The 51,583-nt window shown below is 40.5% G+C and carries 51 protein-coding genes; 24 read left to right on the top strand and 27 right to left on the bottom strand.

Annotation, left to right across the window (positions count from 1 at the left end):
* Window positions 1-469: 469 nt before the first annotated feature.
* Window positions 470-742 (bottom strand): hypothetical protein, encoded by a 273-nt coding sequence (locus FTT72_RS12785; RefSeq protein ID WP_180042222.1) that lies wholly within the window; start codon window positions 740-742, stop codon window positions 470-472.
* 225 nt (window positions 743-967) lie between these two features.
* Between FTT72_RS12785 and FTT72_RS12780 the strand changes: the two genes are divergently transcribed.
* A complete protein-coding gene (locus FTT72_RS12780) occupies window positions 968-1,609 on the top strand; it encodes a YitT family protein (protein ID WP_180178493.1) in 642 nt (213 codons plus the stop codon).
* A 493-nt stretch (window positions 1,610-2,102) separates the two neighbouring features.
* On the opposite strand, the gene tyrS is transcribed toward FTT72_RS12780, so the two are convergent.
* Window positions 2,103-3,335: a tyrosine--tRNA ligase gene (gene tyrS / locus FTT72_RS12775; RefSeq protein ID WP_171262600.1), complete on the bottom strand. Its 1,233-nt coding sequence runs from the start codon at window positions 3,333-3,335 to the stop codon at window positions 2,103-2,105.
* Window positions 3,336-3,398: 63 nt separating this feature from the next.
* On the opposite strand from tyrS, the gene FTT72_RS12770 reads away from it, so the two are divergent.
* Window positions 3,399-4,526, top strand: a complete 1,128-nt coding sequence (locus FTT72_RS12770; RefSeq protein ID WP_180178492.1) for an anhydro-N-acetylmuramic acid kinase — start codon at window positions 3,399-3,401, stop codon at window positions 4,524-4,526.
* Window positions 4,527-4,625: 99 nt separating this feature from the next.
* Here FTT72_RS12770 and FTT72_RS12765 read toward each other — a convergent pair whose 3' ends face one another.
* The 4 genes from FTT72_RS12765 to FTT72_RS12750 form a co-directional block, all read right to left on the bottom strand.
* On the bottom strand, window positions 4,626-5,912 hold the full coding sequence (locus tag FTT72_RS12765) for a lytic murein transglycosylase (RefSeq protein ID WP_180178491.1): 1,287 nt from the start codon (window positions 5,910-5,912) through the stop codon (window positions 4,626-4,628).
* 733 nt (window positions 5,913-6,645) lie between these two features.
* Window positions 6,646-7,767 (bottom strand): 5-(carboxyamino)imidazole ribonucleotide synthase, encoded by a 1,122-nt coding sequence (locus FTT72_RS12760; protein ID WP_180064151.1) that lies wholly within the window; start codon window positions 7,765-7,767, stop codon window positions 6,646-6,648.
* 16 nt (window positions 7,768-7,783) lie between these two features.
* Entirely contained in the window at window positions 7,784-8,296 is a 513-nt protein-coding gene (gene purE / locus FTT72_RS12755; protein ID WP_078189531.1) for a 5-(carboxyamino)imidazole ribonucleotide mutase, read from the bottom strand.
* A gap of 113 nt (window positions 8,297-8,409) precedes the next feature.
* Window positions 8,410-9,471, bottom strand: coding sequence for an RNA-guided endonuclease TnpB family protein (locus tag FTT72_RS12750; protein ID WP_180178490.1), 1,062 nt, complete (start codon window positions 9,469-9,471; stop codon window positions 8,410-8,412).
* A gap of 235 nt (window positions 9,472-9,706) precedes the next feature.
* Between FTT72_RS12750 and FTT72_RS12745 the strand changes: the two genes are divergently transcribed.
* Together FTT72_RS12745 and FTT72_RS16325 are read left to right on the top strand one after the other, a co-directional pair.
* The gene (locus FTT72_RS12745; protein ID WP_227591842.1) at window positions 9,707-10,003 is read left to right on the top strand and encodes a hypothetical protein; all 297 of its coding nucleotides are present in this window, start codon (window positions 9,707-9,709) and stop codon (window positions 10,001-10,003) included.
* Complete coding sequence (locus tag FTT72_RS16325) at window positions 10,000-10,140, top strand: hypothetical protein (protein ID WP_227591843.1); 141 nt, start codon at window positions 10,000-10,002, stop codon at window positions 10,138-10,140. Before FTT72_RS12745 ends, FTT72_RS16325 begins: the two co-directional genes overlap by 4 nt.
* 25 nt (window positions 10,141-10,165) lie before the next feature.
* On the opposite strand, the gene FTT72_RS12740 is transcribed toward FTT72_RS16325, so the two are convergent.
* Window positions 10,166-10,504: a DMT family protein gene (locus FTT72_RS12740; protein ID WP_180178489.1), complete on the bottom strand. Its 339-nt coding sequence runs from the start codon at window positions 10,502-10,504 to the stop codon at window positions 10,166-10,168.
* 274 nt (window positions 10,505-10,778) lie between these two features.
* Here FTT72_RS12740 and mpl point away from each other — a divergent pair, with 274 nt between their 5' ends.
* Window positions 10,779-12,143: a UDP-N-acetylmuramate:L-alanyl-gamma-D-glutamyl-meso-diaminopimelate ligase gene (gene mpl, locus FTT72_RS12735; protein WP_180178488.1), complete on the top strand. Its 1,365-nt coding sequence runs from the start codon at window positions 10,779-10,781 to the stop codon at window positions 12,141-12,143.
* A gap of 60 nt (window positions 12,144-12,203) precedes the next feature.
* On the opposite strand, the gene FTT72_RS12730 is transcribed toward mpl, so the two are convergent.
* The 4 genes from FTT72_RS12730 to FTT72_RS12715 all read right to left on the bottom strand — a co-directional run bounded on the left by FTT72_RS12730 (window position 12,204) and on the right by FTT72_RS12715 (window position 14,215).
* Window positions 12,204-12,674: a BLUF domain-containing protein gene (locus tag FTT72_RS12730; RefSeq protein WP_180178487.1), complete on the bottom strand. Its 471-nt coding sequence runs from the start codon at window positions 12,672-12,674 to the stop codon at window positions 12,204-12,206.
* Between the two features lie 161 nt (window positions 12,675-12,835).
* Window positions 12,836-13,021 carry a hypothetical protein gene (locus FTT72_RS12725; protein WP_180005551.1) on the bottom strand — a complete coding sequence of 62 codons (186 nt, stop codon included), beginning with the start codon at window positions 13,019-13,021 and terminating at the stop codon, window positions 12,836-12,838.
* Window positions 13,022-13,276: 255 nt separating this feature from the next.
* Entirely contained in the window at window positions 13,277-13,603 is a 327-nt protein-coding gene (locus FTT72_RS12720; protein WP_257225408.1) for a GNAT family N-acetyltransferase, read from the bottom strand.
* A 306-nt stretch (window positions 13,604-13,909) separates the two neighbouring features.
* Window positions 13,910-14,215: a GNAT family N-acetyltransferase gene (locus tag FTT72_RS12715; RefSeq protein WP_347269446.1), complete on the bottom strand. Its 306-nt coding sequence runs from the start codon at window positions 14,213-14,215 to the stop codon at window positions 13,910-13,912.
* 132 nt (window positions 14,216-14,347) lie between these two features.
* On the opposite strand from FTT72_RS12715, the gene FTT72_RS12710 reads away from it, so the two are divergent.
* Window positions 14,348-15,541 carry a sugar transporter gene (locus FTT72_RS12710; protein WP_180060004.1) on the top strand — a complete coding sequence of 398 codons (1,194 nt, stop codon included), beginning with the start codon at window positions 14,348-14,350 and terminating at the stop codon, window positions 15,539-15,541.
* 302 nt (window positions 15,542-15,843) lie between these two features.
* Entirely contained in the window at window positions 15,844-16,809 is a 966-nt protein-coding gene (locus FTT72_RS12705; RefSeq protein WP_180178486.1) for a TerC family protein, read from the top strand.
* Window positions 16,810-16,874: 65 nt separating this feature from the next.
* Here the strand turns inward: FTT72_RS12705 and FTT72_RS12700 are convergent, their stop codons facing one another.
* A complete protein-coding gene (locus tag FTT72_RS12700) occupies window positions 16,875-17,447 on the bottom strand; it encodes a nucleotidyltransferase family protein (RefSeq protein ID WP_257233434.1) in 573 nt (190 codons plus the stop codon).
* 272 nt (window positions 17,448-17,719) lie between these two features.
* Here FTT72_RS12700 and guaD point away from each other — a divergent pair, with 272 nt between their 5' ends.
* The 3 genes from guaD (at window position 17,720) to FTT72_RS12685 (ending at window position 20,226) form a co-directional block, all read left to right on the top strand.
* Window positions 17,720-19,036, top strand: coding sequence for a guanine deaminase (guaD, locus tag FTT72_RS12695; RefSeq protein WP_180178484.1), 1,317 nt, complete (start codon window positions 17,720-17,722; stop codon window positions 19,034-19,036).
* A gap of 224 nt (window positions 19,037-19,260) precedes the next feature.
* Entirely contained in the window at window positions 19,261-19,788 is a 528-nt protein-coding gene (gene hpt, locus FTT72_RS12690) for a hypoxanthine phosphoribosyltransferase (RefSeq protein WP_180178483.1), read from the top strand.
* Between the two features lie 180 nt (window positions 19,789-19,968).
* Entirely contained in the window at window positions 19,969-20,226 is a 258-nt protein-coding gene (locus tag FTT72_RS12685) for a GlsB/YeaQ/YmgE family stress response membrane protein (RefSeq protein WP_180005556.1), read from the top strand.
* 79 nt (window positions 20,227-20,305) lie between these two features.
* Here FTT72_RS12685 and FTT72_RS12680 read toward each other — a convergent pair whose 3' ends face one another.
* Together FTT72_RS12680 and dmeF are read right to left on the bottom strand one after the other, a co-directional pair.
* Entirely contained in the window at window positions 20,306-21,004 is a 699-nt protein-coding gene (locus tag FTT72_RS12680) for a DsbC family protein (protein WP_180178496.1), read from the bottom strand.
* A 113-nt stretch (window positions 21,005-21,117) separates the two neighbouring features.
* The gene (gene dmeF, locus FTT72_RS12675; protein ID WP_180178482.1) at window positions 21,118-22,086 is read right to left on the bottom strand and encodes a CDF family Co(II)/Ni(II) efflux transporter DmeF; all 969 of its coding nucleotides are present in this window, start codon (window positions 22,084-22,086) and stop codon (window positions 21,118-21,120) included.
* Between the two features lie 56 nt (window positions 22,087-22,142).
* Between dmeF and FTT72_RS12670 the strand changes: the two genes are divergently transcribed.
* Together FTT72_RS12670 and FTT72_RS12665 are read left to right on the top strand one after the other, a co-directional pair.
* On the top strand, window positions 22,143-22,409 hold the full coding sequence (locus tag FTT72_RS12670; protein WP_180009138.1) for a metal/formaldehyde-sensitive transcriptional repressor: 267 nt from the start codon (window positions 22,143-22,145) through the stop codon (window positions 22,407-22,409).
* Window positions 22,410-22,524: 115 nt separating this feature from the next.
* Window positions 22,525-23,706 (top strand): MFS transporter, encoded by a 1,182-nt coding sequence (locus tag FTT72_RS12665; protein WP_257233433.1) that lies wholly within the window; start codon window positions 22,525-22,527, stop codon window positions 23,704-23,706.
* 15 nt (window positions 23,707-23,721) lie between these two features.
* Here FTT72_RS12665 and FTT72_RS12660 read toward each other — a convergent pair whose 3' ends face one another.
* From FTT72_RS12660 to rpmH, 6 genes are all read right to left on the bottom strand, one after another.
* Window positions 23,722-24,162 (bottom strand): hypothetical protein, encoded by a 441-nt coding sequence (locus FTT72_RS12660; protein WP_180036054.1) that lies wholly within the window; start codon window positions 24,160-24,162, stop codon window positions 23,722-23,724.
* Window positions 24,163-24,175: 13 nt separating this feature from the next.
* The gene (gene mnmE, locus FTT72_RS12655) at window positions 24,176-25,531 is read right to left on the bottom strand and encodes a tRNA uridine-5-carboxymethylaminomethyl(34) synthesis GTPase MnmE (protein WP_180036053.1); all 1,356 of its coding nucleotides are present in this window, start codon (window positions 25,529-25,531) and stop codon (window positions 24,176-24,178) included.
* Window positions 25,532-25,623: 92 nt separating this feature from the next.
* On the bottom strand, window positions 25,624-27,390 hold the full coding sequence (gene yidC, locus FTT72_RS12650; protein WP_180005505.1) for a membrane protein insertase YidC: 1,767 nt from the start codon (window positions 27,388-27,390) through the stop codon (window positions 25,624-25,626).
* A 5-nt stretch (window positions 27,391-27,395) separates the two neighbouring features.
* Window positions 27,396-27,716, bottom strand: coding sequence for a membrane protein insertion efficiency factor YidD (yidD, locus tag FTT72_RS12645; protein WP_111885710.1), 321 nt, complete (start codon window positions 27,714-27,716; stop codon window positions 27,396-27,398).
* A gap of 9 nt (window positions 27,717-27,725) precedes the next feature.
* Window positions 27,726-28,118, bottom strand: coding sequence for a ribonuclease P protein component (gene rnpA, locus FTT72_RS12640; protein WP_180175894.1), 393 nt, complete (start codon window positions 28,116-28,118; stop codon window positions 27,726-27,728).
* Between the two features lie 31 nt (window positions 28,119-28,149).
* Window positions 28,150-28,284: a 50S ribosomal protein L34 gene (gene rpmH, locus FTT72_RS12635; RefSeq protein ID WP_000831329.1), complete on the bottom strand. Its 135-nt coding sequence runs from the start codon at window positions 28,282-28,284 to the stop codon at window positions 28,150-28,152.
* Between the two features lie 660 nt (window positions 28,285-28,944).
* On the opposite strand from rpmH, the gene dnaA reads away from it, so the two are divergent.
* The 5 genes from dnaA to FTT72_RS12610 all read left to right on the top strand — a co-directional run bounded on the left by dnaA (window position 28,945) and on the right by FTT72_RS12610 (window position 35,753).
* Window positions 28,945-30,330 carry a chromosomal replication initiator protein DnaA gene (gene dnaA, locus FTT72_RS12630; protein WP_180173943.1) on the top strand — a complete coding sequence of 462 codons (1,386 nt, stop codon included), beginning with the start codon at window positions 28,945-28,947 and terminating at the stop codon, window positions 30,328-30,330.
* A 108-nt stretch (window positions 30,331-30,438) separates the two neighbouring features.
* Window positions 30,439-31,587 carry a DNA polymerase III subunit beta gene (gene dnaN, locus FTT72_RS12625; protein ID WP_078189507.1) on the top strand — a complete coding sequence of 383 codons (1,149 nt, stop codon included), beginning with the start codon at window positions 30,439-30,441 and terminating at the stop codon, window positions 31,585-31,587.
* A gap of 23 nt (window positions 31,588-31,610) precedes the next feature.
* Window positions 31,611-32,693: a DNA replication/repair protein RecF gene (gene recF / locus FTT72_RS12620; protein ID WP_180178481.1), complete on the top strand. Its 1,083-nt coding sequence runs from the start codon at window positions 31,611-31,613 to the stop codon at window positions 32,691-32,693.
* Between the two features lie 43 nt (window positions 32,694-32,736).
* Window positions 32,737-35,205: a DNA topoisomerase (ATP-hydrolyzing) subunit B gene (gyrB, locus tag FTT72_RS12615; RefSeq protein WP_180178480.1), complete on the top strand. Its 2,469-nt coding sequence runs from the start codon at window positions 32,737-32,739 to the stop codon at window positions 35,203-35,205.
* A 170-nt stretch (window positions 35,206-35,375) separates the two neighbouring features.
* Window positions 35,376-35,753 (top strand): hypothetical protein, encoded by a 378-nt coding sequence (locus FTT72_RS12610; RefSeq protein ID WP_078189504.1) that lies wholly within the window; start codon window positions 35,376-35,378, stop codon window positions 35,751-35,753.
* Between the two features lie 530 nt (window positions 35,754-36,283).
* Here the strand turns inward: FTT72_RS12610 and FTT72_RS12605 are convergent.
* Window positions 36,284-38,221: an ATP-binding cassette domain-containing protein gene (locus FTT72_RS12605; RefSeq protein WP_180050916.1), complete on the bottom strand. Its 1,938-nt coding sequence runs from the start codon at window positions 38,219-38,221 to the stop codon at window positions 36,284-36,286.
* Between the two features lie 196 nt (window positions 38,222-38,417).
* Between FTT72_RS12605 and FTT72_RS12600 the strand changes: the two genes are divergently transcribed.
* From FTT72_RS12600 to erpA, 4 genes are all read left to right on the top strand, one after another.
* Window positions 38,418-39,422, top strand: a complete 1,005-nt coding sequence (locus FTT72_RS12600) for a putative solute-binding protein (RefSeq protein ID WP_180022815.1) — start codon at window positions 38,418-38,420, stop codon at window positions 39,420-39,422.
* A gap of 256 nt (window positions 39,423-39,678) precedes the next feature.
* Window positions 39,679-40,689 carry a putative solute-binding protein gene (locus FTT72_RS12595; RefSeq protein WP_180005536.1) on the top strand — a complete coding sequence of 337 codons (1,011 nt, stop codon included), beginning with the start codon at window positions 39,679-39,681 and terminating at the stop codon, window positions 40,687-40,689.
* Window positions 40,690-40,890: 201 nt separating this feature from the next.
* Window positions 40,891-41,898, top strand: a complete 1,008-nt coding sequence (locus FTT72_RS12590; protein WP_180147361.1) for a putative solute-binding protein — start codon at window positions 40,891-40,893, stop codon at window positions 41,896-41,898.
* A gap of 134 nt (window positions 41,899-42,032) precedes the next feature.
* Entirely contained in the window at window positions 42,033-42,368 is a 336-nt protein-coding gene (gene erpA, locus FTT72_RS12585; protein ID WP_078189499.1) for an iron-sulfur cluster insertion protein ErpA, read from the top strand.
* A 68-nt stretch (window positions 42,369-42,436) separates the two neighbouring features.
* On the opposite strand, the gene FTT72_RS12580 is transcribed toward erpA, so the two are convergent.
* The 4 genes from FTT72_RS12580 to grpE form a co-directional block, all read right to left on the bottom strand.
* Entirely contained in the window at window positions 42,437-42,814 is a 378-nt protein-coding gene (locus FTT72_RS12580) for a hypothetical protein (RefSeq protein ID WP_168379524.1), read from the bottom strand.
* Window positions 42,815-42,934: 120 nt separating this feature from the next.
* A complete protein-coding gene (locus FTT72_RS12575) occupies window positions 42,935-43,846 on the bottom strand; it encodes a matrixin family metalloprotease (RefSeq protein WP_180178479.1) in 912 nt (303 codons plus the stop codon).
* Window positions 43,847-44,061: 215 nt separating this feature from the next.
* Entirely contained in the window at window positions 44,062-46,002 is a 1,941-nt protein-coding gene (gene dnaK, locus FTT72_RS12570) for a molecular chaperone DnaK (protein WP_078194438.1), read from the bottom strand.
* A gap of 154 nt (window positions 46,003-46,156) precedes the next feature.
* Window positions 46,157-46,696, bottom strand: a complete 540-nt coding sequence (gene grpE, locus FTT72_RS12565) for a nucleotide exchange factor GrpE (RefSeq protein WP_180178494.1) — start codon at window positions 46,694-46,696, stop codon at window positions 46,157-46,159.
* Between the two features lie 936 nt (window positions 46,697-47,632).
* On the opposite strand from grpE, the gene FTT72_RS12560 reads away from it, so the two are divergent.
* Entirely contained in the window at window positions 47,633-47,860 is a 228-nt protein-coding gene (locus tag FTT72_RS12560; RefSeq protein ID WP_252725869.1) for a hypothetical protein, read from the top strand.
* A gap of 181 nt (window positions 47,861-48,041) precedes the next feature.
* Here the strand turns inward: FTT72_RS12560 and FTT72_RS12555 are convergent, their stop codons facing one another.
* The gene (locus tag FTT72_RS12555; RefSeq protein WP_168379529.1) at window positions 48,042-48,611 is read right to left on the bottom strand and encodes a hypothetical protein; all 570 of its coding nucleotides are present in this window, start codon (window positions 48,609-48,611) and stop codon (window positions 48,042-48,044) included.
* A 201-nt stretch (window positions 48,612-48,812) separates the two neighbouring features.
* On the opposite strand from FTT72_RS12555, the gene FTT72_RS12550 reads away from it, so the two are divergent.
* Window positions 48,813-49,883, top strand: a complete 1,071-nt coding sequence (locus FTT72_RS12550) for an alpha/beta hydrolase (RefSeq protein WP_180027164.1) — start codon at window positions 48,813-48,815, stop codon at window positions 49,881-49,883.
* Between the two features lie 63 nt (window positions 49,884-49,946).
* Here FTT72_RS12550 and FTT72_RS12545 read toward each other — a convergent pair whose 3' ends face one another.
* A complete protein-coding gene (locus FTT72_RS12545) occupies window positions 49,947-50,618 on the bottom strand; it encodes an acetoacetate decarboxylase family protein (RefSeq protein WP_180027167.1) in 672 nt (223 codons plus the stop codon).
* A gap of 101 nt (window positions 50,619-50,719) precedes the next feature.
* Between FTT72_RS12545 and FTT72_RS12540 the strand changes: the two genes are divergently transcribed.
* Window positions 50,720-51,289: a peptidylprolyl isomerase gene (locus FTT72_RS12540; protein ID WP_180005529.1), complete on the top strand. Its 570-nt coding sequence runs from the start codon at window positions 50,720-50,722 to the stop codon at window positions 51,287-51,289.
* The last annotated feature ends 294 nt before the right edge of the window (window positions 51,290-51,583 follow it).

Here is a 51,583-nt window from a genome sequence, read left to right as displayed (position 1 = left end):
CAAGTTGTTCTTCATAATCTCTTAATGATCTTTCTAACATCTCGTCAATGCTAGAAGCTGGACTTCGATAAACTCAACAACTCAACGCTTCGCGTTTCGTTCGTTTCCGTCTATCTCGTCGGTATGGGGTGCATTCTAGAGCATTTCAGAATCATTGCAACCCCCAATTCACTATATTTTTCACGTATGTATTTTTTATAAGCGTTTTTGCTAAAAAAATTGCACTTTTACCTATTTTTTAAGCATTTTTTATAAATATTTAGCAAATAGTCGATATTTAATTAAGTAAATTTCTTATATCTAGCAAATCTTTTTCAGCGCTTTTAAGTCTAATAAAAGTGACTTTGATTATTTATTAATCATTAGTCTACTTTTCTTCCTCAAAGCACATCATTTTTTTCTGTCATCACACCGATTCAAGCTTCATAGACATTTTTTAGCTTGCATTTTTATATTTACCAACATTCTTTTAACGTTCATATGCTAAATGTTGCATGACTTCCAAGATGACTTGTTGCTTTCCACTGAAATCCTCGGCAGAAAATAGCAGCTTGGCACGCCGAGGGAGTTGTTCTCGTACCAATGCAAATAGTTGGTACTGTGCTGCGATATCCAAATCATGTAATTGTTGCTGCGCCTCACAAAATAATGCTCTTTTATGCTGTGTAGTTTGGTAGTCAAATAAATACCTCAAGATTCGATCAATCTGTTCATCATGATTATCGGTATTGTAATACGCCATGTTGTTGCTCTTTTTTGATTTTTGACCATTGTTCCATAAGGCTTGTTTTTGCAAAAATCATTTTAATTACATGCTTAGTCATTTTTGCTGATAAAAATACAGCCTATTTTATTTGAATAATCACTATTAACGATCACAGTCATAAAAAGCCACTATTTTTGGGCTTTAGACGCATAGAGTGCAGGCTGCGTTTTACGTACACTCTTTTTATTTTTTAGGTGCAGGATGCCAACACAGTTTTTTCCACGCTTATTCTTACTATTAAGCGGATTAGGATTATTGGCTTTTGGTGTCGTACTCTCTATACATTCAAATTTAGGGACATCCCCTATTTCCTCGGTGCCCTACAGCTTTAGCTATATCTTTCCACTCACCGTCGGCACATTAACAGTATTGATGCACATCGTCATGATACTGCTGCAAATGCTGATCTTAAAATCACGCTTTCAGTGGATACAGTGGCTGCAATTACCCGTGGGAATTTTGTTTGGTGCATTTATTGACGGTTTAATGTGGCTCACCCAAGGCTGGAGCATAGAAAGTTACCCACTTCAACTCCTAGCTTGCTTGGCAAGTTGCCTGATTACTGCTTTAGGTGTGAGCTTAGTGGTCAAAGCCAGTCTAGTCCTCTTGGCCGCAGAAGGTCTCTATCAAGCCATTGCTGTTCGTTATCGCCTTGATTTTGGCAACTGTAAAACCTATGGCGACATCCTCTTGGTCAGTATTGCGGTTATCAGCAGTTGGCTGGTCTTACATCAAGTCATCGGAGTCCGTGAAGGCACCATTATTACCGCACTTTTAGTGGGAACATTAGTTAAGCGGATCTTACCTAAATTAAGCTTCATTCAATTTGGCCCTAAGCCCTAAAATAAAACTCAATGAACATTTATCTGAGTAAAGACATTTTAAAGCTCGATTGAATCGGGCTTTTTTCTGGAGCGATTAAAGTCTTTAATACAGAAATAAATGTGATTTTTGAAAGGAATAACTCAATTTTACAAATAAAAAAGGGAAAGATCTCTCCCAAAATCTTTCCCTTAGAATTGAATCTTTAGTCGATCCATCGTGTAGTTATTATAGTTATTTGTTAACTCACTAAAAAAAAGAGTCCCTTGGGGAAGAGACTTATAAAAAGTGGAGTTATCGTTATGTACCCTCTAGATGGCATATATCTCTCTAGATGAATAAATCTTATACATAAAATTCAAGAAATGCAACACATTTGGAAAAATTTAAGTGTTGTTTTTATAAGGTTTTTTTTGAATTTGCTTATTTATATTATTAATATATTAATTGGTAAAAAAAAGCAGGCCGAAGCCTGCTTTTAATTCAATAACTTAACTAAAAATTCAAGAATTTATTAGTCGGTAAAAGTTACTTTTGCGATCGCTTTTTTGCTCGCTTGGATAATCAAAGTTTTGTTTTCTGACACAGCATAACCTGCATCAACCACTTCCCAATCCACTTTCACTGCACCACGACCAATTGCATCTTTTGCTTGAGCTGCATTTTTAGTCAAACCCGCTTCACGCAAAATAGAAGTAATGAAAATCTCACCACCAAATGCGCCACGAGAAATAGTCACTTCTGGTGTACCTTCTGGAAGTTCACCTTCAGTAATCAAGTTGCCTGCACCTTTGTGCGCATTTGCCGCAGCTTCTGCGCCATGGAAACGCTCAACCAATTCAAGTGCAAGAATTTTCTTCACTTCTTGTGGATTACGACCTTCAGCCACTTCTTTAAGTAACTGTTGAATTTCTTCAATCGATTTAAAGCTCAACAAGTCAAAGTAACGTTCGATCAAATCATCTGGCATTGAAAGCACTTTTTGGTACATCGCACCCGGTGCATCAAATACAGCAATATAGTTACCCAAAGATTTAGACATTTTATTTACGCCGTCTAAACCTTCAAGAATTGGCACAGTAATGCACACTTGAGATTCTTGGTCATAACGGCTTTGTAATGTACGACCCATTAGCAAGTTAAAGGTTTGGTCTGTACCACCTAACTCTACATCCGCTTCTAGTGCAACTGAGTCATAACCTTGTACCAATGGATATAAAAATTCGTGAATCGCAATCGGTTGATGGCTGTTATAACGTTTAGTGAAGTCATCACGTTCCAACATACGTGCCACAGTTTGCTGTGAAGCTAACTGAATCAAGTCAGCAGCAGTTTTTTGACCAAACCACTCTGAGTTAAACACAACTTTAGTTTTCGCTGGATCAAGAATCTTAAATACTTGTTCTTGATAAGTTTTAGCATTTTCTAAAACTTTTTCACGAGACAACGGCGGACGCGTAGCGCTCTTACCCGTTGGGTCACCGATCATGGCTGTATAGTCACCAATCAGGAAGTAAACTTCATGACCTAAATCTTGGAAAACTTTTAATTTATTAATCAGAACCGTATGACCTAAATGTAAATCAGGTGCAGTCGGGTCAAAACCCGCTTTAATTTTTAATGGGCGATTCTGCTTTAATTTCTTAAGAAGATCTTCTTCAGAAATAATCTCATGTGTGCCTCGTTGGATGAGGGCAAGTTGTTCTTCAGCCGGCAGGAAATTTGACATCACAAAATCCAAATAGATCAGTTATACAATTTGTGCGATATACTAACACTTTTTCAGCACATTGCAGGCTTAAGAATCATCATGACAGCGATCTACATTGGGGTAATGACCGGCACAAGCATGGATGGTGTCGATATTGTTGCTGCTTCTTTTGATCCTTTAGAGATTCATGCAACGCTCACACTTCCCTTTGACCCAGACCTTCGTGATGAACTGATGGCACTTACTTTGCCTGATGATAACGAAATTGATCGCATGGGTAAGGCAGACGTTGCTTTAGCTCAAATGATCGGTCATGGCATCAATGAATTGATCGAGAAGAATCAGCTAGATCGTAGTCAAATCAAGGCGATTGGCTCACATGGACAAACCATCCGTCATCGCCCAGAACATGGTTTTACCCTACAAATTGGCGACCCCAATATTATTACCGAACTCACTAAAATCCCGGTGATTTCAGACTTCCGCCGCCGTGATATGGCTGCAGGCGGTCAAGGCGCACCTTTAGTTCCTGCGTTTCATCAAGCGCTTTTCCAACATGACACTATTCACCGTGTGATTTTAAACTTGGGTGGCATTGCCAATGTCAGCATGTTACCTGCGGGTAAACCTGAAGATGTCTATGGCTTTGATACAGGTCCAGCTAACATTTTAATGGATGCTTGGTGCGAACGTTATACTGGTCAGCCCTATGATGAAAATGGGAACTGGGCAACTTATGGTCAACCTATTCGCAGTCTGCTCGACCGCTTACAAGCACATGAGTTTTTCTCTAAAGAACCGCCAAAAAGCACAGGTCGTGAAGACTTCAATCTAGAATGGTTAGATGAACAGATTCTCGATTGGCGTGGAGATCTCGAATATGACGAACTCGAAGATACACCAGAAAACATTCAAGCAACCTTAATGAAACTCACCACACGTGCCATTAAAAAAGCCATTTACCGTTCTGATATGGATACTGGTGAAGTCTATGTATGCGGTGGTGGTGCATACAATTCGCACCTATTAGAGCAACTGCGCTGGCGTTTACGTAAACATGAATGGACGGTACAAAGTACCGCCGATTTAGGCTTAAGCCCAACATGGGTGGAAGCCACAGCCTTTGCTTGGTTGGCGATGCGCTTTGTCAATCAGCTTAGTGCAAATTTACCAAGTGTGACTGGTGCTGCTGGCTATCGTATCTTAGGTACAATCACTGCGGTTTAAGAGTCAAAAACATATAAAAAAGGTCTGCAATTGCAGACCTTTTTTATATAGACAAGCTTTTATATATATTGACTACTATATAAAAAGCATAGCTCAAACTTAATTCATCATTGCCTTGGCATGCTCATTACGAAATGCCCGTAAAATCTGCTGTCCCGCTCGACCTGTTGGACTTAAACCCAGTCGATTTTGCTCTTGTCGAATAGCTTGACGGGTTTTATCTCCAATTAATCCATCAACTTTACCAATGTCATAGCCACGGTTAAGTAAAAACTGTTGAATCTCTCGTCGTTCCGCACGTGAAGTCCCAGGATCATCGGTTGGCCATGTCGTACTAAAGCCACCCTTGCCTTGCAAGCGATCGGATAAATGCGCAATCGCTAATGCATAACTCTCTGCCGCATTGTAGCTATAGATTGCATCGAAATTTTTAAACACTAAGAACACAGGCCCACTTGCCCCAACCGGTGCCATTAAACCTGCTTGGCTCGATCCAGAAAGGTTACCTTGAATTAACGGCGTACCATCGGCACGCTGCAAACCACGATTCATCCAGCTGTCTAATGACTTTTTATTACGGCGACTTTCACCACTGATCGACATTCCTTCGGGAATTTTTACTTCAAAGCCCCACGGCTGACCAGTTTGCCAACCACGCTTTTTCAGGAAATTCGCAGTTGAAGCCAACGCATCTGTGGTGCTCGATACCAAATCACGGCGGCTATCACCATCAAAATCCACGGCCAGCTCTTCATAAGTGCTCGGCATAAATTGGGTATGACCAAATGCACCTGCCCACGAACCTTTCAATTGTGATTCATTTAAATCACCACGCTGCAAAATCCGCATGGCAGCAAAAAACTCACCACGGAAATAGCTTTGACGGCGGCCTTCACAACTTAAAGTGCCCAATGACTGTAATAAAGGATAGCTACCCGCAATATCACCAAAATTACTCTCCACACCCCAAACTGCAACCACGGTTTCAGCAGGTACACCATAAGCCGCTGCGACACGGTTTAATACATCACGATGCTGTGCCAATTTCTGCCGACCCAATTGTACACGCTCTTCATCCACCAGACCGGACAAATAGTCCCAAATCGGAGTTGAAAACTCAGGCTGATAGTTGAGCTTTTCAATCACAGAATAATCAGGTGTTAAATTTTGTGTATAACGATCATAAGTGGACGTATTCACACCAGCATTAATCGCTTGCGAGCGCAAATTGGCTAAACAGCCTTGAAAGTTATTTTGTGGTGAAATGCTGCTTGTTGCAGGCATGCTCGACGCATTGACAGACTGACCATTAATAATCAACTCGGCATTTGCCTGAGTTATTGCCAAAAAAGCAGTCCCGAAAACAAATCCTAAGTAATACTTCATACCCTTGATCTTTTTTTGAATTTAAATTGTTGCTTTAACAATAGCAGCTCAAAGCAAAAGTTAAAGGTTCAAAACGTAAATTTAAATTCATAATTTCTACTTATTTAAATTCATTTTTTAAATTTGAATTCAAAAGCAGTTATCCACAACCCAGTTTTAAATTCACTACAAACCAAACAGCGGTTTAAATTTAAATTCAAAACTTTTAAATTTAAAAATAAACTGCATGTAGAAAAAGTTATCCACAAATTCAAAATGGCGTGACAATTCATTTTTTATTGTTGATAATCAAAATATTATAGTTCTTAAAAGACTCTCTTTATAGATCCAATAAGTCTGATCAACTTTTAAATTCAAATTTTTTAAATTTAAACACAGCGAAATGAATTCATTTTTTGAAATTTAAATTCATAAACTTTGAATTCATTGTTTTCGGTATCGGATTTTTTGAATTCAAATTCATGGTTTAAATTTAAAAACACAATTTGAATTCAAAACACATTGGTTATTTTTGATTTTGATTCACACACATCGCAGGCCATTGATACGGAAAAAACCATACGAAGATTCGCGCAGAATATTTATAAACGAACGAACACTTTATGATCAATAGTTTCTTGTCGTTTCACCGATAAGCGGTGTGATTTTGCAAAGAGGCGCAATGATGCCCGAACTACAGCGATAAAAAAAGCGGCCATGTGCATGACCGCTTTTTTATCATTCAAACTCAGGTTTAAATGGTCATATCTTCGCTAAGTGCCAGTGGATTCGGCAAAATTTTCGCCAAAGCACGACATAAAGCTGTTAATTCAGCAGTATCATTCGGCATTAAAGTGATGTGACCGATTTTGCGGCCTTCACGCTCTGTTTTGTTATACAGATGCAAATGCGCGCCATTCAGTGCCAATACATCTTCAGATTTCGGATGTTGACCAATGATGTTTACCATGACCGTTGGACGAACAACTTCAGTCGAACCCAAAGGTAGGCCTGCTACAGCACGAATGTGGTTTTCAAATTGTGAACACACTGCGCCTTCAATCGACCAATGCCCCGAGTTATGCACACGTGGCGCCATTTCATTGGCATATAAGCCTTTATCTGTCACAAACAGCTCTAGCGTCAAAACACCGACATAATTCAAATGATTGAGCAGGCGAGTAATGTAGTCTTGCGCAACTGGTTGTAAGTCTGCGCTGTTTGGCGCAGGCACAATCGAATGCGACAAAATGCCGTTGTGGTGGTGGTTTTCCGCCAATGGCCATGTTTTCACATCACCGTCTTGACCACGCACCGCAATAATTGAGACTTCACGTGAGAAGGTTACAAAGCTTTCCGCAATCAATTCACCAGCAGGGCCCAGTTCAGCCCATGCTTGATCCATTTGCTCAGCGCTACGTAGCACGAATTGGCCTTTACCATCATAACCGCCACGCGATGTTTTCAGTACGATGGGTAAACCCAGCTCAGCAACAGCGGCTTCCAAACTCTCTAAAGACGTCACAGCCTTATAGGGTGCAACTGGAATAGCCAACTCATCAAACAAGGCTTTTTCAGACAAACGATGCTGTGCAATCGCTAAAGCTTGGCGCGGTGGGTGCAATGCTTTATTCTTGGTCAACACATCAACATCTGCTAACGGAGTATTTTCAAACTCTAAGCTGAAAACATCTGCGCTCTGAATGAAATCTTGCAAACCATTTTCAGCTTGAGTCGAAATCACTGGACCCAGTGCTGCAGAAGGGCACTCAGTACTCGCTTCAAAGAAGGTGCATTGAATGTTTAAAGGCAATGCCGCTTGCGCCATCATGCGACCAAGCTGGCCACCACCAAAAATACCAATGGTTTTATCCATGAGAAATGCCCCTTAATTAAGCTTGACCCGGAATATTTTTACTCGCCACTTTATCGGTTTGCGCAGCACGGAAATCTGCAACATTTTTTGCGATTTCAGGACGCGTTAAACCTAAAATTTGTGCCGCCATGATCGCTGCATTGGTCGCACCCGCTGGGCCAATCGCCAAAGTACCAACTGCAATACCTGCTGGCATTTGCACGATAGACAGCAATGAATCCACGCCGTTTAAAATTGATGATTTTACCGGTACACCAAGTACAGGTAGGTCAGTCTTGGCTGCACACATACCTGGTAAATGCGCTGCACCGCCAGCACCGGCAATAATCACTTGAATACCACGATCACGTGCGGTTTCAGCATATTCGAATAATCGATCTGGAGTTCGGTGTGCAGATACAACTTCCGCTTCAAATGGGACGCCAAGCTGTTTCAGCATATTGGCAGTGTTTTCTAGAGTTGCCCAATCCGATTGAGAACCCATAATAATTCCAACGAGAGGAGTGTCTTGTGAAGCGGCCGCATTCATTGCAATGTTTCCAGAGATTAAAGTAAGAGAGAGTAAATCTCGACTAGAGCCAAGCTTTAATAAGAGCCCCGTATTATAGACTGAAAATTCATCTCATTGACATCCTCACCCCCTTAAAAGAGGGTGATTCCTACAGCTAGACGCTTATGCCCAAGCGCAAGAATGTTTAGAGCTGAGTTTATATCTCGATCATGAGCTGTACCACAGCTCATGCACTCCCATTCTCTTATTCCAAGATCTGTCTTACCTTTTGGACTACTTGAGGTGATCTCACCGCAGCACGAACAGATTTGGGTGGTATAGGCTTCTTGGACTTCTTCAAACAATACGCCTGCGTTCTCGCATTTATACTTGAGCATTGTTTTTAGTGCAGAAAATCCTGTATCCAAAACAGATTTTGCCATTTTGGTTTTTACTAATTTTTTAGCACTCAAGTCACCTACAATAATCAATGCATTTTCATTCACAAGCTTGGTGCTTGCTTTATGCAAATGATCTTTTCGACTATTTGCAATCTTGGCGTGTAATGCACGAACACGCTTCTTATTCCTGGCTCTCTGAGCAATACCTAATTTCTGCTCATATTTTCGATAGAATTTTGGATTTGAAATTACTGTGCCATCAGAACAGGTGGCAATATCTTTTAAGCCTAGATCAATACCAATCGCTTTGGTTGCTGTCGATTTATCTTGCTTAGGCGATTCAACAACAAGACATACATACCAACGCCCACGGCTATCCTCTACAAATGAACCTGTTTTTAACGTGTATTTGCTTAATCCGTAGCTATCCCAAAGCTTAAATTGGTGTTTTCCATACTGGACATATCCATTGGCATATTTGATAGCCACCTTTTTAAAGGGAATCCATCCCAAAGAGCGCCTTGCTGATTTTTTATTGCTGACACGCCATTTCAGCTTTGCCTTTTTAAATTGCTTTCTTCGGGTGACTAATTCTTCAGTTACAGCTTGAATGGTTTGACTATGTAAATTACATTCTTTGGATGTGCCTTTCGTATATTTGGCAATATCAAAAGCAGAGAGAAATTCACCTTTCCGCTTCAAATGCCTAAACCCTAAATCATTGACATAATTCCAGACGAAGTTCACTTCTGATGCTAGTTGGTCTAACACCTTGCAATGTTTGTCTTTTATACGTAATTTAAGGGTTTTCATGTACTTATATTAACAATCAAAACTCAAGGAAAATAGTCCTTAGTTAAATCAAACGACACTTCATGTCGTGTCGCTTATATCTCTGACCTGAAGGACAGAGTTTTACGCTCCATTTGATAAAATTTAACGGTTGTCTTTAAAGAGAAAACTCCATAATATTTTTATAAAATTATTTTTATTTTTTTCAATTTTATAAAAACTTTTATTAAATCAATATTTATAAGACACTTTAAAGATGAAACAGATCTTCATCCTGCTCACTTTAGCCTTAAGCTCTCAGAGTTTTGCCCAACTGGTTCAACTCAATACCAGCCAATTTGAAATAGAATTTAACCTCTTACAGAAACAAAAAGGCTATAACAGCCAGATTAAGAGTAATGGCTACATCCACGAAAAATTTTTAGTCACTGGCAAATCGATCATTGATGAACGTGAGTCGGTCAAGATGACAGGCTATTACAAAGCAGATGATGGCCGTGATAAAATGTATTCAATTTCAGAATATCGTGTAGCTATGTTTTTGCACTCATGAACTTTGAAGCAGACGGTCAAATGACTGTACTGACCAGTGAGAGTGATTATGCCTTTGACTATGAAGATCCCACTCCAAGAGACCGTGAGTTTAGTAAAGTCCTCAAAAATGCCTGCAAACACGCCTCACTTAAATGATCGGACCCATGCGGCATCGGATCAGTTAAGCACTGCGAAACACGAAATAGACACACCCAAAAAGGCATAAACCTGCCCACAAATAGTCCAATTTAAAGGGCTGTTTAAAAAGGAAAATCATAAATGGAATGAAGACCAATAGCGTCACGACTTCTTGTGTGATTTTCATTTGACCCAATGACCACCCATGTTTGGCCAACAGTCGCGTTGCTGGAATCATAAAACTGTATTCGAGTAACGCGATCGCCCATCCAAATAAAATCGCTTGCCAAAGCGGCGCATCATGTAAAAACTTCAAATGCCCATACCAGGCCAAAGTCATAAAACAGTTGGAAATAATCAATAAAAACAGGGCAAGTGACATAAGCAATCAAGATCGCAAAAAATTGCGCTTATTGTACGTTTTTCATCACAATTTCGCGCCTATTTTCCGTGTTTTTATCCTCAAGAAAATCACACACATTTGATCAGTTACGAGCTCAATCTTTTTGTACGATCTCATACAAAAAAATCTATCTTTTCGCTAAGACCCTTGCTATGGTTGCTCTCAAATGAAATTAACCTTTTCAACCAAATCTATAATGACAACACCACAATAACAAAGTGATGTGTCGGTAAAAGCAGTGGAGTTAGAACGAATGCATCTGCATATCTTGGGTATTTGTGGCACCTTTATGGGTTCATTGGCGCTCTTGGCGCGCGATTTAGGACATAAGGTCACGGGTTCAGACCAAAACGTTTACCCACCAATGTCTACCCAATTGGAAAATGCAGGCATTACCTTAATGCAAGGCTATGACCGTAGCCACCTTCAACCACACCCAGATCTCGTGATTGTCGGCAATGCAATGAAACGTGGCATTGATGCAGTGGAATACATGCTGAACGAAGGCCTGCCTTATATTTCTGGCCCACAGTTCCTTGCAGACCACGTGCTACAAGGCAAACATGTCTTAGGTGTTGCAGGCACCCATGGTAAAACGACAACAACGACCATGCTCGCTTGGGTCCTCGATCAAGCAGGTTTAGAACCAGGCTTTTTGATTGGCGGTGTGCCATTGGGTTTCACTGAGAGTGCACGTTTAGGCGGTGGAAAATACTTCTGTGTAGAAGCCGATGAATACGATTCTGCATTCTTCGACAAACGTTCGAAGTTCGTGCATTATCATCCAAAAACGGCGATTTTAAATAACCTTGAATTTGACCATGCCGATATCTTCGACAACTTGGCGGCGATTCAAAAACAATTCCATCATCTAGTGCGTACTATTCCAAGTGAAGGCCGTATCATTGCGCCCATCACAGAGACAAATATTGATGAAGTCTTGGAAATGGGCTGCTGGACACCTGTAGTGCGTACATCTTTAGATGCCAATGAAAAGTCTGAACTGTATGCAGAGCAATTGTCTGCTGATGGTTCACATTTCAAAGTACTGCAACATGGTGTCGTGAAAGGCGAAGTCAAATGGAATATGACTGGGCAACACAGTGTAGCCAATGCTTTGGCAACCATTGCTGCAGCTGAACATGTCGGTGTTTCGATTGAAACGGCGTGTGAAGCGCTTTCAAACTTTGGTGGTGTAAAACGTCGTATGGAGCTTTTGGGCACAATCCGTGGCATTGAAGTGTATGACGACTTTGCACATCACCCAACGGCGATTGATACCACGTTAGAAGGTGCGCGTAAGCGTCTGGGTCAACGTAAGCTTTGGGCGGTAATCGAACCACGTTCTAACACCATGCGCATGGGTAGCCATAAAGATGGCCTTGCACATTCTGCACGCTTAGCGGATGAAGTGATTTGGTATCAACCTGAAGGTTTGGATTGGGATCTACAGCCTGTGATTGAAGCTGCTACGAATAAAGCTGTGGTGGCTCGTTCACTGGATGACATCATTCAAACTATCGTAAGCGAGGCAGGCGAGGGCGATGCTGTGGTGATTATGTCGAATGGCGGTTTTGGTGGTTTACATCAGAAGTTGATCAGTGCATTAAAAGCCTAAACCCACTAGATAAAATAAAAAAAAGCCCGCTGCGCGGGCTTTTTTTTATTCACACTCAGCTTAAAAATAATGCTGATAGCCTCGGTTTTTATAGCCTAAATCCAGCTTAACCGGCTGTTCAACATTCTCTAATCTTAACAATGTCGTTAAAAACGCCTGAATTTGTTCTAGATTGAGCACGTCGGGTTGAAAGCTTGAATATCCAAAGCGCTGAAACAAACTAGCAATTTCACTATGTCGGTTGACATATTTCATCGACCATTTTGAAAAATCGATTTGATCAATAGTTTGATCAGGATAACGCACAATATCCCGATGCCGCGTATCTTGCATAATATGCTGAAAAAGCTGTTCGAGTGCCGCTTGCTCACCTTGCAGGCATTGGAAGAACCGGCCTTCGGCATAGTACAGCACGCCAAAAATATTTTTTTCAGTATTAAAGCTGCGGGCTCTCACCAAAATATCACTTAAATCTTGTATTAAATCAAATTGTTGTTCTACACGTGTACTGGCATAACAGAGTTGTATCATTGTGTTTATTCTTAAAGTATTTGCACGATTTTAACGTAGAAATCGCTACAGAATGAGTAAAATATTTGTATATTTTTTAATCAAATGTGCTTTTTAACTTACAACACAAAACCAAGATCACGTATACCGATATCACCTTCATTTTTTTAAACTTATACATATTAAAACAATGAAATTATTTCCATTTGAAGATGAATAAAGAGGCCGACCATGCTTAAAAATTTACTCATTTTTTTATCGATCACTTGTGTATATTTTGCTGCCTTGATCATACTGAATAATTTTGGCGTTTCAGATTTTTTTAATGTCGTTATTTGCTCATTTATTTTAGGAATAACACTGCGCACCGTGATTCCTCACTATCTTATTTATTTACTAATGATGATGACCATTGGCAGTATTTATTTCGTGCTGAATGATTTTGCTTTATTAAATATCATGTGTTTAAGCTTGGTTTTAGGAATATTGATCTGCTCGATTTTGTTACAATTGTGGCCACATATCGTCAAAACACCATCAACGGTGTTGAAACTCAAGCTCAATTGAGCACAAAGCAGTTTTTAAATTTTCATACTGATAAAACGCCCGCATCGCGGGCTTTTTTAGGCTTGAACATCGGCTAATGTCTTGTCTCGGCGAAACATCACCTCTACATAAGAACAGGTTGGAATAATTATTAAGTGTTTCTCACGAGCGAATTCCACCAAATGATCCAATAGTACACGAGCAACCCCTTGCCCACGCAATGAATCATCTACCCACGTGTGATTTGCCACAATGGTATGTTCATCACGCCATAGATAACTCATTTCTGCAAGGCGTACACCCTCAGCATTTAACTGAAAAAATTCACCTTTTTGACCATTATCTTGATGTTGCATAGTCACTGTTTTTTCTTCCTTTTTATGAAAAAATACACCGTGTAACAAACGAGAAAGTGATTGGTACAGAACTTAAACAACCTATATTCAACTGTAGGTGATAATAAATCCGTACACCTTTCACATTAATTAAAAAACAATTAAATCACACTTGCCGGATATTTTTATTATGGACCTTTATCTTGTCGCTATCTTTGTATTACTGATTGCTGCAGCATGCTTGGTTGTATCGCTGTATAAATCACGATCTTAATTCAATTTCATAGCTAGATTTCAAATAAAAACAGCCTGATTGCAATACGATCAGGCTATTTTTATTTATCCAAATGATTAATCTACATCACGCTATACAATTTAGCGTAGAACATCACGAATCGATTCATCTTTATCAAATACAGATTTTGCAAAAGGGCAGAGTGGAATAATTTTCACGTTCTTTTCCCGAGCAAAATTCACTGCTGCATCGAGGAGATGTCGTCCAACACCTTGTCCTCGCAAGCTGTCACTGACATCGGTATGATCAATAATAAATTTATCATCGCCTGCCCATGAGTAAGTCATCTCTGCCAAACGCTCCCCATCTTGCTCAACAAAGAAAGCTCCTTTTTTTTGATCATCATCTTGTTGTACAAACATCTTAAATTTCCTCCATTTTTTTATAAATTGGCATGTAATGCAGGTCAACTCTGTTGTTTTTGTATTAATTTAAACCGCATGCACGGGGCTTAAATCTGTTCCTGCTCGTGTATAGAGCATAGTAAAATAAGCCACTTTATTTATTTGAAGACACTCATGTCTGCCTCTCCCTCCGAAACGGCTTCTTCTGGCTCTTGGACGGCTGTGATTGCTTTGGCTTTCGCAGCATTTATTTTTAATACCACTGAATTTGTACCTGTCGCGTTGCTCAGCGATATTGGCAAAACCTTTAGCTTAGCCGCAACCGATGTCGGTATCATGATTACGCTGTATGCATGGGTGGTTGCGCCGATTTCTTTGCCGATCATGTTATTGACCAAAAATATTGAACGTCGCTCGCTCCTGATTTGTTTATTTATAGTGTTTATTATCAGCCATGTTCTGTCGTATTTCGCATGGAGCTTTAATACCTTATTGCTCAGTCGAATCGGCATTGCCTTCTCACATGCACTTTTTTGGTCAATTACTGCATCGCTGGCGGTTCGTGTTGCACCGAAAGGCAAAGAATTTCAAGCCTTGGGGCTTTTGGCCACAGGCACGGCTTTGGCGATGGTTCTCGGTATTCCGTTTGGGCGTATGGTTGGAGAAGTCTATGGTTGGCGAAATACCTTTGCTCTGATTGGCATTGGCGCCAGTATCGTTTGCCTGATTTTAGCCAAAACGCTGCCAATACTGCCGAGTTTGAACTCAGGTTCGCTGAGCAGCCTAAAACAGTTTATTCGCCGTCCAAGCTTAATAATGGTCTTTGCATTAACCATTATCGTAATTAGCGCGCAATTTACCGCATATAGCTATATCGAACCGTTCTCACTCAACATTGCTGCATTCAGTTCCATGCAAACTACCACGTTGTTATTAATCTTTGGTGCTGCAGGCTTTCTGGGATCTTATCTCTTTGGGAAATTTGGTGGGAAATATCCTAAAGTTGCAATTCCTTTGAGTACAGCCACACTGGCTTTATCCATGCTGCTGTTGCTTCCTGTTTCTTTGAGTTTTGCAGGTGTGAGTGCGGTGTGCTTATTGTGGGGCATGAGTATCATTGGATTTAGTCTCGCATTACAGTCAAAGACGCTGCATCTCGCATCCGATGCCACAGATGTCGCCATGGCTATCTATTCAGGACTTTATAATGTCGGCATTGGCGGTGGCGCACTCTTGGGCGGCATGGTCAGCGTACATTTCGGTTTGAGCTATATTGGCGTGATCGGAGGAATCATCGCGGTGATCGGCACACTTTTAGCCTTAGCGTTGGTACAACGTGGTGATTTTAATCCTCCCATGGCACATTAAATGAATTCGCAAATTGCTGATTGCACTTTGAACTAAAAACTGTCATGCTTTGCCGCATATTTGGACAGTGTCCAAAACAAAATTTGAACAAGGGGAGTAGCCTCCTCCAAACGTAAACCTTGTTTTACGTGTCAGAATATCGTCATTACACTTTGCAAAAAGTCGGTATCTGAGCATCGCTGCTGAAAATCATTACAGTACGATGTAGGCAAGACCTTGATCATGTTGTCTCAGGCGTTTTATTTCGTCTGGCAACTGGTCGAGGTTTTTTTATGGCTGGTTGTTAGATGTGGAGAATACACATGGAAACGATTGGCTCATTATGGCTATATCTGGCATTTTTCGGTTTAGTCACCATCATGCTACTCATCGACTTTTTAGGCTTTAAAAATAACAAAGGCCAAGAAATCAAAGTCAAAACCGCTGCCTATTGGAGTATTGCATGGGTCTCTCTGGCTACCTTATTCGGTGGTGCACTGTGGCTCTACTTACAGCAAACCGCTGGTGTTGCTGTTGCAAACACCAAAGTCATGGAATATTTCGCTGGTTATCTGCTCGAAAAATCACTCGCAATTGATAACGTTTTTGTCTGGCTCATGATTTTTGCTGCTTTTGCCATTCCACCTGCTTTGCAGCGTAAACTGTTGCTCTACGGTGTCCTCGGCGCAATTGTACTGCGTACCATCTTTATTTTTATTGGGGCATGGTTCGTTCAAGAATTCTCTTGGGTACTGTACTTCTTCGGTGCATTCCTAGTGTATACCGGCTTTAAATTCCTTAAAGGCCAAGACGAAGAAGATAAAGATATCGAAGATATGGCGATTTTGAAGTGGCTACGTAAACACATGCGTATTACTCCTCAAATGCATGAAGATAAATTCTTCGTTCGTCAAAATGGTGTCTTGTGGGCAACGCCGCTCTTTTTAGTGTTGATCTTGGTTGAAGCATCGGACGTCATTTTTGCGGTGGACTCAATCCCAGCAATCTTTGCAGTTACCTCTGACCCATTCATTGTACTGACTGCAAACTTAATGGCGATTTTAGGTCTACGTGCTATGTTCTTCCTCTTATCCGGTGCTGCATCAAAAATGCATTACTTACCATATGGTCTGGGCATTATCCTGGTATTTATTGGCGCTAAGATGCTGTTGCTCGATGTGTTCCACATGCCAATTTGGATTTCACTCGGCTTTATTGTGGTGACCTTAACCATCACCGCGTGGTTATCGATCCGACACAGCAAGAAGTACCATGAAACCATGCTTTAAAACACTTAGATGATTAAAAGCCTTCTTTCGAGAAGGCTTTTTTTATTCTGTAGCAAAGTCATGAGCTAAGCTTCAGGCGTCATCAAGAGTTTGAGTTTCGGCCAGCGGTGTAAAAATTGTTTTTGCTGCACACGCTGCAAAAAAGTCGCCTGACTGACTAAACGTGGGTTCCAGCGGACATTTAATTCAAATAAATCATCTAAGCCCAAAGGAGCAATCAGCTGTATTTGCTGTTGATCATCCAATTTAACAGCGATGGCAGTAGCAGTTTCTGGCCACAACGATAGGGCATGCTCAATCGACTTGAGCGCCTGTATCGGCTCACCATTTTCCAAGCGATACCACTGGTGTACTGTCGCTTGGTTGGTAACATCCCAATGAATGTGAGGAAAATTCAACTGCATCTGTTGTTGGATCTTGTGACCCTGTGTTCCATCATCATTTTCAGCATAATAAATCACATCCACTTCTGTGCCTTCCAGTACATAGAGTTGTTGATGTCGCTGTGACCAAATCAAATTACGAACCACGCCTGCGGCCAAATAAGCCTGTGTATCTATGGCATACAGGGCATGTAAAATGTGCATGATGCCTTGATGCTGAAGCAGGTTATGCTTTAATTGGTCTGAATAGCTCATGTTCACTAAAGGGTTCATTATCGTTTTTTAAAGGGCGCTCTTGAGATCAATATAGCAAGCGTTGCGACTCATGGTCTTTATTCATTCATCGATGTAATGTATACAGCTCAATGCTTTTGTATTATTCAAATCAAATACAATGAACAAAAAAACAGAATCACTCATAAACAGTTGTTCTATTTTTTAGAACACATTTTCACAATTACTCTAACGGTATTTTGAACCAAATTGGGCTACAATCAACCGAAAAAATTCTAAACTGCAGGTATGTCATGTCTTCTGTTATCGCATCTACCGCGATCCGTGGTCGCTTTCTAGATATTCAGAATACAGTTGCCCAAGCACGTGAAATTCACGACCAAGTGCGCTATTTCGAAGATGGTTTGCTGATTACGCAAGCCGGAAAAATTCAATGGTTCGGTCCATGGTCTGAGGGACAACATCATCTCCCAGATCAGGTTGACGTACAGCATTATTCCGATCAATTGATTGTTCCGGGTTTCATCGATACCCATATTCATTATCCACAAACGGAAATGATGGGGGCTTATGGTGAACAACTGCTGGAATGGCTTGATACTTATACCTTCCCAACCGAAATCCAATTTGAAGATCCGGCTTATGCAGAGCAAATTGCACAGTTCTTTGTAAACGAGTTACTCAAAAACGGAACCACAACAGCTCTTGTTTTTTGTACCGTTCATCCACAATCGGTCGATGCTTTATTTAAAGCTGCAGAACAGCATCAGATGCGCTTAATTGCCGGTAAAGTGATGATGGATCGACATGCACCTGAAGCATTATGTGACACTGCAGAGAGTGGCTATAACGACTCCAAAGCACTGATTGAGAAGTGGCATGGCAAGGGCCGTAACCTGTATGCCATCACGCCTCGCTTTGCCCCAACCTCAACGCCTGAACAATTGGCACGGGCAGGGGAGCTAAAAGCCGAGTATCCTGATGTCTATGTACATACGCATTTAAGTGAAAATAAAAATGAAATCGCGTGGGTCAAATCATTATTCCCTGAGCAAAACGGCTATTTAGACGTTTATCATCATTATGGTCTGACCGGATCACGTTCCGTGTTTGCGCACTGCGTGCATTTAGAAGATGCCGAATGGGACTGTATGCATCAGACCAACTCTGCCATTGCGTTTTGTCCCACCTCGAACTTGTTCTTAGGCAGTGGGTTATTTCCATTAAAGACAACATGGGAAAAACAGGTGAAAGTCGGCTTAGGTACAGACATTGGTGCAGGCACTTCATTTAACCAACTGCAAACCATCAATGAGGCCTACAAAGTTCAGCAACTTCAAGGCGATAAACTGTCCGCATTTGAAGCGCTGTACCATGCCACTTTAGGTGGAGCAAAAGCCTTAGACCTAGAGGACAAACTTGGAAACTTTGATTTGGGCAAAGAAGCAGATTTTGTGGTGCTCGATTTAAAAGCCACTGCGCTACAAGCCCTACGTCAACAACGTGCCAAAAATCTGGAAGATGCTTTATTTGCTCTGATGCTGATGGGTGATGATCGTAATATCCATGCCACCTATGTGTTTGGACAATGTGCGTATGTCAAAGCATAAAACGGCTCGACCGAGACGAAAAACAGCGTTGAAAATTGGACTGATTGCCGTCGCTTGTCTGTGCTTACTCAAGCGTGACAGCACTTCCAAGAAAAACTGATTACATTTTCAACGGCAAAAAAGATGCATCTGCGAGCCAGATGTATTAAAATTGGTTCATCTTTAGAGGTGTTGCAAGTCAACACCTTTTTTATTTTTTGATTTGCTTTTTTAGGTATCTACCCATGTCTGTTCAAATGAGCGTACTGATTTCCACTGAAGAAATTCAAGCTAAAGTGAAAGAGCTTGGCGCAAAAATTGATGCACACTATGCTAACAGCGACAAAGAGTTGGTGTTAATCGGTCTTTTACGCGGTTCTGTTATTTTTATGGCTGACCTTTGCCGCGCAATTTCAAAACCGCATGAACTCGACTTCATGACCGTTTCAAGTTATGGCAGTGGGACCGTATCTACTCGTGATGTAAAAATCTTAAAAGACTTAGACGGCGACATTAAAGATAAAGATGTCTTGGTGGTTGAAGATATTATCGATTCAGGAAATACCTTAAGCAAAGTTTTAGAAATTTTACAGACGCGCAATCCAAATTCAATCGAGCTTTGTACTTTGGTTAGCAAGCCTTCACGTCGTGAGATTGAACTCGAAGTGAAATTTTTAGGTTTTGAAGTCGAAGATAAATTTATCGTAGGTTATGGTCTGGACTATGATCAAAAATATCGTCACATTCCATTTATTGGCGAAATTGGTCTCTAAGCAAGATCAGATACTTAAGAGTGGCCGAAGGCCACTTTTTTTTTACTTTTCTTGCTATTTCAGAACAAAAAAACAACAGTTTTTTGCATGTTTAGGCTGTAGCTCAGCTTAGTTTTGATTAAAGATAAAGATTGAACATGTCGTAAAAAACAAATACATGATAACAAAAGGAGAGTTACTATGTGGTCACTCATTGTTGCGATTGTTGTTGGTTTTATTGCTGGTTTAATTGCACGTGCGATCCATCCTGGAGATGACAAAGCCGGTTTCATCATGACCACCATTCTCGGGATAGCAGGTTCCTTACTTGCGACCTATGGCGGACGTTTATTAGGTCTGTATGGAGAAAATTCTGCTGCAGGATTTATCGCTTCCGTCATTGGTGCGATCATCGTGTTGTTTATCTATAACCTTGTAACGAAAAAAAACCGCGTCTAATTTTTATAGCGCCATTAAAATACCCGCCTGTAGACGGGTATTTTTTTATTTATATTTTATTCATGCCGTACAGCTGAAATTATTTGATCTCTTTTAACATCGATTCTAATTCAGCAGCAGGGTAAGCACCGGTTAAAATCGAACCATTAGCAAACACAATTCCCGGTGTACCATTTAATTTTAAGCTTTTTGCTAATTTTAAATTTCGCTCAATCGGGTTTGCACAGCTTTTCGCTGACTTCGGTTGAATTCCCTTATTGATTAAATTATTCCAGGCCATAGCAGGGTTTGACTCACAAAAAATCTGCTTCGATGGCGCCAACGACTGTGGTTTTATCGCTGTGACAAAAGTATAAATGGTCACATCATTGAGTTTTGCCAGTTCTACTTCAAGCTTCTTACAATATGGGCAATTTGGGTCAGAAAAGATCGCGATTTGGCGCTTCCCATTCCCCCTGACTGTTTTAATCGCATCTTGTAATGGAAGTTTATTCCACTCAGTTTTTTGCTGACTGAGGATCAATTGTTTGGTCAGATTTTTTTGATCTTTTAAACGAATCATAGAACCTGCGATCACATAATCCGCATTTTCACTCAAATACAAAACTTGATCTTCAACAAAGCCACTATATATGCCCGGCATTTCGGTACTTTGAATATTTTCAATTTTTAAACTGGGGTGCTTTTCTGCCAAGAGCTTTTGAACCTGTGCCGCATCTGCTAAAGCAAAAGTCGAAAGGGTGGTACTCAACGCCAACGCACATACTTTTTTCAACATAGACAGAACTTCAACATTTAATTGATTGAGCATTCTAAGCCCTAACGTGTGAAAGTTTTGGGCTTTTTTCAGTTCATTACGCAATAGCTACATGCCGTTTCACGTGGAACATATTAAGCTGCATCAGGTGAATTAATTTCAACAGACACATGTACAATTTCTTCATGAATCGACAGCGCTTGACGCACTTCATCTGCGCTCAATGCCTGACTGGTTTCTAAGGCCACAATACATGAAAACTGACCTTTACCCACTTTCCATACATGTAAATCAGTTACATCGACGTCGACAGGCAATTGCATTAAAACTTCTCGAATCTCATCAACGACAGGGTGATCCATTTCCGCATCCAGTAATGTTTGTCCTGTTTCTTTCATCAAGCCAATGGCCCACTTACCGACAAGCACTGCACCAACAATCCCCAATAGCGCATCTAAAAATCCCCAACCCATCCATTTTCCGGCAAATAAAGCCACAATCGCCAATATCGAAGTCACCGCATCAGCAACCACATGCATGAAGGCTGCTTTCTGATTGAGGTCGTGATGATGATCATGCTGCTCCTCATGGCTATGATGGTGATGGTGATGGTGATGGTGATGGTGATGGTGATGGTGATGGTGATGGTGATGGTCATCATGCAATAACCAAGCACAGATCAAGTTCACCACCAGACCTAAAATCGCAATAGGGATTGCTTCGTTATAATGAATTTGGACCGGGTTGAATAAGCGTTCCACCGAATGAAAAGCCATAAATGCAGCAACGACCATCAATAATATCGCGCTGCTATAGCCCGCTAAAATTTCAATTTTCCAAGTTCCAAAGCTAAAACGAGCGTCTTGGGCATAGTGGCGTGCCGCACGATAGGCAAAATAGGCCAAGCCTAATGCCAACATATGTGAACTCATATGCCAGCCATCTGCCAATAATGCCATCGAATTAAAAATCCATCCGCCAATGACTTCTAACAACATCATGACTGCCGTTAAAATAGTGGCAATTAAGATCCGTTTTTGTGCGAGTGGATTACCTTCATCAAATTGATGATGATGAATTCGGATGGATGGGGAAGTTTTCATTAGGTTCTATGCTTAAATATACTCCCCCATAGTATATTTATTTTCGGGAGAAAGTGTTGAGTCATTTACATCAGGACAAAAAGATTTTAAATCGGGTTAAACGTCTACAAGGTCAGGTCAATGCGGTTGAACTGGCTTTACAGCAACCCGAAGCAGGGTGTATCGAGGTTTTACAACAGGTTGCGGCCATCAAAGGTGCTGTAAATGGATTAATGAATGAATTAATCGAAGCACATTTACGCCATCATGTATTACCTCAAGATGTTGAAATCAATGAAGCAGAACTGGAAGAATTTGTCAAACTGCTTAAACGCTATGGATAAAGTTACAACTGCGATTTGACCATGGAAAACAATCGGCATTAAACTGAGTCCATATATTCTTCTTTCTCATACAGCACAATATTGCCCCTATTGACTGTACCTCTGCGACTTTAAAATGACCGCATCTCCCTCTTGGCGACCGTTTATCATGGTGAGCCTTGCACTCTGTATGGGCACTATTGGTACAGCGCTAGCTAGTCCTCTGTATCCCATTTATCAACAACTTTGGGGGCTGCTGCCGAGTCATATCACCTATATCTTTGTTGCCTACATGTTTGGTTGCCTAGCGACCTTGCTGTTTTTAGGTCGTACCAGTAACAGTTTTGGTTTTTTAAGAACCCTGCAAATCGGTATGGCGTGCATCATCTTAGGTTTAAGCTTGTCGGTATTTGCCAGTAATGCGCTGTGGTTATCTATCGGGCGCTTTATTATCGGCATTGCCTCGGGTTTAATCAGCACATCAGCCATGCCCGGCTTGGTCTATACCATCCCTGAACAGCATAAAAATAATGCACCGCAACTGAGTTCAATTATTACCGTGATTGGTTTTGGTCTTGGCCCATTTATTGGTGGGGTGATTGCCCAATTTTCGGAACAGCCTTTAGTCACCCCTTATATCCCTGTGATCTTTGGTGGTTTAGCGTGTTTAATAGGGTTGTTTTTTATTCGCACACCGAATTTTGAGCCACAGCCTTTTTCAGTGGCACCACATTTGGAATTGCCTGAAAAGCGTGATCATTCACGATTTTATATCGCAGGACTGACTGCCTTTTGTGCCTTTGGCTCTTTTAGCTTATTTGCATCACTCGCACCCTCTTTCGTCAAAGATGCGATCCCATGGCATGGGCCTTTGGTCAGTGGTAGTGCCATTGCGAGTATCTTGCTGGTTTCTGCAGTCGTGCAATTTATGGCGAAATCAATTTCTTCTGCAAAATGTGTCAATGCCGGCTTGATGGTGTTAATACTGAGCTATGCGCTCCTTGCGCTATGTATGACCCAACACTGGAGTGCATTGTTTTTTATTAGCGATATTTTAGTGGGTGTCGGTCATGGTCTGGGGCTTTTAGGCGCATTTGGCTTAGTTCATCAAATGACCAACAATCAAAACCGTGCTGCGGTGATCTCGACCTATTTATTTATTGGATATCTAGGCACCATTATTCCAATTATTGCAGCCGGCTATTTATCTGATCATTTTGGTTTAATCACAGGGGTACTGGGCTTTTGTATTGGTGTCGGCTTGCTGTGTTTATATTTACTGTATCAAAATTTATCGATGAAGAAATTTACAGTATGAAACCCTTAGATACGATTAATTTTCTTCTCTATACATCCATGCCTGTTCAGGAGGAATTTCATCTATTTGATCCTGAATGTAAAAAATCAAATTTTTAGTTTTTGATATTGCGGTCATTTTTTTATAGTCAACCTGCATTTCAGGATCTTCTTCCCATTGTTTTAAAAAGGATTCTTTGGGGTTCTGTTCGGTTGTTTCATGAAAATAAACCACACCACCATCAGATGTTTGTGGATCATGGTTGCCATCTAAAGATAAAATTTTGACATGAATAAAATATGCTTTTAATTCAGAATTTGTATCTTTAGTAGCGTTAGCAAGATTAGGATCTATATCCATTTGATGCTGAGTTTGTATCTGTGTTGATGTTGCAACATCATCAACAGAAGTTAAAGCCGCTTCCTCCTGAGAACAAGCGGCAAGCATCCATGCAAAACAAATCATGATTTTTTTCATATTTTTAGCGCATTTATTTACCAATACAAAACGATCCGAAGATCTTGCCGAGTAAATCATCCGCACTAAAGTCACCCGTAATTTCACCTAAAGCATTTTGCGCCAACCGTAGAGACTCGGCTACCAACTCACCCGCATGATAAACTACCAACTGCTCACGTGCTTCTGCAAGATAGCGCTGAGTGCGCTTCATTGCATCTAAATGGCGTGTTCGAGCAATAAAGGTATCTTCTTCTGGTTGAAAGCCTGCATGCGCTGTAATCGCATCAATAAGCGCTTGAACGCCAGTTTCTTGTTTAGCCGAAACCCTAATATGTCGAAAACCGTTTAAATCGGTAATTTCCGCGGTAGATCCCGTCAAATCGCATTTGTTACCAATCAACATCAACCGCTTCGGTTCAATATGATCGGCAAAGTACGCTTGAGCCAATTGTAGTGGATCTTCGCCCTGACTTAAGTCATAGACCAAAAGTAACAAGTCAGCTTGCTCAATTTCTTTAATTGCGCGGCGAATCCCTTCTTTTTCGACGATATCACCGGTTTCACGTAAACCTGCGGTATCGGTCAAGGTAATCGGCAAACCATTGAGGCTGATTTTTTCATGTAAGACATCACGCGTCGTACCAGCAATATCCGTCACAATCGCACGTTCCACACCCGCCAAAGCATTGAGTAGAGATGACTTACCTGCATTGGGTTTACCGGCAATCACCACTTGTAAACCTTCACGTAGTAACTGACCTTGACGAGCAGACTGCTGTACAGCATGGACCGAGCTTGCCACTTCATCTAATAAACCCAAAATCTTACCATCCGCCAAAAAGTCGATTTCTTCTTCAGGAAAATCAATCGCTGCTTCCACATGCAAACGCAAATGGATAAGTTTTTCTAGCACCGTATTGACCTTGCTCGAAAAGGCACCTTGTAATGAACGTACCGCAGAACGTGCCGCAGCTTGTGAGGTGGCATCAATCAGGTCGGCAATCGCCTCGGCTTGCACCAAGTCCATTTTGCCATTTTCAAAGGCGCGCATTGAAAATTCGCCCGCTTTCGCAGCAATAGCACCCAATTCAAGTAACCGTGCCAATAATGCATTTTGAATAACAGGGCCGCCATGACCTTGAAGCTCCACCACATCTTCACCCGTAAAAGAGTGCGGATTTGGAAAGCAAATCACCAAACCTTCATCCATGATTTCATTCGATGCATCATAAAACTTACGGAAACCAGCAAAACGTGCTTCTGGTAAGGATTGCTGCGTTAATGCTTCTGCAATGGCATAAGATTTGGGACCAGACAGGCGAATCACGCCGACACCACCACGACCCGGCGGTGTGGCAATTGCTGCGATGGTGGTTCGGTTTAACATAAAATTCACCTAAAAATTTTCAAACGACAGATAAAGAAAAATCCGCCTAAGATTACCATCTTAAGCGGATTTATTCAGCCCATCAGCAATGCTTAGTTTGCTGAGTCAGCCGCTTCACGTTTTAAACGGTCTTTTTCAACTGATTTGTTAATCAAACCTTGTTGAAGAATAGTAATACTGTTGTTACAGATCCAGTAAAGCACAAGGCCTGCAGGGAAGAACAACATAAATACCGTAAAGATCACTGGCATGATTTTGAAGACTTTCGCCTGCATTGGATCAGCCGGTTGTGGGTTCAAACTTTGCTGAATGAACATGGTCAAGCCCATTAATAGCGGCAAAATAAACCATGGATCCATCGCAGATAAATCTTGAATCCAACCTAACCATGGCGCATGACGTAGTTCAACAGACTCCATCAATACCCAGTACAAAGCAAGGAAGATCGGCATTTGGAGCAATAACGGCAAGCAACCTGATAGTGGGTTCACTTGTTCACGTTTATACAATGCCATCATTTCTTGCGAGAAGCGCATACGGTCTTCACCGAACTCTTCTTTCATGCGTTGCATTTCAGGTGCAATCACACGCATTTTCGCCATAGAGCGGTAGCTCTTCGACGACAATGGCCACAAGATCAGTTTCACCAGAATCGTCAATAGAATAATTGACCAACCCCAGTTACCCACTAAACCGTGGAAAAACTCAAGACCGACGAATAATAATTTCGCAATAGGCCATAACCAACCGTAGTCTACAGTTTGGTTTAAACCAACCGCCAATTCTTTCAATTCAGATTGGATTTTTGGACCTGAATAGAACGTTGCATCTACTTCTGCCACAGTTCCTGCAGGAACATTGATTGCAGGTGAAGTGAACTGAATAATGTTCATATCATCAGTAGATTTACGTGACTCAAGTTTCGCAGCATAAGGCTGACCATTGGCTTGCGTTAATTTGATCTGTCCAGGAATCCACGCACTCACGAAGTAATGCTGAACCATTGCAACCCAACCGCCAGTTGCTTCAACATTCAATTTTTCTTCATTGAAGTTGGCAAATTTAAGTTTGTTGTAATGTTCTTCAGGCGTACCCCATGCACCACCAAGGAATGTACCTAAAGTGAAAATACCTTGATCAGATTTACCTGGATCTTCAGAGTTGTCGCGTTTAAGCTGACCAAACATCTGACCTTGCCAGTTCTGAGCACTGCGGTTCACGATTTTATGATTCACAACAACAGGGTATTCACCTTCAGTGAAGTTAAAGGTTTTAATAACCTCTACACCATCTGCTGTTTTATAAACCATTGGTACTGACAAAACTTTTGCTGTTTGGCCATCTTTACCCTTCACAGCTTTTGCGTCATTTAACGTATATGAAGATTTTTCAATCTCATAGGTCGGACGTCCTTTCGGATTGCTGTCAGGGCCATTAAGACCAATTAAGCCAGACTGAGCAACATAAGTCCGTTTTGCATCGCTTTCAAGCATTACAAACGGTTCATCGCTGTCTTTATTTTTGTCATGATTGAGTAATTCAATACGAACAATATCGCCACCCTTTGGATTAATCCAAAGATGGTAAAGGTCAGTTTGTACTGAAATTAACTGTTGACTAACAGGTGCAGTGGCATCTGTTGTTTGTTGTGTAGCAGCATTATTTGCTTGCGGCACATCAGTAGCAGCCGTAGCTGTCTGGCCATTTGGTAAATCGGCAGATACTTCATGCGTTACCACCGCAGCATTTTGCTGAGGTTTTTGTTCCGCATTTCCATAATCTTTCTGCCAAGCCAAAATGAGCAAATATGCGACAACAAACATGGCCCCTAGAATTGCAATCCTGGCCCATTGTTGCATAGGTATTACCCCAAGTGGTTAGAGTGATTTTGGTTCAATAAACGTTCACGAAAGGGTACAGCAACGTGACGCGTTTGAGAATCTATTTGCTGAAATGAAATAAAACGAATTGCTTTTGATGGAACAGGATCATAGCCTGAACCGCCCCAAGGATGACAACGGCAAATACGCTGAACAGCTAGACACACTCCACGTACAGCACCATGTTGATGGACTGCTTCCAAAGAATATTGAGAACATGTTGGAATATAACGACAGCGTGGTCCCAATAAAGGACTAATCGCAATCTGATAGAAACGAATGAGCCAATGCAGTAAACGAACCATTGGTCATCTCTACGCTTGTGAGGAGGTAGCTATTTTTTTATGCTTATTTGCAAGGCGCTGCAATTTTTGCCAAGCAAATTGTAATTGCTGATGCAACTCTGCATTCGGTATCGCCTCTATGCCCATTTTTGGCATAACGACAATATCTAATACATTAGACTGCTGTTGATGCAGGCGAAAACTTTCGCGTGCAAGTCGTTTTACTCGATTTCTTTCATGTGCGCGGCGCACTTTTTTCTTAGCAACAACAATACCCAAACGGCTATTCGGCTGTTCGGAGATTTTTGCTAGAAATAAGAAATGGGGTTGATGCACTTTAAAAAGCGCACCATCGAACACACTTTTATAATCGGCAGCACAGTGTATTCGCACATCTGTGCTAAAACCGTAAAGTGTTGTCATAACACCCAAGTCTTGACAGTCTTAACTGAAATTAAACAGTTAAGCTGTGACGACCTTTTGCACGACGACGCGCTAATACTTGACGGCCAGCTTTAGTAGCCATGCGAGCACGGAAACCATGAACGCGTTTACGTTTCAACTCAGAAGGTTGGAAAGTACGTTTCATATCGAAACTCCAAAAATGATCTTTCAGTAAAGGTTCGCGATTTTAGTGCTCATTGCTTGAGCTGTCAATGAAAAACACGCTTTCTTTCAAAATCTAGGCTGTGATATATCAAGATAATATAAGGATTAGAAATCAGTCAGAAAGTTTTAAATTAAAATATTCACAAACTAAATCATTGTATATGTTAATTATTTAAGTTATCTTCAAGTTTACTCACAGATTTATCCACAATCCCAAATTTGTGAATTGGTTTTTATGAATTTAAATTTGAATTTAAACCAACCATCAAGTTATCCCCAGAATGGGTCGATCTTATAAATAAATTCAAATTTTAAAATTTAAATTTATTACTATTAGTGTTGATATTTTCTGTGGAAAACGCATTTTTAGATTTAAAAAACAAATAATTAAATTGTGGATAACGATGTTTTTATAATTTTGATAGTTTGTGGATAACTTTGTGCTACAATTTATCCACAGCTTGCGGATAAACTTATCCACACGTGATTTAAATTTAAATTTAAACTCAATTTGCGTTTTTTTGATCGATTTCGACTGATTTGTTCATGACAGATGTGGATAAGATGGTTAGAATGGCTGCCCGCTTAGGCGGGGTTAAATTATTTTTTTACGTACAATGGACTGAAATAGGGGTTTCACATGCTTTGGACAGACTGCTTAACTCGCTTGCGACAAGAGCTTTCAGGAAATGTCTATACAATGTGGATACGCCCACTAGTGGCAGAAGATGCAGGTGATACTTTAAAACTCTATGCACCGAATCCGTATTGGACACGCTATATTCAAGAGCACCATTTAGAACTGATCTCTATTTTAGCGGAACAGTTGTCTGAAGGTCGGGTACGTAAAGTCGAGATTTTGGTTGATTCACGGCCTGGTGCAATTTTATCTGCAGCTGAGCAACCAGCAACAACCACCGCAGCATTAGAGTCAACGCCACAAGTGTCGGCACCGACTCGTCCTAAAAAAGAAAAAGAAGAGACGTCTTCAAAAAATAACCGTAAGCGTCAGCTTAACCCATTATTTACCTTTTCCTTGTTTGTTGAAGGCCGTTCCAATCAGATGGCGGCAGAAACCTGTCGTAAAGTCTTGACGCAGCCCGGTGCTTCACAGCATAACCCCTTATTTTTGTATGGACCGACTGGTTTAGGTAAAACCCATTTGATGCAAGCTGTAGGTAATGCATTATTACAAGCGAAGCCGAATGCACGTGTGATGTACATGACGGCTGAAAGTTTTGTACAAGACTTTGTGAGCTCGTTACAGCAAGGTAAGGTTGAAGAATTTAAGAAAAATTGTCGTTCGCTAGATTTGTTATTGGTGGATGATATTCATTTGTTGGCGGGTAAAGAGGCCAGCTTGGTTGAGTTTTTCTATACCTTCAACGCGTTATTAGATGAATCTAAGCAAATCATTTTAACCTCAGATCGTTATCCAAAAGAACTGACTGAGCTAGATCCACGTTTAGTTTCACGTTTTTCGTGGGGCTTATCGGTGGGTGTTGAACCACCAGATATTGAAACCCGTATTGAAATTTTACTGAAAAAAGCGGAAAGCAATGGCGTGGAACTTCCACGTAATTGTGCGCTGTTTATTGCTCAACAAGTGGTTGCCAATGTTCGTGAACTAGAAGGTGCGCTGAATAAAGTTGTAGCCATTTCTCGTTTTAAAGGTACCGCTATCGACCTTGATGTGGTGCGTGAATCATTAAAAGATGTGTTGGCGATTCGTGCACGTACCATTAGTACTGAAAATATTCAGCGTGTGGTGAGTGAATATTTTCGTATTCCGCTGAAAGAATTGGTTGGCCCAAAACGTACACGTATTTATGCACGTCCACGTCAGTTGGCTATGGGGCTAGCACGTGAGCTAACAGGGGATAGTTTCCCTGAAATTGGTATGGCTTTTGGTAATCGTGACCACAGTACTGTGATGCATGCCTGTGAAAAAGTACAAAGCCTGCGTGAAGAAGATCCAATCTTCAATGAGGACTATAAAAACTTGCAACGTCTGCTGCAAAGTTAAGTCTTTTCGTTCAAATTCTGTTCTTGCAATGCGGTATGTTCTGCCGCATAGTACACTGCTAAAAAATTAATTTATTTTGTCTGTCTTCAGTTTTTAGAGGAATGTATCGTGCGTTTAAAAATCGCGAAAGAAAGCTTACTGAATGTTCTATCACATGTCGTAGGAGCGGTTGAGCGTCGCCATACCTTAAATATTTTATCCAATGTAAAAGTACAAGTAACAGAGCAAGCTTTGACCATTACTGGTTCAGATCTTGAAGTGGAACTGGTTGCAAGCACACCACTTACTGAAGGTGCATGTTTACAAGCAGGGGTGACGACTGTTCCTGCACGTAAATTGATGGATATCTGTAAATCATTACCGTCAGCGGCATTGATTGATTTGCAAATTACTGAAGATCAACGTTGTATTTTAAAATCTGGAAACAGTCGTTTTGTATTGGGTACTTTGCCTGCAGAAGACTATCCATTATTAACCACTGAAAATACTCAAGGCACTCAAGTCGGTGTGACTCAGCGTGAGTTAAAGCGTTTATTTGAGAAAACATCTTTTGCCATGGCGGTTCAAGATGTGCGTTTCTATTTGACAGGTACTTTGCTTGAAATTGATGAAAATCAATTGCGTGCAGTAACGACCGATGGTCATCGTTTAGCAATGTGTGAAACAGCTGCAAGCTCGAATGCGACACAAGCAATGCAAGCGATTGTTCCACGTAAAGCCGTAGGTGAATTGCAGCGTCTATTGAGTGTTGAAGACGAGCAATTATCGTTGTTGATTGGTCGTGAATTATTAAATGTAACGATTACCATTGCCAGCCGTGATAAAGAGCAGGGTGATATAACCGTACGTTTCACCACAAAATTGATCGATGGTAAATTCCCAGACTACCGCCGTGTGATTCCACGTGGTGGCGATAAAAACGTGCGCATTGCACATGATGTATTTAAACAATCACTGCAACGTGTAGCGATTTTAAGTAATGAAAAATTGCGCGGCGTATTCTTGAAGTTTGATGCGGATACTTTACAACTGCGTGCCAATAACCCTGAGCAGGATGAAGCTATCGAAGATCTCGCGATTCAATATGCTGATGCACCGATGGAAATGTCATTCAATGCACAATACTTATTGGAAGTTCTGAATGTATTGGATGGTGATGATGTTGCAATGACCATGACAGAAGCCAACCAGTCTGTATTGGTACAAGATCCACAACAACAAGATCAAACCTATGTTGTGATGCCAATGCGTGTTTAATTCGGACTGACGTCTCAATTATTATGCATATCACGCGTTTACATGTAGAACGTGTTCGAAATTTAAAGACGGTTGCACTCTCTGGGTTGCAGCCGTTTAATGTCTTTTATGGGCAAAATGGTTCAGGTAAAACTTCTGTATTAGAAGCAGTACATTTGCTGGCAACTGGACGTTCTTTTCGAACCCATATTCCGAAAAACTATATTCAAAATAATAGCCCTGACGCTGTCGTCTTTGCGCAGTCTGCAACAGACCGCATTGGTATGCAAAAAATGCAGTCGGGTGAGCAAGTGATTAAAGTTAATGGCGACCTTGTGGGGACACAAGGGCAGTTGGCCAAGATTTTACCGCTACAACTCATCGACCCACAAAGTACGGATATCATTGATCATGGTGCGAAGCCACGACGTCAACTTTTAGATTGGTTGATGTTCCACGTGGAACCGGAGTTTTACCATACATGGCAATATTATGCACGGGCATTAAAACAGCGGAATAGTTTGCTGAAATCACGACGTCATTTGAGTTTGTCTGACTTAGAACCGTGGAACAAAATGCTCAGTGACTATGGTGAGATCTTGCATAGTCTGCGCAGTAATGTGGTGGAACAGTGGATTCGATATTTCCAACAAGATCTCCAAGCATTATTGCCTGATTTAACAGTGACACTGGAATACAATGCAGGCTTTCATGCTGAAACAGGACTGCTGAATGATCTGACCAATCAGCACTTTAAAGACTGCGAACGTGGCTATACTGAGTATGGTCCGCACCGTGCAGATTTAAGGTTGAAAACCGCTATGGGTGATGCTGATGTTGTGCTCTCACGTGGGCAAAAAAAGTTATTGATCATGGCGTTAAAACTGTCACAGATTGCAATGCTACATGCTTGTAATAAGGAAACTGTGGTATTATTAGATGATCTGACAGCAGAATTAGATTTAACCGCACAACAGCGTTTAATTGAGCGTTTAAGCCATCTTGGTAGTCAAGTTTTTATTACCACTTTAGACCATGATTCAGTGCAAAAACACTTACATGATTTATCTATTTCTTATCAATTATTCAAAGTTGAAAATGGTACGGTGCAGGCTGTTGTGCAATGAAATACCACCTTTGGATAGACCTATTTTTCACTAGGGAGAAACCATGAGTTCAGAAGATCAAGCTGCTTCTCAAACAGAACAAACCATAGAAAAAGCTTATGATTCCTCTAGCATCAAAGTATTACGTGGTCTAGACGCTGTACGTAAGCGTCCGGGCATGTATATTGGTGATACTGACGATGGTACTGGCCTACACCACATGGTGTTTGAAGTTGTCGATAACTCAATTGATGAAGCGTTGGCAGGTCATTGTGACGAAATTCAAGTCACCATCCATGAAGATGAATCTGTGAGCGTATCGGATAACGGCCGTGGTATTCCTACCGACATTCACCCAGAAGAAGGTGTTTCTGCAGCAGAAGTGATTTTAACGATTCTGCATGCGGGCGGTAAATTTGACGATAATAGCTATAAAGTTTCAGGCGGTCTACACGGTGTAGGTGTATCCGTGGTGAATGCGCTTTCAAGCAAGCTCGAATTAACTATTCATCGTGCGGGTCAAATCCACCAGCAAGAATATAAACACGGTGATTCCGTGTATCCATTAAAAGTGGTGGGTGAGACAGATCGTACCGGTACACGTGTACATTTTTGGCCAAGTGCTGAAACCTTCAGTCAAACGATTTTTAATGTCGATATTTTGGCGCGTCGTTTACGTGAATTATCTTTCCTGAATGCAGGTGTGCGAATTGTGCTACGTGACGAACGTATCAATTTAGAGCACGTTTATGACTATGAAGGTGGTTTGTCTGAGTTTGTAAAATATATTAACCAAGGCAAAACCCATCTGAATGATATCTTCCACTTTACTACTCAAGCGGATAATGGCATTGGTGTAGAAGTTGCATTGCAGTGGAATGATTCTTATCAGGAAAATGTTCGTTGCTTTACCAATAATATTCCACAAAAAGATGGCGGTACGCATTTAGCGGGTTTCCGTGCCGCATTAACCCGTGGCTTAAACAGCTACATGGAAAACGAAAACTTACTCAAAAAAGAGAAAGTGGCGGTTTCTGGTGATGATGCGCGTGAAGGCTTAACTGCAATTGTTTCGGTGAAAGTGCCTGATCCAAAATTCTCTTCGCAAACCAAAGAAAAATTGGTGTCGAGCGAAGTGAAAACTGCGGTTGAACAAGCCATGAATAAATCGTTCTCTGAATATCTTTTAGAGAATCCACAAGCTGCTAAATCGATTGCAGGCAAAATTATTGATGCAGCACGTGCGCGTGATGCAGCGCGTAAAGCACGTGAAATGACTCGTCGTAAGAGTGCGCTTGATATTGCAGGCCTGCCAGGTAAATTGGCCGATTGTCAGGAAAAAGATCCTGCATTGTCTGAACTTTACTTAGTCGAAGGTGACTCTGCGGGCGGTTCTGCAAAACAGGGCCGTAACCGTAAGATGCAAGCGATTTTGCCGCTGAAAGGTAAAATCCTCAACGTGGAACGTGCACGTTTTGACAAGATGATTTCTTCACAAGAAGTGGGAACACTGATTACTGCTTTAGGTTGTGGTATTGGCCGTGAGGAATATAACCCAGACAAACTACGTTATCACAAAATCATCATCATGACCGATGCTGACGTCGATGGTTCGCACATTCGTACGCTACTGTTGACCTTCTTCTTCCGTCAAATGCCAGAACTTGTGGAACGTGGATATATTTATATTGCACAGCCACCGTTGTATAAGCTGAAAAAAGGCAAGCAAGAACAGTACATCAAAGATAATGATGCGCTTGAGACTTACCTGATTTCAAATGCAATTGATGAGCTTGAATTACACATCAGTGCAGAAGCACCAGCCATTCGTGGTGAGGCTTTAGCGGGTGTGATTGCGGATTATCAAACCTCTCAAAAGAGCTTGCATCGTCTGACTGTACGTTATCCTGCAAGTGTGTTGGATGGTTTATTGGCAGTAGAAGGCTTTAAGTTAGATCACGCAAATAACCAAGACTATGTACAGACTTGGGGTGAGCAACTACGTGCCAATATTGAGAAAACTCAACCTAGCTTACGTCCTGAATTAAGCTTAGAAACTTTTGAGCATGAAGATACCGAAGGCAATAAGTCAGCGACCTATTTCCCGCGTATTACCATCTATGTTCATAACTTACCGCACCAATACTTGTTAGATTCAGGTCTATTGGGTTCAGGTGAATATGCACGTTTACTCAAAAATTCGAAGAGTTGGTTCACCTTATTGGAAGAAGGTGCTTACCTACAAAAAGGTGAGCGCAAAATTCCAGTAAATAGCTTCCATCAGGTTTGGCAAAACATCCTACAAGACTCACGCCGTGGCATGATGATTCAGCGCTATAAAGGTTTGGGTGAGATGAATGCTGAACAGCTTTGGGAAACCACAATGGATCCTGAGAACCGTAACATGCTGCAAGTAACGGTACAGGATGCGATTGAAGCTGATCGTATGTTCTCTTGTTTGATGGGTGATGATGTGGAACCACGTCGTGCTTTCATTGAAGAAAATGCGTTAAATGCGGATATTGATGCCTAAATTCTGATTACAGAATCATTTAAAAAAGCACTCTTCGGAGTGCTTTTTTTTGTGCTATCTTAAATAAAATTGAATATTAAATCGCCAATTTGTGTTTTATAAAATTGACTTATTCTGATGCTAAGCTCAAATCAAATTGAACTTAGCAGCTAAAAATAAGAGGTCTATATATGATGGACAATCAACTTGAACACATTCGTGACATCTGGGTAAATGCATTTTTTACCGGAAATTATACTGTTTTAGCCGAATACGAAGATGAGCACTTTAAGGTGGTTTATGAGCAAGACGGGCGTGTCGAAAGTAATTATGTCCGCTATGAACGTATTGCACATGCAGTGAAAAATGGGGTTTGGAAACCACAAAAACCAGACGTAGAATTTGAAGAATATGAGTTTAATCGTGACCAAACGGAGTGCAAAATTTTAATTGGTTTAGCTGAAACACAGCAGCAAATACAGGAAATCTGGCATTTTGATCAGACCTGGAAAATACAAGAATTACGTTTTTTAAAGGCAAAAAAAGCCCATCCTTCTGCCTTATCTTAAACAATAAAAAGTTTAAATTGATGTCGTGAGTGGAGATAAAATGCATCCATCTTGCAAATGTGGATAAGTTTTGTGAATTTTCACATTTAATAGTGTTCAACATCAAAGTCATTTATAATTGTGGATAATATCATTTAAAAATATTTATCCACAAAAAGGTGGTTCGATATTTTGAATTTAAAAAATAAAAATGAATTTAAAACCAAGATTTGAATTTAAAAATGGCTTTTGTGGATAACTATGGCAATGAGTTTGATGTGAAGTATATTTTTTGAATTCATTTACAAAGTTAGGGTAAAAGCTATCGCTGAATTTTTAGATTCTTTCCGAATAGAAATGCCTTAACGATGCAATAACCAGTTGGATATGAACATTCGATTTTTTAAATATTTTTTAGATTTATAGTGTGATTATTATTGTGAAGTATAAATAAAAAATCGCCGTGGAACATTTAAATTTCACGGCGATTGATTTTTTGAGCTTAAGTTAGGTTTTCTTAATAATGCAAATCTAGGGTTTTGCTTTTTAAATTAAGCCTCAAAACTACTTTCCATTTCTTCTAATTCCATCATTAATTCAAGCATTTGCTCTTCGACAGATTCAAGTTTGGCTTTTAATTCTGTTTGCTCATTCATTAGTTTGAGTAAGTCATCTTTACGACTGGCTTCATATAAAGCACTGTCTGCTAATAATTCCTCAATTTCGTTTAAGCGTGGCTGAATTTTGCTGATTTGCGCTTCATTTTTTTCAATGTTTTTACGAATCGGGCGGGTCAATTCACGCTGACGTGCAGCTTCTTTACGTTGCGCTTCTTTATCGACTTTGGAAATCGTCGGTTTAGTTTCAACTTGAGATTTGATGGGAGTCGGGGCTTGTTGACTATTTTTCATCATGTCGATCCGTGCTTGACGCAGCCAATCGGCATAAGCCACGAGGTCACCATCAAATTCGCGACATTTCCCATGATGTACCAATAATAATTCGTCACAAACACTGGCAATCAATTGACGTTCATGCGAAACCAAAACCACAGCGCCTTCAAAGTCTTGTAATGCCATAGTTAGCGCATGACGCATATCAAGGTCTAAATGGTTGGTCGGTTCATCTAGAATTAAAACATTGGGGCGCTGCCAAACAATCAAAGCTAAAGCCAATCGTGCTCGTTCACCGCCTGAAAATCCTTCACTTGGCGTATCCATGCGTTCGCCACTAAAACCAAAGCTACCTAAGAATGAACGTAATACCGCTTCACTGATTTTTTTGTCAGCGATTCGAGATAATTGCAACATTGGGCTGGCATTGCCATCTAGAGCATCCATTTGATGCTGTGCAAAATAGCCAATATTTAACAGTTCCGAGGCTTTGCGCGTCCCTTGTAATAAGGGAAGGTCACCAACCAAGGATTTAATTAAGGTTGATTTACCCGCACCATTCATCCCGAGTAAACCAATGCGACTGTTTGGGGTAATCTGTAAATTCACATTGGTGGCAATCAGTTTGTCACCATAGCCAATATCGACATGTTCCATTTGTAACAGCGGCGAGCTCATTTTGGTTGGCTCACGGAAACTAAAGGTAAATGGCGTATCGACATGCGCGGCAGAAAGTTCCTGCATACGTTCTAATTGTTTAATACGGCTTTGAGCCTGCTTAGCTTTAGTCGCTTTGGCTTTAAAACGGTCAATAAATTTTTGGAGATGCGCACGAGTTTCGAGTTGTTTTTCATAGGCTTGTTGTTGTTGTGCCAAGCGCTCAGAACGGGTGCGTTCAAAGGTTGAATAGTTACCGGTGTAAAGCGTCAGCTCTTGATTTTCGATGTGTAAAATATGATCAGTCACCGCATCTAAGAAATCACGGTCATGTGAAATCAAGATCAGTGTGCCTTCATAAGCTTTTAACCAATCTTCTAACCACAAAATCGCATCTAAGTCTAAGTGGTTGGTTGGTTCATCGAGTAATAAAAGGTCAGAACGGCTCATCAGGGTACGCGCAAGGTTTAAACGCATACGCCAACCACCTGAAAAGCTTGAAACATTGAGCTGGGACTGATGTTCAAAGAAACCCAGGCCAGCCATCAGCTGTGAGGCTTTGGATGGTGCTGTATAGCCATGGATTTCATCAAATCGGCCATATAAGTGTGCCAACGCTTCATTGTCTAATTGCTCTGGATGTTCAAGTTTATGTTGTATATCCCAATATTCTTCATCGCCTGATAGAACGAAATCAATCGCTTTCATATCGAGTGCTTTGATTTCTTGCGCCATATGCGCGACGGTCCATACCGCAGGACGAGTTAATGAACCACCATCAGATTCCATTCCACCTAAAAGCGCAGAAAAAAGAGTCGATTTACCCGCACCATTTACACCGGTTAAGCCGATTTTCCAGCCTGGATGCAATTGCATAGATGCTTTTTGAAATAAAACACGCCCACCGCGACGAATGGAAAGTTGGTCTAACTGAATCATGGAACTAACTAAACAAGAAGAATGTGAGGCTATTCTAATGGATGGCTTTGCAAAAGAAAAAACAAAGCATCGCAACCATCTGAAAAAATGTGACAGATTCCACGTATTTAGGTATATTGAACTGGCTTTAGTATTAAAAAAATATTTCAAGTTGTTGTTTTAAATGGATTAATAAAACATATTGGGAATATAAGAAATGAGAAAAGGAATTTTAATTTTATCGCTTCTTTCAGGTGTGATGTCTGCACAAAGCTATGCCAATCAGAAGGTCTGTGTGTTCGATTTACTTGGAAAAGCAGGGGAATCTTATAAGCTAATGGAAGAGTGGTCTCTAGCCAGTAAGGCATGGGGAGCACAAGTTCAACTGATTTCATATCAAGATGAATCCAAAGTCGATAAAGATTTTAAAGAAGGGAAATGTGACGCATTTTATATGACCTCGATGCGGGCACGTGCGTATAACAAATTTGCTGGTTCGATTGATGCCATTGGCGGTGTACCGAACAATACCATCGCACAAAAAGCCATTACCTATGTCTTAGATAAGCGGAACAGTAAGCGACTGATTACCAATTCAGGTAAAGATAGTTATGAAGTGGCAGGGATTGGGCAAATTGGTTCAGCCTATATTTTTGTCCGTGATCGCAATATCAATAATTTAGAAAAAGCTGAAGGTAAAAAATTTGCCATTTTGCATTATGACTATGCGCAAAAAGAGATGGTCGACCGTGTCGGCGCTGTGCCAGTCATGTCGGAAATTTCCAATTTTATTCGCAAATTTAATCAGGCCGAAGTTGAAATTGTGGCTGCGCCGGCTTATGCCTTTAAGCCACTCGAAATTTCAAAAGGCTTAGGCACTACTGGGGCGATGGTGAATTTTCCTGTGGTGAATGTCACGGCAGACCTGATTATTCGTAACAATAAATTCCCAGATGGTTTTGCAGAGCCTTCTCGGCAATGGTTCGTTAAACAATTACCGAAAAGTTTTGCCATGGTAAAACGCATGGAAGCTGAAATTCCTGCCAAATATAAGATGAATCTCAGCAAAGATGATCAGTTGAAATATCAGAAAATATTGCGTGAAGGACGGATGGATTTAACCAAACAAGGAATCTACGACTCCACCATGATGACGGTACTGAAAAAAGCACGTTGTACGATTGAGCGAACCAATTTTGAGTGTTCAGTGGCGGGTGAATAAGCTTTTTTCTGTATTTCTTTGTAAAGTTTCATAAAAAGGCTGTAAATGCAAAAAGCCTTTTTTGCATACAACATGATGATTATATTTATAATTTTGCCTTAAATAAAAAAGTGATATTAATCACAAAAAAACAGAATGTGCCAAAATGACATAAATAAATGGAGTAAATGCTCTATTTTTTTTAAATTAACTTGCTTAATATCGGCGTTGTGTAAGGACACCTCTGAACCATAAAAAGATTTGAAAGGAAAATAGAATGAAAAAAACGCTCCTATCATTGGCTACATTTGCTGCAATTGGCTTTGCTGGTTCAGCTCAGGCAGCAAAAGTAGATATCTGTGTATTTGACTTACTGGGTAAGTCAGGTGAGTCATACCAAATGGCTCAGGAATGGGCGCTTGCAGCAAAAGGCTGGGGTGCTGAAATTAACTTAATTCCGCGTCAAGATGAAGCAGTAGCCGACAATGATTTTAAAGCGGGTAAATGTGATGGCGTATTTATGACGGCAATGCGTGCTCGTCAATACAATAAATTTGCAGGTTCGATTGATGCGCTTGGTGGCGCACCGAGCAATGCAATTGCGCAACGTGCGATTACCTTTGCATTAGACCAACGTAATGCTGCAAAAATGGTCAGCAACCTAGGTGGTAAGAAATACGAAGTGGCGGGTATTGCTCCACTGGGTTCAGCATTCATCTTTGTCAAAGACAAAAAAATTGACTCAATTGAAAAAGCAGCAGGTAAAAAGTTTGCAGTATTAGGCTATGACGAAGCACAAAAAATTATGGTGCAACGTGTCGGCGCTCAAGCTGTGGTTTCAGATGTATCTAACTTTGTGGCGAAGTTTAATAATGGTCAGGTCGATATGGTGGGTGCGCCTGCGTATGCCTACAAACCATTAGAGATTTATAAGGGTTTAGGTACCAATGGTGCGATGTTTAACTTCCCAGTTTTACAAGTGACCGCGGACTTTATTATTCGTCCTGATCAGTTCCCAGCAGGCTTTGGTCAAAAATCTCGTGATTGGTTTGTGAAACATTTACCGAAGAGTATTGCGATGATTAACCGTTTAGAGGCGGGTATTCCTGCGAAATATAAACTTAACTTAAGTGCAGAAGATAAAACCAAATATCAAAAATTATTGCGTGAAGGTCGTATGGATATGACGAAACGTGGCATTTATGATGCGGGCATGATGTCAGTATTGAAAAAGGCACGTTGTTCTGTCGATAAAGCCAATTTTGAATGTTCACTTAGCGGCGAATAAACTGATATTTAAAGAAAAAAGCCTGGATTTATCCGGGCTTTTTTTCGCAAATGCATAGGTCATTTTCGCCATTGAGTCAGCAAAATATTCAGGTAATCTAAATTGAAATCGAGGGCTGTGAGTATATTTAATCATACTCCGCATGACCCAAAAATCAAAAAATGGTTAAAACAAAAACAGTAAAAAACAAGGAAAGTCAGTATGAAACAATGGACAAAGGCATTGAGTATTGCTGCTGCGTTAATGGCGGTGAATGGCGTAGCTCAAGCAAAGCAAGTGGTGTGTGTATTTGATTTGGTGGGTAAAAATGGTGATGTTTTTACCCTGATGAGAGATTACCAATTGGCGGCAAAAAACTGGGGCGCAGACATTGAGCTCCGCGTCAGTCAAAATGAAGCGGTGATTGCGGAAGATTTTAAAGCCGGTAAATGTGATGGGATCAGTGTCACAGGTATGCGTGGTCGTCAATTCAACAATTTTACCGGTTCTTTAGATGCGATTGGTGCAATTCCAGATTTGAAACTTGCGGTTAAAGTGATGCAAGGCCTTGCGAGTCCAACGTTTGCAAAGAGCATGGTCAATAGTAAATATGAAGTGGTAGGTGTGATTCCTGTAGGTGATGCCTACCTGTTGGTGAATGACCGTAGTATCAATACTGTCGCTAAAGCAGCAGGTAAAAAAATTGCGGTGCTTGATTATGATGAAGCGCAGAAAATTATGGTGCAGCAGGTCGGGGCTCAAGCGGTCAGTGCCGATGTAACCAATTTTGGCGCTAAATTTAACAATGGTCAGGTGGATATTATTGGTGCTCCTGCAGCTGTGTTCAAACCATTAGAATTACACAAAGGTTTAGGCAGCAAAGGCGCAATCGTCAATTATCCAATTTTACAAGTCACGGGAAATATCATTATTCGCCCAGATAAATTCCCAGCAGGTTATGGGCAAAAATCACGTGATTGGGTCAAAACACAATTACCTCGTGCATTCACGATTTTAGGCAAAATGAAGTCAGAAATTCCAGCTAAATATTGGATGGATGTTCCCACTGCAGACAAAGCTGGTTATCAAAAAATGATGCGTGAAGCGCGTATTGATTTGACTAAACGTGGCATTTACGACAAGCGAATGATGAAATTGTTATGGCAATTCCGCTGTAAACAAGACCCGAAAAACTTCGAATGCGCATTACAGGAAGAAAACTATAAATAGGTTTTAAATGAATCTTGAGAAAAATACTCTGATTTAACTTTAAACTGTGAAGACTGACCATATATTGAGTATGTTATACTTGAAATATGGTCTTTTCTTTTTAAAGACACCCCAATGACTCAGAGGAATCCATCATGAATGCTCAAGCACTTGTGCTGACTGACAATGCTGCCAATAAAGTACGCCAATTGCGTGACAGTGAAGGTAATCAAGACCTCATGTTACGTGTATATGTGACTGGTGGTGGTTGTTCAGGTTTCTCATATGGATTTAATTTTGCAGAAAGCCAAAACGAAGATGATGCTGAATTTATCAATGAAGACGTGAAAATGTTGGTAGATTCACTTAGTTATCAATATTTGGTTGGTTCAACAGTCGATTATATTGAAGGTCTTGAAGGTTCTCGTTTTGTGGTACAAAACCCGAATGCGACAACCACGTGTGGATGTGGATCTTCATTCTCGATCTAATCAGGATGATGAATTGAGCCATAAAAAAGCCCTCATTTTGAGGGCTTTTTTAATGTTTAAAATCGATATTAGGCTTCAAATTTAAGCGCTTCTAACAGATCTAAAATCACTGTGGTCACGTCTTGACTCAATTGATAATTATTAAAAATTTCATAAGCCGTAATGGTGACATCGGTATCACTCGGAAGCAGGCGTTGTTCTTCTTCGATGAGGTCACGGATCGGCAAAAGGGTTTGTTTGACTTGTAAATGCAAGACATCTTTAAACTCAAGATTTTCGTCTTCGAGTTCGATGAGTTGCTCATTAAAAAATGGTAAAAGTACCGCATGGAGATAAGGTTGAATTTCGGTAATATCAAAAAGCTCAATATCACGGGTTTGTTCAATCGTGCTGATGTGGTCATTCACTTCAATTAAGATATGGTAGTAACTCACATTGCTCTCCACGGAAGATGTCATTGATATAAGGGGATTATTGCAGATCAACAATAACATGAAATGCTGATTTTTGTTGGTGAATCCTGCAATATCCTTATAAATTGTATGGTTTTTTATGCTCAGGGCACACTAGCGATAATACAGTAAGCTTTGGTCTGCTGGCATCAGTTTAAAGTTTTCTAATTGTTGCGCGCCCAAGATTGGGTACATTAATGCAGTAGGGTCATTATGGTGAGATAAGCCGAGAGCATGTCCGAGTTCGTGGGCAAGAGTGAGGCGTAAATCATCTTCGGCATCAAATTGATAAATCTGAATCTGATCGCCCATAAAAACGCCTTTATGAAACTCTCGTGCAGGAAAGCGCTGACTGGCTTGTATCACGCCCGCATTATATTGATCGATTTGCTGGTTATAACTTGAGACTTGTTGGTTAAATTGATCATTTTGCTGATTAAATCGATCTATTTCTTGGTCTAATTGCATCGCTTGTGCTTTGACTTGCGCAAGTTCTCTTTCAACGCGTTGCATATTGGGGCCTTGCGCATGCTCGATTCGGCTCCAACTCATACGTTCTTGCGACAGCTGTGCGATTTCCACACGGATCATGGCTTGTTTTGATCGGAGCTGTTGCTCATTCATCTCCAGACCTTTTCTCGAATTTGCTAAGTTCTCGGCATATAAATCATTACGAGCTTTATCTGCGGCTAAGGTCTTTTGGACTTGCTTATAGGCGTTGTATTGTTTTTGGCGATCATCATAAATGAGATGGATCGCCAGTTGTGCATCTGGGTCATAGATAAATAACGGTTTGAGCGTCCCTTTATGCCATATCTCTGCAGCCTCTTGGCTAAGTTGAATGACTTGTTGTTGGCTTAATCCAAAACGCGGATCGACATCAGCAACCCGATAACGCAATCGGGTATCGAGAGGGTGTAAAAGTCGATCTGAAATTGAATTAAATTTCAGTTGAGGATGCTGCTTGGTTTGATAGATCCACCAAGTACTCAAAACGATGACAACAATAATTAAAATCAAACGCATAGCGTCGCAAAACTTGATTATTTTGCATTAATTTAACTGAAATTTAGCGCTATGCAAATCTAAGTTTAGATTGATGGTGAGTCGAGAAGAATGTGGCTGTTTGAACGTTTGCGTGTTATTTGAATATTGCCTGATGCAGATAAAATCATCCACAAAAAAAACCGCGCTTTCGCGCGGTCTTTTTGAGCTTTGAAAAACTCAGTTAAAGCGACAAATTATTTTTTGTCATCTTTCACTTCAGTGAACTCAGCATCTACAACGCCGTCATCTGCTTTTTGAGCTTGACCTTCAGCGCCTTGGAAAGCGTTAGGATCAAAACCTTCAGCACCGCCTTGACCTTGTGCAGCTTCATAAGCACGTTGAGTGATCGGCATAATGATGTTTTGAAGTGCTTCAGTTTTCGCTTTGATTGCATCTACATCGTTTTCTTTAGTCGCTGCTTCGAGCTCAGCTACAGCAGCATCGATTGCAGATTTCTCATCAGCAGTTACCTGTTCACCAAGATCTTTTACTGCTTTTTGAGCAGAAGAAACAAGTGCATCAGCTTCGTTACGTGCTTTCGCTAATTCTTCAAATTTACGATCTTCTTCAGCATTCGCTTCAGCATCTTTGATCATCGCTTCAATTTCAGCATCGCTCAAACCAGAGTTAGCTTTAATTTGAATTGATTGCTCTTTACCTGTGCTCTTATCTTTTGCAGATACTTTCAAGATACCATCAGCGTTGATGTCAAATGATACTTCAATTTGTGGTACACCACGTGGAGCAGGTGGAATATCGCCCAATTGGAAGTTACCCAACAATTTGTTTTGTTGAGCCATTTTACGTTCACCTTGGTAAACTGAAATGTCTACAGCTGGTTGGTTGTCTGCAGCAGTTGAGAACACTTGAGATTTCTTCGCAGGAATCGTCGTGTTTTTCTCAATGATCGCTGTTAACACGCCACCCATTGTTTCAATACCAAGTGTAAGCGGAGTTACGTCAAGAAGAAGTACGTCAGTTTTATCACCTGAAAGTACTGCACCTTGAATCGCAGCACCCATCGCTACAGCTTCATCTGGGTTCACGTCTTTACGTGGCTCACGGCCGAAGAACTCTTGTACTTTTTGTTGTACAAGTGGCATACGAGACTGACCACCCACCAAGATTACGTCAGAGATGTCAGAGGTTGAAAGACCTGCATCTTTAAGTGCAATCTTACATGGTTCAATTGTACGAGCAACCAATTCAGCAACTAAACCTTCAAGTTTAGAGCGAGTCACGTTGATCACTAAGTGTTTAGGACCAGTCGCATCTGCTGTGATGTATGGAAGGTTGATTTCTGTTGCATTCGAAGAAGAAAGCTCGATTTTTGCTTTTTCAGCAGCTTCTTTTAAACGTTGAAGTGCAAGAGGATCTTGTTTCAAGTTTACGCTTTGTTCTTTCTTGAACTCTTCAACCAAGTATTCAATTAATGCATTATCGAAGTCTTCACCACCAAGGAATGTATCACCGTTTGTAGATAACACTTCGATTTGTTGGTCGCCATCAAGGTCAGCGATTTCAATGATTGATACGTCGAAAGTACCACCACCTAAGTCGTAAACCGCAACTTTACGGTCGCCTTCTTTTTTGTCCATACCGAACGCAAGTGCAGCAGCCGTTGGTTCGTTGATGATACGTTTAACATCTAAACCAGCAATTTTACCTGCATCTTTCGTTGCTTGACGTTGAGCATCGTTAAAGTACGCAGGAACAGTAATTACCGCTTCAGTTACTGTTTCACCAAGGTAGTCTTCAGCTGTTTTTTTCATCTTTTTCAAGATTTCAGCAGAGATTTGTTGTGGTGCAAGTTTCTTGTCGTTTACGTCAACCCAAGCATCGCCATTGTCAGCTTTGATGATTTTGTAAGGTACAAGGCCGATATCTTTTTGCACAGCTTGGTCTTGGTACTTACGACCGATCAAACGTTTGATTGCAAATAATGTGTTTTTAGGGTTAGTCACTGCTTGACGTTTAGCAGATTGACCGACAAGGATCTCGCCATCTTTATACGCAATAATAGATGGAGTTGTACGAGCGCCTTCAGCGTTGTCGATTACTTTTACTTTGTCGCCTTCAAGTACTGCTACGCAAGAGTTTGTAGTACCTAAGTCAATACCAATGATTTTCGCCATTTGGATGTTTCCTCTAAAATTCTTTTATTCCCAAACTCTTCCCTTTCTCAAAGGGAAGTAAAAAGGGATTTACTTGTTATCCGATATGAGAGCCAATCAAAAATTTTCAAGTACTATTGGTTAAAATTTTTAATTCGTCTCAGAAAATTTGTCTTTATGCACCAACCATAACCATAGCAGGGCGTAATAGACGACCGTTTAAGCTATAGCCTTTTTGCAATACTGTCCCAATTTCATTCGATTTGGCATTTGGATCGATGCCCACAGCCTGATGAAAATCTGCATTGAAACCATTTGCAGTATCCACAGCAACCACACCAAATTTTTCTAAAGTGCTGAGCAATGATTTCAGTGTAAGTTCTACACCTTCAGATAAACCTGATTTTTCATCACCTGCCGCAGCAATCGCGCGTTCAAGGTTATCAACTGACTCAAGCAATTGTTTTGCAAATTTTTCCAGCACAGTATCTTTATGCTTTTCAGATTCGCGTTGAATGCGCTCTACACTTTTTTGCGCTTCATATACGGCATTTGCAGTACGTGCTTTTTCAAGTTTTAAGCTTTCTTCTAAATTGGTGATTTGTGCTTGTAAATCTTCAACTGAAACTTCAGCTTGCTCGTTTTCAGCTTGAGTTTGCTGTTCTGCTTGCTCTTGTTGAAGATCTTGAGCGTCTTGGTTTTGCTCAGTCGCCATTGATTTACTCCGTTTAAATGGGTTCTTAAACATGTTCAGTCCTTATAGCTGTGCGTTCAAACGACATCGATGCGTAACTGCCATGCGTTTTGAATTCATGATTAATAGAAGAAATCGGGGCAGGGGATAAAAATTCAAGCGAAGTCAGCGATTAAATGCAGTTTTTTATTCAAAAAAATGGTTTTTCAGCCAAATATCGACTGCAAAATTAAATTCTATGAAAATATAAATTATTGATTTAAATGTATAATCACATTTTGATCGGATTTATAGATTTTCATCATAAATTTTAACGGTTTCTCTTTGTGCCTGAAAATTTGCATAATTTATCTATCGGAAGTGACCATATCCACTGGAGAGAGGGATATGGTGACTACCTCTAGATTTTAGAAACACTTTTCCATGCTGATTTCCCAAGAATCAGCATTTTTTTTGCCTCAAAAATAGTGGTTAATATTTATACATAAAAACTCTTAGTATCAGTTTTATTAAATATTTCACAAAAAATGATCAGCACAGTATTCTTTGTTTCAGATTCTATCGCTGTAGTTTCCGAATTTATTTCGAATGTGTTTTTCATGGCCTGCTTCTCTCATAAGCAGGCTTTTTTTTGCATGAAATTTATAAAAACAGCCACTTAAGTAACTGAGTTGCAAGTTTTGTTGGAATTTATTGTATTCAAAAGCTCTGATCACGCTTTATTTAAAACCATTTATATTTATTTTTTTAATAAAAAACAAAGCACTTGAGTTAAAAAAATGATGTAAAGCCTCAATATAAAAGAAAACTGCCTGATTAATAAAACATTTCATAAGCTGTACCTTGCCTCGTACAAAGTACAACTCAGAAGGTGGGAACTTCACAGAATTATTTTCCATTATGACTCGGGCAAAGTTGAGCTTTGCTTTTAATGATTCAATGAAGGAAATAATGAAGATGAAAAAAATTGGTTTATTCGCTGTCGCAGTTTTAGGTTTTGGTTTAGCTGCGGTAGGTTGTACTTCTCAAGAAACTGTAGAATCTCCAGAAACCGCACAAGTAACGTCTGCAACTGAAGCATCTGTAACGACAGAGCAATCGGGTGCTGTGGTTCAAGCAGATCCATCAGCTCAAGGTGCTGAAGTTCAATCTGCGCCTGCACCACAACCTACAATTCAGCAATAAGATTGTTTAATGCTCTCTGACCTGTAACAACAGGCAGTCAAGAATAGACAGAAGATAGGATGCCTCTTCTGTCTATTTTCTTTTCTATTGCTTTTTTTTACCTTTTCTATTTTTAGTGAACGAAAAAAAGCCCATCATGTAGATGAGCTTTTTACTTTTAACCGATCTGCAAAAACAACAATTAACGGCGATTTTCCCACGCGCGACGACGTTCTTCAGCCGCTTTACGTTGTTGATCTGATGCCTTTCTTAAATCTTGAATATTTTTTTTGCGCTCTTGCTCAATTTGTTTTCTACGATCTTGACTGGCTTTACGGCGCTGTTCTTCTAAGCGCTGACGCTCTTTGCTGACTTTTTGACGATCTTGTTCAGCACGTTTACGACGTTCAGCTTCAGAGTATTTACGCTGTTGCTCTAGACGTTGACGTTCGAGTTCGTTTTTACGACGATCCCACTCTTGTTGATTTTTACGATTCTGTTCCCAGTTACGCTGGTCAAGTTGCTGCTTTCTACGTTCGAGCTCTAAACGATTACGTTGTTGTTGCTGACGTTCCCATGTACGGCGGTCTTGTTCATAACGACTGTCGTAACGGCGATCATAACGATTATCATAGCGTCGATCATTATTATCATAACGGCGGTCATAACGTTGATCATAACGTCCATCGTAGTAACCATCTTCAGGGAATGCTACGCAGCCTACAGCCAAAAAAGCAGTCGCAAAAGACAGAAGGATGATCTTTTTAGCCATGGTGAGTATCCTTTATCGAGAATGGGTTAGCATAATCAACCCATAAAACTTGGGTAAATTGTCAATGACAACTTTATAAAAGAAGATTAGCTTAACTAGGTCTGTACTATGTATGTCGATGTTGAGACTTATATGTGAATATGGTCACATTTGACCTAGATCATGTAGAAAGTATGAAGAGCATAATTCGAAGGATAGAGCATGTTTGCATTGAATGAATCACTTAAAAATATGAAAGATAAAGGCCAAGGTACGGCTGCTCGGTTACTTGATCGTCTTCCTAACTTTGCCAAAGAAAGCCTCGCAAAACGTCTCGATTATCCGTTTATTTTTCCAGAATTAGATCCGCTGGTGAAATGCATGATGGCGGCTCAACTCAAGCAAGGTAAGTCAGGCTTTGTGACCGAAGACTATGTGAAGTCTCGTAAATTATTTGATTTACAGATGGAGTCGATCAAGACCAAGCCGACCTTTGTGAAACAAGTGCAAGATATACGTCTACCTTTACAAAGTGCAACGCTGTTTGCGCGTCATTATCATCCTGCTCCAAATAAAAAATTACCGATGATCGTGTTTTATCATGGTGGTGGTTTTGTGGTGGGTGGTTTAGACACGCATGATGAAGTTTGTCGTTTATTGGCTGTGCATGCCAAAACACAAGTTTTAAGTATTGATTATCCTTTAACACCAGAAGCCAGCCCAGCTCAATTAATGCAAAGTTGTGAAGATGCATTGGCTTGGACTTATCAAAATAGTCGTCAGTTTAAAATTCTAAAAAATCGAATTGCGGTGGCAGGGGATAGTGCAGGCGGCAATATTGCTACTGCGGTTGCACAGCGCAGTGCTCAAAAAGTTTTTGCCCCGCAAGCTCAGCTATTAATTTACCCAGTAGTGGATTTTAAGAGTCGCCACCCATCTTTCTATGCGTATAAAGATGGTCTGGTTCTGACTGAAAAAGATATTGATGTCGTAACCGCTTTATATGCGGAACAACATGCAGTGGCCTTGGATGATCCATTAATTTCACCGACCTATGGAAAATTGGCAGGTATCGCACCCGCGTATATCGTGACGGCAGGGCATGATGTTTTACATGACGAAGGTGAAATTTATTCGCATAAACTCCGTCAGCAAGGGGTGAAAGTGTTTTATCAAGAATATACCGATCAAACCCATGGTTTTATCAATTTAACCCCGGTTTCGCACCGAGCTAAAAAATACGTGATCGAGATCAGTACGAAGTTCCGTAAATTTTGGGATAAACGTAGCTAATCATTCCTTTATATAAAGTAAACCCAGTGTTTCACGTGAAACACTGGGTTTTTATTTATTGGGTTATTTATCTTGGATTTTTGCAGCAGGAAAAACGAGGCTAAATTCTGGGATATAAAAGCTTTGCAATAATCGTGCTTCAGAAAAATTTGGAAAAATGTCCTGTGTGTTGTGCCATTCTACCTGTTTCAGTTTAGAGAGCCGTCCACGAAACTTCGGTGAAAATTGATAACGCTTACCTTCCCACGCTTGTCTGATTTGCAACATCGCTGCAGGGATATGATGACTATTAATATAGAAAGAACGCTGTGAACGTGATTTTTTTAAACGGATCTGCATTTTGTGTTGTTCAACTTCTATAGTACAGACCACTTCATTGTCATGTTGTTGCCATTCAAACTTTGCCAACTCTTTAGGAATACCCCAGAGTTTTTGACCATGAATGACAGAGATATCTGTCGAAACATAAATCTTAGGAATCGAACTTAACCTTTTCTTACTCCATAAAGGGTGATCTAAAATTAGCAATTCGTCATAAGGGCCCACAGGTGAATCATGGTATCGGACCAATAACACCTGAACCACACGACCTAAAGGCGATGTCGCTAAACGGAACATCTGCGCTTGTTGGATAAAACTCGGAGAGATCCAATAATTCAAAATAAAAGCATCGCCACGCAGTTGCCAAGGCGGTAAATGTGTCAATGCAGTGTCCGACGGTATTATTTGCGTCATCATTGTTCTCGTTTTAATAATGGCAGAATAATTACTTTTTAATCATCAAAGACTAATATACAGTCAATAACAAGTACGAGATCAACCAGAAGAGTTAGCAAATGTTAAAACAGATTTTATTTACCGCAGCACTTGGCTGTGTGAGCTTAAGCAGTTTTGCTGCCAATACTATTGTCGAAATGAAAACCTCTCAAGGCAATATTGAAATTGAGCTATTCAATGACAAGGCACCTATCTCAGCTAAAAACTTTGAAAGCTATGCAAAAGAAAAATTTTATAACGGCACGATCTTTCATCGCGTGATTCCTGGATTTATGGTTCAGGGTGGGGGCATGGATGTCAAAATGCAGGAGAAGCCAACAAAAGCGGCTATTAAGAATGAATCAAGTAATGGCTTGAGCAATAAGCGCGGCACATTGGCAATGGCACGGATGAATCATCCTGATTCAGCAAGTAGTCAGTTCTTTATTAATGTTGCAGACAATGACTTTCTCAATAAAAGTGCAATGAATGCGGGATATGCTGTTTTTGGTAAGGTCACTAAAGGTATGGATATCGTCGATAAAATCGTAAAAGTTCCAACTGCGAACTATGGAATGCATCAGAATGTCCCTGTAAACCCAGTAGTTATACAGAGTGTGGTGATTAAAGCAGCACCTGTAAAAAACTAAGCACACAAAATAGGAAAAATATTTTACATGATATTTGTAATAAATATCATGTATTTATGTGAGTAAAGTGTGTTTTTTGAACCATAATGGTGCATAAAAATAAAACACTCGTGTTCTTTGTGAGTGAAAAGCACTTGCACGTGTAAGAAATTGCCCTATAATGAGCACCATACCGACGAGATAGACGGAAACGAACGAAACGCGAAGCGTTGAGTTGTTGAGTTTATCGAAGTCCAGCTTCTAGCATTGACGAGATGTTAGAAAGATCATTAAGAGATTATGAAGAACAACTTG

Origin of the sequence: Acinetobacter sp. YH01005 (assembly GCF_013420465.1) — a bacterium.
In the GTDB taxonomy this organism is placed as follows: Bacteria; Pseudomonadota; Gammaproteobacteria; order Pseudomonadales; family Moraxellaceae; genus Acinetobacter; species Acinetobacter amyesii.
Note: the sequence above shows the minus strand (reverse complement) of the source record. Positions and strands in the feature narration are given on the sequence as shown.

Coding starts and splice junctions, on each gene's coding strand:
- FTT72_RS12785 (WP_180042222.1), bottom strand. CDS start 742: ATGGCGTATTACAATACCGATAATCATGATGAACAGATTGATCGAATC.
- dmeF (WP_180178482.1), bottom strand. CDS start 22,086: ATGAAAACTTCCCCATCCATCCGAATTCATCATCATCAATTTGATGAA.
- FTT72_RS12745 (WP_227591842.1), top strand. CDS start 9,707: ATGAAACAGATCTTCATCCTGCTCACTTTAGCCTTAAGCTCTCAGAGT.
- hpt (WP_180178483.1), top strand. CDS start 19,261: ATGTCTGTTCAAATGAGCGTACTGATTTCCACTGAAGAAATTCAAGCT.
- yidD (WP_111885710.1), bottom strand. CDS start 27,716: ATGGTTCGTTTACTGCATTGGCTCATTCGTTTCTATCAGATTGCGATT.
- FTT72_RS12730 (WP_180178487.1), bottom strand. CDS start 12,674: ATGATACAACTCTGTTATGCCAGTACACGTGTAGAACAACAATTTGAT.
- FTT72_RS12740 (WP_180178489.1), bottom strand. CDS start 10,504: ATGTCACTTGCCCTGTTTTTATTGATTATTTCCAACTGTTTTATGACT.
- FTT72_RS12595 (WP_180005536.1), top strand. CDS start 39,679: ATGAAAAAAACGCTCCTATCATTGGCTACATTTGCTGCAATTGGCTTT.
- FTT72_RS12665 (WP_257233433.1), top strand. CDS start 22,525: ATGACCGCATCTCCCTCTTGGCGACCGTTTATCATGGTGAGCCTTGCA.
- FTT72_RS12560 (WP_252725869.1), top strand. CDS start 47,633: ATGAAAAAAATTGGTTTATTCGCTGTCGCAGTTTTAGGTTTTGGTTTA.
- FTT72_RS12700 (WP_257233434.1), bottom strand. CDS start 17,447: ATGAGCTATTCAGACCAATTAAAGCATAACCTGCTTCAGCATCAAGGC.
- FTT72_RS12770 (WP_180178492.1), top strand. CDS start 3,399: ATGACAGCGATCTACATTGGGGTAATGACCGGCACAAGCATGGATGGT.
- recF (WP_180178481.1), top strand. CDS start 31,611: ATGCATATCACGCGTTTACATGTAGAACGTGTTCGAAATTTAAAGACG.
- FTT72_RS12590 (WP_180147361.1), top strand. CDS start 40,891: ATGAAACAATGGACAAAGGCATTGAGTATTGCTGCTGCGTTAATGGCG.
- purE (WP_078189531.1), bottom strand. CDS start 8,296: ATGAATGCGGCCGCTTCACAAGACACTCCTCTCGTTGGAATTATTATG.
- FTT72_RS12710 (WP_180060004.1), top strand. CDS start 14,348: ATGTCTGCCTCTCCCTCCGAAACGGCTTCTTCTGGCTCTTGGACGGCT.
- rpmH (WP_000831329.1), bottom strand. CDS start 28,284: ATGAAACGTACTTTCCAACCTTCTGAGTTGAAACGTAAACGCGTTCAT.
- erpA (WP_078189499.1), top strand. CDS start 42,033: ATGAATGCTCAAGCACTTGTGCTGACTGACAATGCTGCCAATAAAGTA.
- FTT72_RS12605 (WP_180050916.1), bottom strand. CDS start 38,221: ATGATTCAGTTAGACCAACTTTCCATTCGTCGCGGTGGGCGTGTTTTA.
- FTT72_RS12750 (WP_180178490.1), bottom strand. CDS start 9,471: ATGAAAACCCTTAAATTACGTATAAAAGACAAACATTGCAAGGTGTTA.
- FTT72_RS12685 (WP_180005556.1), top strand. CDS start 19,969: ATGTGGTCACTCATTGTTGCGATTGTTGTTGGTTTTATTGCTGGTTTA.
- gyrB (WP_180178480.1), top strand. CDS start 32,737: ATGAGTTCAGAAGATCAAGCTGCTTCTCAAACAGAACAAACCATAGAA.
- guaD (WP_180178484.1), top strand. CDS start 17,720: ATGTCTTCTGTTATCGCATCTACCGCGATCCGTGGTCGCTTTCTAGAT.
- FTT72_RS12765 (WP_180178491.1), bottom strand. CDS start 5,912: ATGAAGTATTACTTAGGATTTGTTTTCGGGACTGCTTTTTTGGCAATA.
- FTT72_RS12545 (WP_180027167.1), bottom strand. CDS start 50,618: ATGACGCAAATAATACCGTCGGACACTGCATTGACACATTTACCGCCT.
- yidC (WP_180005505.1), bottom strand. CDS start 27,390: ATGCAACAATGGGCCAGGATTGCAATTCTAGGGGCCATGTTTGTTGTC.
- mpl (WP_180178488.1), top strand. CDS start 10,779: ATGCATCTGCATATCTTGGGTATTTGTGGCACCTTTATGGGTTCATTG.
- FTT72_RS12610 (WP_078189504.1), top strand. CDS start 35,376: ATGATGGACAATCAACTTGAACACATTCGTGACATCTGGGTAAATGCA.
- FTT72_RS12760 (WP_180064151.1), bottom strand. CDS start 7,767: ATGGATAAAACCATTGGTATTTTTGGTGGTGGCCAGCTTGGTCGCATG.
- grpE (WP_180178494.1), bottom strand. CDS start 46,696: ATGGCGACTGAGCAAAACCAAGACGCTCAAGATCTTCAACAAGAGCAA.
- FTT72_RS12540 (WP_180005529.1), top strand. CDS start 50,720: ATGTTAAAACAGATTTTATTTACCGCAGCACTTGGCTGTGTGAGCTTA.
- FTT72_RS12680 (WP_180178496.1), bottom strand. CDS start 21,004: ATGTTGAAAAAAGTATGTGCGTTGGCGTTGAGTACCACCCTTTCGACT.
- dnaA (WP_180173943.1), top strand. CDS start 28,945: ATGCTTTGGACAGACTGCTTAACTCGCTTGCGACAAGAGCTTTCAGGA.
- FTT72_RS12600 (WP_180022815.1), top strand. CDS start 38,418: ATGAGAAAAGGAATTTTAATTTTATCGCTTCTTTCAGGTGTGATGTCT.
- FTT72_RS12575 (WP_180178479.1), bottom strand. CDS start 43,846: ATGCGTTTGATTTTAATTATTGTTGTCATCGTTTTGAGTACTTGGTGG.
- FTT72_RS12705 (WP_180178486.1), top strand. CDS start 15,844: ATGGAAACGATTGGCTCATTATGGCTATATCTGGCATTTTTCGGTTTA.
- dnaK (WP_078194438.1), bottom strand. CDS start 46,002: ATGGCGAAAATCATTGGTATTGACTTAGGTACTACAAACTCTTGCGTA.
- mnmE (WP_180036053.1), bottom strand. CDS start 25,531: ATGTTAAACCGAACCACCATCGCAGCAATTGCCACACCGCCGGGTCGT.
- FTT72_RS16325 (WP_227591843.1), top strand. CDS start 10,000: ATGAACTTTGAAGCAGACGGTCAAATGACTGTACTGACCAGTGAGAGT.
- rnpA (WP_180175894.1), bottom strand. CDS start 28,118: ATGACAACACTTTACGGTTTTAGCACAGATGTGCGAATACACTGTGCT.
- FTT72_RS12550 (WP_180027164.1), top strand. CDS start 48,813: ATGTTTGCATTGAATGAATCACTTAAAAATATGAAAGATAAAGGCCAA.
- FTT72_RS12555 (WP_168379529.1), bottom strand. CDS start 48,611: ATGGCTAAAAAGATCATCCTTCTGTCTTTTGCGACTGCTTTTTTGGCT.
- FTT72_RS12780 (WP_180178493.1), top strand. CDS start 968: ATGCCAACACAGTTTTTTCCACGCTTATTCTTACTATTAAGCGGATTA.
- FTT72_RS12660 (WP_180036054.1), bottom strand. CDS start 24,162: ATGAAAAAAATCATGATTTGTTTTGCATGGATGCTTGCCGCTTGTTCT.